Genomic DNA, 57,671 nt, shown 5'->3' with positions numbered 1-57,671 from the left:
AACTGTATCATTGACTGATCTGTAACTATACCAGAGTATCCACCTAAAGCATCAATCTCTCTTACGATCTGACCTTTAGCGATCCCTCCCATTGCCGGGTTGCAGCTCATCTGAGCTATAGTTTGCATATTCATGGTTATCAGCAATACCTTGGACCCCATATTTGCAGCAGCTGCTGCCGCCTCGCAACCGGCATGTCCGGCGCCTACCACAATAACATCGTAAGATGGAAACATAATCTTGTTTAAATAGAAATGCAAAAGTACATAGAAGGAAGGATATATGATGTTCCACGTGGAACATCTTGAAGAATGTTTCATGAGGCACCTTTCCGTGACAGATGCCCTTCGCTCCTACCGTATAAAGATACCGACAATAATACTACAGTTACTGCTGAATCTAGCAAACAATCACCAAGCCGTTCATAATAAAAAGCAACCTTTGTATGCCCACCTCCTTTACTTTATATGTCAACCAATCCACTGCTCCAATCTTCCCCTATCATTTTATGAGCGCATCATCCATTTCTAAAAGTTGAGGAAGACGCTAAAACAGTCATTCATTTAATCCGGTGCGGTATACAAGAGGGGCGGCCATAAAAAGTAACTAAGTCTGATATAATGCATTCTCACCGTATAAAAATCATTCTTTTACAATTAATTACACAGTAAGGTATTTATATAATCCTTGTAAGGGCGCCACCATACTGTATTCCCTGAGATAACCCATATATAACCCATATATAAGCCATATATGACCCATATATAATCCATATTTAAAGAGATATGGGTTATATATGGGTTATATATGGTGAAGTGATAGTTTATAGATAAGTTATTACAAGGAATATATCGATATAAAGCCAGATTCAAAAGTATAGCAGCAAGGGGGGTGATTCGCTGCAATCGACTCGGCTAGGAGTCGTCCTGTTTGTAGCCAGGGGTTATCACCCCTGAACCGAGACAGGATGGAAACGGAAACAAACGGTATGGAACAAACACATCCACCATGTCCACAACCACGAAAAACAAAACCCCGGAGGCCAACACCGCCGAGGTTCATTCGCGCAACTGACTCCTATCGAGTCTCCTTGTTTAAAGCCCGGGCATATCACGGGGCGGAAACAAAACAAGATGAAAAACATCCACATCATGTACATCTACACAAATCACCTAAGGCCGTTCGCTACAACTGACTCCTAACAGAATCGTCCGGTTTGTAGCCATGTGTGACAATTGCTAGAAACCAAAAAATCAAATGGAACCAACAGAAACGATTTAAAACAGGTAGGAAACAAAATATTCTACCATCCATCCCTGTTCATAAAACAAACCGGGACCAACAATTCCTCGGAATGTTCGCTGCAATCGAACTCCATTTGGAGTCATCTGGTTTGTGGCGCGGAGTGATAATCCCGGACAAAAAACGGGACGTAAAACAAACGGCAATAGAAACACAACAGTCCCCCAACATCCATATCCATCAAAAATAAACCCGGGGCCGACAATCTCCAAAGGCCATTCGCTACAATCGACTTTCGCCAGGAGCCGTCTTGTTTGTAACGCCAGTGATAACCCCAGGATCAAAACGAGACAAAACGAGGATGTCAAACAAACAGTACAGAAAACAAACTGCTTCTCCCAGCGTCCACATTTATCAACAGCACCCAAGACACCCCATCAAGGTCCATTCGCTACAATCGACTCTTACGGCGTCGTCTTGTTTGTAGCGCGGGTGATAACCCCGGGCCGAAAACAGACAACCCGCGATGGAAACAAAACGAAATGGAAAACATTCCATCACCCATAAAAACAAAACCCTGGGACTAATAATCCCAGGGCTCCGAATATGTTCCACGTGGAACATTATGAATCTATTCCAAAATACAACTTCAAATATTCATTCTCCTTCTCCCTCATCAACGCCGATTGCTCTTTACTCTTATCCTTAAACCCACACAAATGCAAAGCCCCATGAAAAATGACCCTATGCAACTCATGTTCCTCACTTACCTTAAACTTCAGTGCATTGTCCTTAACCCTATCAATACTAATGTAAATCTCCCCTTCAGTGATATCCGGCTCGTCTCCTAACTCAAAAGTTACTATATCTGTAAGGGTATCATGCTTTAAAAACTCCTGGTTGATCTCCAACAAATACTCATCTGAACAGAAAACATACTGCAGATTCTTTAATCCCTGTCCCTCCCGAACAAAAAGATCCTTGATAAAAGTCTTCAATCTTGTTTTATTCTTAAGATTTAACTTCACCTCATGAGGGGTAAAATTGATAGCCATAGCCTTGCCTGATGTTTTGGTAAGTAATTGAGAATGTAAAAATAAAGTGAAATTTCCGTTTCTCCCTACTCTGTCTTTGTTCGATTGGGCCTCAGCCTGTACCTTTGTTTCATCAAATATCGAGACCTTAGTACGATATACAATTTATCACCTGCTAAGTTTGAGAAAAGCACCAGACATTAAAGATTAAATTACATCGAATGAAAAAAGGAGTGATTAAATTGTCTTCGCTTGCTATAGGTAAAAGTGCCGTTATCACGTCTTTTGAAAAAGATGATTTGCACATCAAGTTAATGGAGATGGGTTGTGTACCCGGTGAAACAGTAAAAGTAGAGAAGATTGCTCCCCTCGGAGATCCGATCTCTATCATGGTAGCCGGCTATAATCTATCTCTCCGCAAAACAGAAGCTGACTTTATATGGGTAGAAGAAGTAGTCTGAAACAATAAGTACGAATGATCTTCTATCCATCCGCAAGTTGACAGATAATGGATCATTCGTATTTTTGATAGTATGAAACTACCCGGCAAGATTCCAACCCACCAGCTCTCCTCTCAACACGCAGCTCTCCACAGAGACAATACCCGAACTTCTCTATTCGGCTATCACCAACTGGCAAGCAACAAAAGACTTTCAGGCTTCGAAATATATTCCACCGAAGGAATGATACCAGACTATGGCCCGGCAAAATCCGGCTTTTATAGATTTGGGATACTCACCCAGGGTTCCCTCCATGTACAATTAGGTTTGGAGCATTTCGATATCAGCGGTTGCGCGGTTAACTTTTCCATCCCCGGACAGATACATGCCAAGTCAAATGTCAGCCCGGATGTGTTTGGATACTACCTACTTTTTGAAGACAGCTTCATTAAGGACCTGATCCCACAAAATAACCTGGGACAGGAATTCCCATTCCTCAACTATGCCGGCCAGCAAATTTTCAGCTGTAACCAACCGGAGATAGACGAATTGATTGCTCTCGCATTAAAAATAGATCTGGAACTGCAAGAAATAAGTGCCGGTAGGGAAACCGCTATTAAAATGTATCTCTACCTGATGCTGTTGACGGCAAAGCGGAGCTATGAAAGACAACACCTAACCGCACCTCCTGCAAATCCCGGTAGTACATCTCACCTGGTTACTCAGTTCTATAAATTGGTGGGGGAACACTTTTTATCTCTCCGCCAAGTGGCAGACTATGCAAAATTACTCCATGTTACCGCAAACCATCTGAACAGAATAGTAAAAAGTGTCAGCACACGCACCGCTTCCGATGCCATTAGCGAAATGTTGGCCCAGGAGGCAAAAGTTTTACTAAGATCCACTCCCCTGTCCGCCGCAGAAATTGCTTACCAGTTAAATTTTAGTGAACCAGCTGCTTTCAGTCGTTTCTTTAAGAAATCAACCGGACTGACACCGTTGGAGTACCGCCAGCAGGAAAATAAAAACGCATTTGCAGCATTTGGTCAATGATTTGCATTCTTTGAACAATTTTTTGGCCGGCCGGCTTAAGAAATTTGTACTGTTAAACAAACAGACAATGACAAAGCACATTAGCCATCAAAAAATAGTTGTTGCCGGTGGAACTTCAGGTATCGGACTAGCCACTGCAAGAATGTTACTTGAGTTAAGTGGAAATGTAACAGTAACAGGACGCGATCAGAAAAAAATAGACGCACTTCACTCATCTGACCCTGCATTGAAGGTTGTAGCACTGGATAGCACTGACAAAGATGAGCTGGCAAACTTTTTCTCTTCAGTTGGTCACTTCGACCACCTGATAATTACCCTTAGCGGGGCAAAAGGAGGTGGATTGTTCCAGGAACTATCTTTGGATGACCTACGGGAAGGTTTTGAGAAAAAATTCTGGCCATATCTACAAACAATCCAGGCCGCCCTACCCTTTCTTAAGAAAAACGGAAGCATTACCATCCTAACTGCCTCTTCCACGACTGCCCGGCTACCTGGTACAGCCGGATTGGCTGCGATCAATGGCGCACTTGAAGTAATGGTGCCTATTCTGGCGAAAGATCTCAAACCAATTCGCGTAAATGCCATTTCTCCTGGCGTCATTGATACTCCCTGGTGGAACTTTTTGAATGAGGCAGATAAGCAGGCAACTTTTGAACAACTTTCTACACAAGTAGCTGTAGGCAGAGTTGGTACAGCGGAAGAAATTGCCAGCGCTATTGTAGGAGTCGTGACAAATACCTACATCAACGGAAGTATTATTTTCTGTAACGGTGGACTATCCTGATCCAAGAATTATTTTCCGCCTAACGAAAAAAAATCATTTCAGGAAGCTCTGTAGATTTTATCGTCATGCTGCTTCCCCCAGATACAATTTTCCATCGCATTTATAAGGCCTTCATTTCTGAAGGCCTTATATTTTGAATACACTATCATTTTCTGTGGGGACCTACGGAAAAACGCTGCTTATCACAGCCACGAAGCCTTCATTTTAAAGCGCTCAGGATTAAATAGCCCCGAACAATGTATCGGATTCTGATTTTCGTCGCAGCTATAAGCCCTTCAAAAATGAAGGCTCTATATTTTTGACAAACTCAACTTTCTCGTAGGTACCTACAGCAAATTTCCGTTTATCGCAACCATAAAGCCTTCATTTTAACGTGCTCAGAATGAAGTAGTCCGACCTGCAGATCAGATACAGAATTTCATCGTAGCTATAAGCCATTCAGAAATGAAGGCTCTATATTTTCCATAAACTAAATTTTCTCGTAGGTACCCACGGGAAAAAATTTTTCATTCAAACTATAAGGCGTTCGTTTCTAAGTGCTTCCTGCTCAAATCGCCTTACCAGAGTTCCAGCGAGCTGATTTTCGTCGCAACTATAAGGCACTCAAAAGCATAAAAAAGGCCCGATTGACATCTCAACCGGGCCTTTTAAGCTTAAATTTTCTTCCTAAAACTATATAACCTACTAATTATCAATTATTTAATCACAATCCGTATTGTGCACTGATCTCTAACATTCTTTCGATAGGTTTCTTTGCAGCGATCCTCAATTGTTCATTCATTGTGATCTCTGGTTCCTCATATTCCATGCACAGATATAACTTTTCGAGGGTGTTTAACTTCATATGCGGACAATCATTGCATGCGCAAGCATTATTTGGAGGTGCCGGAATGAAGGTTTTGCCCGGATTTTCTTTTTGCATCTGGTGAAGGATACCGGTTTCGGTTACAACAATATACTCCTGTGCATCATCTTTCTGAGAAAACTTCAACAATCCGGTAGTCGATCCGATGTAGTCAGCGATCTCGAGTACGGCTGCTTCACATTCCGGATGGGCTATCACCTTGGCTTTCGGATGACGGATCTTCAATTTTGTGATCTTTTCCAGGGAGAAGATCTCGTGGACCATGCAGGCACCGTTCCACAGTAACATATCCCTACCCGTTTTTTTGGCCAAATAAGCCCCTAAATTCCTGTCGGGGGCAAAAATGATCGGCTGGTCCTTGGGGACGCTTTCGATGATCTTTTCGGCATTAGATGACGTGCAAATGATATCGCTGAGCGCTTTGATCCCTGCGGAGCAGTTTATATAGGAAATAACCAGGTGGTCAGGATGTTTTTCTTTGAATTTTCTGAACAGGTCTGGAGGAGCACTATCCGCCAGAGAACATCCTGCTTTCAGGTCCGGCAGCAAAACTTTTTTCTGCGGACTTAGAATCTTGGCTGTCTCTGCCATAAAGTGTACGCCGGCAAAAACAATTATGTCAGCATCCGTTTTTGCGGCCTGCTGACTTAGGCCCAAACTGTCACCGATGTAATCGGCCACATCCTGGATGTCGGGTTCCTGGTAATAGTGTGCCAGGACGATCGCGTTCTTTTCCTTCTTTAACCGTTCGATTTCTGCAAAGAGATCCAGGCGTACATCGACCGGCAAATCCAGGTACCCTTTTTTTTGCAGTTCGCTTTTTGCAATTTCCAGCTCCCTCATCATAATTATATATATAGTTTATTTATTTAAAAAAGAAAAACCCACTACTATTAGGGCTGTGAATATGTGAGAACTAATTTTTACCATGATGTACAAATGTAGTTGTTATTCTTTTTGTGTTGGCTATCCACAGGAAATTAACAATGAAGATCAGCCATAGTACTGGAAAAACCTATTTTCATCCACACCCGTGGATATCGTTTACCGTGAATATTTTTTCTGTGGTGAACCTATTGAAAACATGTTAATAGCCCCGGCTAATAATCCCCAAAAATCACTTTTCAGGACCCGGACCTTTCCCGCCGGAAATAACAAAATTAGTTTTCAGGTACCTGAAGTGAGGTTTTTACCAAGATATTGGACAACTTCTACCGCTTTTTTAACAGTCGATGTGGATAAACTACAACTAAAAAGTTATATCAGGTTAAGATTGCTTTTTTAGCTTTACATCATTCTTTGTACACATTTTAATGTGAATGAAGAAATTGCCTTCTGTGAAATGTGAATAAAGCGCCCCATGTTTTAAAGAAGGCAAAAATTCCGAAATAATGGCCCATAGCCGTATTGAAAAATCCCCGGGTATAACATACAACCTGGTACAAAAATCATGACAAATGTGGATAACCTGTGAATGAAGACTTAAATCTATTTCCCGTTAAATTGGCCGAAATCCTTTCCTGTATTGGGTTTGAGGCAATAAAATCTGTTTTGTAGTTACAGTTATTTTATTCTATTTTTGCTTTCCTTAAAAAATTTAGACTATATAATATATGTCAGTTATTCAGAAGATCAGGGATAAATATGCCGTGGTGATCGTAGTAGTGATCTGCCTGGCTATCGTCAGCTTCCTGCTACAAGATGCCTTCTTTGGCAAAAACTCTCTTATTCGCCGTTCCACTGTTGTAGGTAAAGTAAATGGTGAAGAACTTGAATTCTCCGATTATCAGCAGATGATCAAAACTACTGAAGACCGGATGCGTCAGGGGCAAAATGTGCTGAATGATCAGATTACCGAACAGGCACGCGAATCTGCCTGGAACCAGTTCCTGAGCAAACAGATTATGGAGTCTCAGTATAATAAACTGGGTCTGGCTGTAACTGACGAAGAGATCAAGGACCAGTTCACTGGTAAAAATCCCAGCCCAATCGTTACCCAACAGTTTACTGACGAGAAGACAGGACAATTTGATCGTGCCCGTATGCAGCAGGTACTTGCCAGCATCAACCAGGATAAAACCGGTCAGATGCGCGCTGGTCTGTTACAATTGGAAGATTACATTGCTCAGTCAAGGATTTCTCAGAAATATCTTTCCCTGATCAAACAGGCGGTATATTATCCAAAATGGTTGGCTGAAAAGCAGATCCAGGATAACGGACAGCTGGCATCTATTTCTTATGTGTCAGTTCCTTACGCCACTATCGCTGACTCTACTATTAAATTAAGTGACAGCGAACTGAATAGCTATATTAATAGTCACAAAGAACTGTTCAAAACTGAAGAATCCCGCAAAGTAGATTATATCTCTTTTAATGTAGTGCCTTCCGCTGCGGATACAGCTGCTGCATTGAAAGTGCTGTTCGAAGCTAAGCAAGAACTGGACACTATCAGTAATACTGATATCGCAGCTTTCATCAACCGCAACTCCGACCTGCCTTTCTACGATAGCTATGTTGCAAAAAGCGCACTGATGGTTCCTCAGAAAGATACCCTGCTAAGTTTACCCAATGGTGCAGTGTTCGGACCATATTATGATAATAACCTGATCGTTTTCGCAAAAATGATCGATCGTAAGTTATTACCAGACAGCGTTAAAGTACGTCATATATTAATAGCTACTCAGAACCAGCAAGGTGGTGGCTTACCTGATTCAATCGCTAAAGCCCGCATCGACAGTATCGAAAGGGCTGTAAGAGGTGGTGCTGATTTCAAAGCCCTGGTTGAACAGTATACTGACGACGTAAGAAGCAAACCAACCGGTGGCGAATACGATGTAACTCCTTCTACTGATTTCCTGAAAGAATTTAAAGATTTCGCTCTCGAGAAAAGTAAAGGCACGATCGGTGTTGTAAAAACACTGGCAGGTTATCACCTGATCGAAATTATGGATCAGAAGAATGTAGGCCAGGCAGTGAAAATTGCTTACCTCGCAAAACCTGTATCTCCGAGCCGTGAAACAGATAGTAAAGCATATGCTGAAGCAAATGAATTTGCTGCCAAGAACCGCGACTGGAAAACATTCGAAAAAAATATCCAGCAGAACGGTCTGAACAAACGTATCGCTGATAACCTCCGTCCAATGGATCACACCATTCCTGGTATTGGTCAGGCACGTGAACTGGTTCGCTGGGCATACGATGCAAAAAAAGGTGACGTGAGCAACGTGTTTACCTTTGATAATAATTATGTAGTAGCCGTACTAACTGCAGTGCGTGAAGAAGGTGTAGCTGCGCTTGAAGATGTAAGACCATCTGTAGAAGCTGAAGTAAGAAAGAATAAGAAAGCTGCACAGATCATTGAGAAAATTCAGTCACCAGCTTCTCTGGAAGCTGTACAGAAAGCAACCAACCAGCCGGTACAAACTGCAGACAATATCTCTTTCGGAACTCCGTTTGTTGCAAGTCTGGGTTTTGAACCACGGGTAGTAGGTGCTGCATTTAATAAGAGCTGGGGTACTGCAAAAGTATCTGCTCCGATAGAAGGTAACGCTGGTGTATATGTGGTGAAAGTGAATGCTTTCCAGCCTTCCGGTCAGCCTCAGGATGCAAAGAGTGTAAGCCGTGTTTATGAACAGAGCCTGCTCTCTGCGCTAGATCAGCAACTGTTCTCAGTACTGAAAAAGCTGAGCAAGGTCGAGGATAACCGCGGTAAATTCTTTTAAGGAATAACAATCTTCAAATAACTGATAAAAGCGCCAGGGTTTCATCCCTGGCGCTTTTGTTTTACCCCACTTTATTTCCTGGCACTTCATTTATGCTTCCATAACCACCACCCCACCGGCCATCCCATAGATACTTTTAGTACCTTTGCATAGTAAAAAGTCGGGCTTATGGAAGAGATTGTAAACAAGGTAGCACAGAGTGGGTTGATCACCCTGGACCTGGAAGATTACTATCCGAAAGAAGAAATCGTTGAATTTGATCTGAAGCAGTACCTCTTTATGGAGCTGATCCTCAAGGAGAAAGATTTTAGAGCTGCATTGCAGTCACTCGATTGGGAACAATACCGTAATAAAAATGTAGCGATCGTCTGCACCGCAGATGCTGTTATACCCTTCTGGGCATATATGCTTGTAATGACTTACCTGTCGCCGGTTGCCCATTTTGCGGCTTTTGGCAACAAAAAACATGTGCACCAGGTACAGTTTATGAAGAACCTGGCGGCTATTGACGTGAATGAATACGTTGATAAACGCGTGGTTATCAAAGGATGTGGCGACCAGGGAGCGGGAGAGGCTGCCTATGTAGAAATTACCCGCCTGCTGACACCTGTGGTGAAAAGCCTCATGTATGGAGAACCCTGTTCTACCGTACCTATCTATAAAAAGAAATGATCAGAACCATTTCTTCTTTTTAAAGAGGATGACCATAGCAATCAGCATGATCAACATGAACAGCATGGTGTAATAGTACCCATTAACCGTGTGCAGCTCCGGCATGTTGTCGAAGTTCATCCCGTAGATGCCGGCTATAAATGTCAGTGGCGCCATAAGGGTCGTTACCACGGCCAACACTTTCATGATCTCATTCATCTTGAGATTGATCTGGGTATGATATAGGTCCTGAACGGTTAATATCACGTCGCGGTAGTTTTCCGCCAGGTCATTTGCCTGTATGATATGATCGTACACATCCTTGAAGTACTTGGTAGTGCGCTCTTCCAACAGCTCACTATCACTTTTGAGAAATCCGTTCACCAGCTCGCGTACGGGGGCAACGGCCCTTTTGAACAGCAATAGCTCTCTTCTTAACAGATTGATCCGGGCCTGTGTGCGGGTATTCGCCTGGTGCTGCACAGCATCTTCCATTAATTCTATCCGCTCTCCTAACTTTTCAATGATGCTGTAATAGCTGTCCACGATTGTATCCAACATGGAATAGCATAAATAATCAGCCCCGGCGGTCCGGATCCGTGAGTTATTGATCCTTAGTTTATCTCTTATGTGATTGAATACATCTCTTTCTGCATCCTCCTGGAAAGAGATCACAAAATTTTTTCCCAGCACTATACTCACTTGCTCCTGCTCAATGGTGCAGGTATTTAAATTGAAGTACATCATGGGAAGAAGGCAGAACAGGTGCTCTCCTATCTCATCCATTTTCGCACGCTGGCCTACACTCATGATGTCATCTTCCAACAGAATATGAATGTTCAGGCGAATGCAGATATCGTGTACCGTCTCCTTATTGATCCCATCCACATTGATCCATACGGTATTTTTGGTATCAATGTGTTTGAAGATGGCTTCCACATCGTCTCCGTTTACGGTTTCCTCCTCAAAATGATGATTACCATAGTTGAAGATGGTTATTTTTTCACATACTGCCTGCTTTCGCGTAAGTGGCCCAGTTACTGGATTATAATTCATCAACCGTTGTTTCCTGGCCTTAAAAGGATTCAATGTTTCCAATACATCATGAATAGGCAATATGCGATTCGGCTTAACCATTGTGACAGATTTATGCTGACTATTTTAAAATTAACTTAAAATTGGCGTAACGAGGAATTAACAACTGATTACTATCTTGGATTGATTAACCACCTACAACTGTTCACATAATAATTGTCTTCCGGGACAATTGCTCCGCCTGTCCGCCAACTCATGCGGTTACACAATGCATTATTATGCTGCCATCAGTTTACATTGGTAAAATTAGAAATGCTTTTTAATAACCGGTGATTTTAAGTCTATGCGCGCACTAATTTTTGTAATAGCTGTCATTCTTCTGATTATTTGCTGCTACAGTATTTATGAATCAACCTGTAGTAAAATAGCAGCTGAAAAAGACGTGCTTACCTGGTACGAACCCTCACTGGCAAAGCTCAGGATGAAAGTAGAAAAATTATGTACCGCGCTGGCTACCCATCAATCTTCAGCTGTTGTACAGCAGGCCTTCTGTGAATCAAGGCTTGCGTATAAAAACATTGAAGTATTCGCAGAATATTTCAGTCCCTATATGGTACAATTGATCAATGGTGGAGGTAATGATACTACAAAAGGTAATAACAGGCAGGCATTTCAGGCGCTGGAACGGTTACTATATCCGTCCCTGCAAGTCGCGGATACACAGGCCGCTTATATAGAAGCACGCAGGCTGGTAACTGCAGTGAATAGTCTGTCCCTGGTAGCATCCAAACCACTGCCAACAGATGCACAGTTATTCGATGCGATGAGACTGGAACTTGTCAGGGTGATGGCATTGTCACTCAGCGGATTTGATGTTCCTGAGTCGGGGCAACAGCTGAAAGAGGCGGCAGCTGCGCTGGATGGCGTTACGAGTGTCTGGAATTTATACGAAGACCGTGTCAGGATTTATAATCCCGCTTTGGTAAAGTATACAGCTGACTTATTGACTGCAGCACATATGCAACTGGAGCAGGGGACGCCGGAAAGTTTTGACAGACAGGCGTTCATCTCAGAATATATCAATCACCTTTCTGTAAACCTCAAATTATCGAGGGAGGCACTGAGCATTCCCTATGATAGTCAACAATATATCCTGGACCCCGCAGCATCCAATGTCTTTGCCAGAAACGCGGTACATCCGTTATATGTTTCTGCTGAGGCACAATCAGATTCTGTGGGTAGTCACGATCCCTTGTATAACATCAATGGTCAGCAATTCAGAGCCAGCTATATATATACGCTGTTACAGCAGAACGGAGCATTAAATGCCGTAGCGGAGGGAACTAAATAAAAGAAGGACTGCCGGCGAAGAGTATCACCGGCAGCAGATTGGCTATTTAAGACTAGGATATGGAAGACTACGTTCAATAATGTTGGTTGGTCACCTTAGGTAATACAAACTCTACTCCGTAAATGTGACGGGGCAAAAATTACTGTACAAAAAAGGGAATTAATAGAGATTGGATATATAACAACTATTTCAGCTTTCTCTCAACTATCACATTGCTATTGCAGCAGACCTCGGATTAAAAACATGCATTCTCAGACGCTTATAGCAAATTGTGTTTTTTCATGAGAATATGGTAAAACTGATTGCGCTGCAAATAACGATACAACCATAATAATTCCAAAAAAAATAGCTTAAATACCATATAAATGTGAGATAAATGAGTATTGCCAGTATAACTATGAGTAAAAAAATGCACAAAAGATAAATTGAATATCAAGGAAAGATATTCTATATCATGGCCATGAGAGGGAGTTTAGGTGTTAGGAATTGTTTTTGTTGCAGATAGTTAGTAATCCTATGCAATTAATTATCAAAAACCATAAAATGTAAAGATTATGGAAAACAAGCTCAGTAATAAAAAAGTGGCCATATTGGTAGCTGATGGTTTTGAAGAGGTTGAATTCACAAAACCGCTGGAAGCCTTGCAGAACGCGGGGGCCAATGTAGATGTAATATCATTGCATGATGGAGAAGTAAAGGCATGGGCCGAAAAAGACTGGGGCAAGACATATCCTGTGGATAAAGTAGTTGGACAGGCCAACGCCAAAGATTACGACGCACTGGTATTGCCAGGTGGAGTAATGAACCCTGATCACTTGAGGGAAAGCCAGGAGGCGGTGAACTTTGTCTCCGGCTTCTTTGATGATAGTAAACCCATTGCAGCAATCTGTCACGGTCCATGGACATTGATAGAAACCGGTGAATTAAAAGGAAGGACTGTTACCTCCTATCCTTCTTTGAAAACAGACCTGACCAACGCGGGCGCCAATTGGGTTGATAAGGAAGTAGTTGTTGATAATGGATTGGTCACAAGCCGTAATCCAAATGATCTGCCGGCCTTCTGCAGAAAGATGGTAGAGGAAATAGGTGAAGGTATACATGCCTGAGGGCAAACAATTTATTATAAAAAAGGCGTCCAAAAACGGAACGCCTTTTTTATCTTGCTAATCAGGTTATTTTTTCTTTTTCTTATACTTTATTTCCACGACTGCCACCCCGGTGGTCAGCATGCCGATACGTTTGGCTGCTTTTTTGGAAAGATCGATCACCCTTCCCTGTGAAAAAGGACCACGGTCGTTGATCCGCACTGTTACAGACTTTCCATTTGAAATATTTAGAACTTTCACTTTGGTACCAAAGGGCAGTGTACGGTGTGCTGCTGTTAATCCACCCTGGTGATAGGTTTCACCACTGGCTGTTTTACGGCCTTCAAACTTATCTGCATAGTAAGAAGCTTTCCCGTTTTCGGTGATCTTCCTGCTGCAAGCTGAAAAGCAGAGCAAACTACAGAGTAGAACGACAAATAGGTGTGTATAGTTTTTTGTTATCATAGGTCTGGTTTTTATAGGGCAGGGTTTCGCCCGCCCAAGGTAAAAAAATCAGAAAGGATATCCAATCGCTATATTTAATATAAGATTCTCTCTGCGCCAGTCCGGATCGCCAAAGTTAATATCTTTTATCACCCACCTTTCGTCAGAAGGCAGCCATGGCTTGCGTAAAGGAAATGCCAGATCAAGCCTTACCACGATAATAGAAGCATCTATACGCAAACCCAGGCCCGCGTCCACAGCTATCTGGCTTCCAAAGGTACTGGTTTTGAACTTACTGCCTGGTTTGGAAGGTACGTCCTGCTTTAGCCAGATATTACCTGCGTCCAGGAAAACGGCTCCATTAAAGATGCCGGTAAGACGTGCGCGTATTTCAGAGTTATATTCCAGTTTGATATCACCGGCTTCATTTGCCAGAAAGCGGCTGGTCGTGTCTTTATACCTTCCCGGCCCCAGTGTTCTGGCGCGGAATCCGCGAAGGCTACTGCTACCACCTATAAAGTATTGTTTTACAAACGGTAGCGTGGTTGAATTTCCGTAAGGGATGCCAAAACCGGCATATATACGGTTTACCCATGTCAGCTTGCGGGTTAGTTTCCAATAGTGTCTTATGTCGCCTGTCAGTCGCACATACTGCGCGAATGGAGTGCCGAACAGGGTCCTTGCTGTATCTTTTTTAGGGATCACCAGGCCAGCAACATTACCGGAATAGTCAAGATCCCCATTCAGATAGAAGCTATGTTCCTTGTTGTCAGACTGGTTATTGTAGGTGATACTATAGTTTCCACCGAGGATGAACTGCTTTTCGATAGCGGCCCGCTGGCTTGGGTCATTCTTCAGAATACTGTCGTAGCCGGGCGTAGTACTCGTAGGCAGCACATATGTAATGGCAATAGGCGACCATTTATGCTCCAGGTACTGTGTCTGGCGCCAGATGTACTGGAACTGGAAAGAATAGGCGTTCAGATTGTATAACTGACTGCGGCTGAACAGTTCATAACTCACGCTGATACGTGTACGTGGTACATAAGGTGTTTTTACGTTGAAATTGAATAGCGGTTGCCAGAACTTCGGAATAGTCACTGCGGCTTCCGCCTTGAAGTTATAGGAGTTACCTCCTTTCAGGGTGGTATTATTGGTCGTTTGCGTTCCTCCTACCTGCCATTCTACACCACCCGATAAAGTGATTTCAAACAGGTTCGCTGCATGTAGCCAGTTACGATTGCGCGAAGTGATCCTTACTTCAGAACCGACAAAGTTGTTGGATTTGGAGGTTCCTCTCAATTCGGCAGATAAACTTCTCCGGGGATAAGGCGTCAGGAAAAAACTGGCATTTAATCTCGAACTATCTCCTCGCGCCGGCCGGAATTGTCCCTTCACAAATTTAAAAGTACCCAGATCTGTTAACCGGTGCAGTGTGGTATTATGACCACTAAGTGTGTATAAACTATCCGGTTTCAGGAATACGGAACGGGCAAGTACGCTTGGCTTGAACTTGTGCGTGGAGTCGATAATCCTGATATGCTGGAATGTATCGGCTTTGCCTCTGCGGGAAAGCGAATCATTATCCAGTGAGTAATTTGGATACAGGGTGATATTCTTCATCCTGTATTGCTGACGTGCCGCCAATGGTGTTTCTTCTTTCATCTTGAGATAAAGATCAACCATGCCATTGTTGGTGCTATCTACTTCTACCAGTAGGTGATCCGGCGTGAAGTAATAATAACCTTGTTCCTTTAAGATTTTATGTACACGGTTGCGTTCTGCCACTACACTGTCTAGCCGGAATGGACGCCTGAGTTTAAGAGAACTACCCTTTTGCGCGGCAGCAATAGCTTTACCAATCCCGCTACTATCAGTTTCATAGGTAACGCTTTTAATACGATATCGAAGGTTTGGGGTAGCCGTATAAGTAATAGACGCTTTTTTCTTTCCCTGGTATTTGATATCCGAAACGACATCCGCCTGAAAAAAACCGTTGTCCACCAAATATTGTTCCAGTACATCTGCTGTATAATCCGGTTTGGCACTGCTCAGCAAGACCGGCGCTTCACCCCATTTACGCCTTAACAGATAATTCAGGCCCTTGCCTTTGGGTTCCTTACCGAGATTGTAGAGCCAGAGCCGGATAGGCATACCTGCAAACTTCCGGTTAGGTTTTGGTCTCGTCCGGCTTTCCAGGCCGGCAGAGAGGGTACCATAGTCTCTGGGTTTCTTCCCCTCCCATTTTATTTTTGTGCCAGTATACAGCCGGTCGTTTTCAGGGACAGTTTTGGTGCTACTGCAGCCATTTATGCACAGGGCGAAGAGCACTGCAGTGACAATGAACGATATATGGCGATTTATTTTGCTCATCTTATTTTTTGCTGACAGTTTTCTTTTTGCGGAGCCTTGCCTTTTTCTCCCGCGATTTAGCACTGTGGAGTATTTCACGGAATTCGTCGTAGTCCATAATGAGCGCAAAAGCGACACCCGTTTCCACCACCTGGCCTTCAATGACCGTACTGTTGTCATTGCGCTGATATACTCTTACCCGGTAACGGCCGTCTTTTGTCAGTTTGTATTCCACAGAAATATCGCCGACCAGGGATGATGGGTTTGCCTGGTTCTCTCCCTGCAACATCACATTGGAGCCGACAGAAACGGAAAGCCTTTCATTGAACAGTTTCTTGGAGGCGCCTACTTTCAGATTGGTGGTTTCCTGTGCGGAACCGGTGGAATAGTCTTCTTTGGATTCTACGTCGAAATTCAGATCTATGCCTTTAATAAGATTACCCGCCAGGTTATTCAACTGCTGTGAAAGGATCTTGCTCACACTCTGGCGTGCCATATTACGTACACCGAAATCGCCACTGCCACCACCTTCACCTGCCAAAGGATCTTCAGGAATGAAACTATTGAGTACCAGCAATCCCATTACCTGTTTATTCAATTCAGAAGGGATTTGGTTAATCTGTTTCAGGCGGTTATATACACTTCCGCTGAAGGCATTCTGTTCTGCTTCCGGCATGTCCAGCTCAAAGGATATATCCGGTTTCATCATCTGTCCTTTGATATGGAGGTATACGTAAAAAGGTAATTTCTGCTTATACCTGTTCCTGTCGGTTTCTGATAAGTTGGTCAGCTGGTCTTGCACCAGATCCGCCGCTGTGGCATTGACGGTATACCGGGCGGTAATATCCAGATCTGCATCCATGGCCTCCCCGCTGAAAGTAATGGAACTGCCCTTTTCTATGCTGAAAGAGCGTTTGATTACCTGATTCAGTGACATTTCATACTTTCCCTCACTTATTTCATAACGCCCGGTGAGTGTCATTTTACTGCTGGCATCCAGGGTGGCGTTGATGTTGGCTGTTCCCTGCGCCTCTACGAAATCGCCATTTACAGGATCGATGATGATCTTGATAATGGATTCCGGTGTGATTTCCGCATTACCGGAAAAGTTGATGCCTTTCAGACGTGGATTCTCGAATTTGGTACTGTCTACCGCTTTAAAGAGACTGGAATCTACAGGATTAGACTTATCCACAAATACGATCACTCCTTCCCTGTTTGCTATCCCGGGTTCCTCGGAAGGTAGCGTAACAGTAATTTTGGATTTATCCCTGAGCTTCACACTGGCGTCTACCCTGGGAAGATCAAGATTACCACGTACCCTGATACGGGTATCTATAAACGCCGGGCCATAATATAATTGCTTGGGGTCCTGTTGTTCTCCCAATATCATAAAGTTATCTGAGTTGATATCGAGATTGAAATTATACTTGCTGAAATCCGGGGTATTGATACGGCCGTTTACAACCAGTTCATTGTCAAGACTGTCGGCAACTACGAACTGGTTAAATGCGACCCCTTTCTCGTCCATAGTGATGGTTTCATCTGGCAAGCGGAGATTGGCGCCAACATAGGTAATTGTGCCGCCGGCGTCATTGAAATGCAGTGTTCCTAATACCTTGGGTTTGTCAGTAGTGCCGGTAATAGTGAACTGTCCATCCGCGCTACCATGCATACGTGTCACATTCCCGAAAGTGAAGGCTTCGAGAGAGGCCATGTTGATATTGTTGATATTCACCTTTGCATTGATAGTGGTATCATAAGTGCCATCCACCTTCACATCATTCTGATTGCCGGTAAGATTGGCCGTAAGTTTATATTGGTTGGCCTGTGGTGTTTCCACATTTGCTTCCAGGGTACCTACAGCAGTTCCTCTGAAGGTGAGAGAGTCTATTTTTAAAGAGCTCTTTATTAATGGAGAATTATCCAGGTTGCTGACCAGAGCTTCTGCATTCAGTAATCCGTTGGCTAGCAATGTATCTGATGAGAGTAAACCTGTGATAGTAGACAGCTTGAAATCTTTGATAGTCGTTTTTAGCGGAGGAAGCGTTCCCTGGCTGCTATCTCTTAAAGTCTGTACCTGTATGGATTGGTTTTGATAAGAGAGGGTTAATTGTGCCGTGTCCGGACCTCCATTTATAATATGGATGCGGTTATTGTCATCAACCTTCCATTGTTGTTTGTTCAGTAAGAGGTCTGTTTTCAGAGAAAGGTCCATAGCGTTGGCTGGCAGAAAAGTGACATAGCCACCAGCTTTATATTTCGGCTTACGCCGGATATCGTCCAGCAGGAGATCCCATTCCAGTTTATCACCTACCGCATTGATTTTTAATTGTGTATGATTTAATGGAACAACCTTGTGATATAATTGCGCAAGATCCACGGTGGCATGTAATGAAGTGTCATGTATCTGAGCCGCCAGTTTTACGCTGTCAACACGCATAGAATCATAAGACAATTTCGGCAGATTAGCATTCAGCACCAGCAGGCTACTGTCAGAATTCAGGCGTCCGTCAATAAGCAACGGGTATTCCATCCGGAGGCTGGGTGCCATATTCCTGAGACTACGGGGCCAGGTTAAGGAAGCATTCCAAAACAGGATTTGTCCGGCAGGCAGGTTCACCAGTTGCGCACTATCGTATGGTTGTAATGGCTTGTTAATCAGCTGACCGAAGGCGCCGCCTATTTTCGTATAGTCGATATTGCCGTTGGCATTAATAAAGCCAAAGGGACCCGTTAGTGCCAGATATTGCTGGTCTTCATATTTGGCCGTAAGCGCAATGGTGTCCAGTGGGAATACCTGTCCCTTTGTAGCAATCTGCCAGTCATGCAAAAAGGCTGTTCCTACCAGGCGTCGCGGATCAAGACTACTGAAATCTGCCGTCAGGTTTCCTTTGAGGATCATCGGCTCGCTGTACCAGTGGGTGGTATACAAGTCTGCCTTGTCCATCTGGAGAGATGCCTGTAAAGACTGTACGCTGGTATCATTTAATAAAGCATTGAGATCAAAAGCGAGTGTGATACTGGTGTCGTTACTCTGGCCCTGCGCCTGTAACTGTCGCTTATCAATATTGGCGGTCAACGCGATATCGTGATAGGTGTAACGGTTGTAAGTAGCAGCATCCAGGGTAATAGCGGCATGTGCTACCATACCCGGGAAAGTATATCCCTGCCCGGAGGCTGACATCTTACCACTGATCCAACCCATGGTTGTATCGTACATGAGAATACCCGGATGTACTTTGAAAGAAGCCAGCGTTACATCATAACGGGCGCGGATACTATCCATGATATTCACAAGATGTGCAGACAGTTGGGCATTGGCGGAACTGCTGGTAAGCTGCAACTGTGTTTTCATGTCCTGCATGCCGCCGAGCACTTTCCCTGTAATCAATAGCTGTTCCGGCAGGCGGGGAGTATCCGGCAGGGTACCTGCTGGTAACCAGGATCTTAGTTGTTTATTACCGGATTGAATATATACTGAAGGCAGATTTGCATAGAACCGGTTCATGTCCATGGTATGTTCTATTTCCCCACTGGTATGAATACGGTTACCAACGTTATCTGCTATACGCAATGTTTCTATGATCAGTTTTCCCAGGCTACCCTTTACTACGGCTGTCACATCTATCTCCTTGTTCCACAATGGTTTCATTGAGGGATTCCTGCGTGAATCCGGAACGAAAGGCATCCACTCGCCCAGGGAGATGTGAGAGGAATCAATATCGGCGCGAAGCTGTAACAGATCCATGTTCTCAGAAAGCGTAGACCAAGAGGGCACAGTGACAGCAATCTGCCTTCTGAGCAGGCTCTTATTTGTTTGCACCAGCATATTCTGCAATGCCAGCGACTGGGGAGTGAACAATACGTTGAAGCGAGCCTCTTTCACGGCAAAACCTGATTTCTCCCTGGCTTCCAGTTTCTTAAGAACCGCGCTGATAGTATCGGGCTTATAAAGAATATTGGAGAGGGCGGTATTGAGGTTGTATAGCAGGAGATGATTATAATCGGGATCATTCCCCGCTCCTCTTAATGGTGGGGCCGCGTTATTATCGAATTTGAAATCCAGATGGTCGATTTCTGCCTTGGTGGCCAGCACCTTCCAGGTGTTAGGAACACTGTCCCTTGGTATTGGTGTGGAAGTATCTTTTGGTGATGATAAGGTGAATGAACCGGTCGTTTTACCAATACGCAGATCTCCTATTTGTACAAGCGTGGAATCCAGGTCAATACTTGAGTTCACCAATTGAAAATCACTGATGCGCCAGACAGTTGACAGGCCACTGGCCTCATCTGCATAGAGGAAGGCGCTGTTTTTTATATGCAGCTTTTTTAATAACAGGTGGAAGGGTGTACTGGCCATATCTGCGGGTGTGGGTGGAGGCGCTGTATTCGTCAGTGCCTTTGGGCGGTATCCTTGTGTGTATAAGCCTTTGAGCCCGTCCAGTTCAATGCCTCTGAATGTGTATAAGCCTTCATCCAGCAACAGATCATCCGGATCAACATGTAACTCCTTAAAATGAATAATGGCGGTCATTCCATCTTTTGCGTCAGCAAAGCGCAGACGCACCTGACGGAGGGTAATGTCTTTAAGATGGTATTGAAGAGAAGTGCCTGTCTCGGCAGACAAGGTATCGGGTTTGGTATCCTTTGGGGCGAAGGCATCCATAATGAACTGATAGTTATAAGTGCTATCTGCCTGGTTACGGTAAACATTGACGAGTACTGAATCCCATTCCAGGGCATTGACCTGTAACTCGTTGTTGATAAAAGCCAACAAATTGTACCGCACTTTTAACGAGCCGGAAAACAACAAAGCCTTCGCTGACTTATCTGCCACATATACATTCTTTAGTTCCAGGTATCGCCATCCACGCGCGCGGAGATATCCTATACGTACCTGTGTATGCAGCTTCTTCTGCAGATACATTTCTCCCTGCCGGCGAATGTAGTCCTGCACAGGCTCCAGTTGTAAAAGTAATACCACCATTACAGGGAGTATCAGTAGAACGGCAAGCCCCCACAATAACCATCGCCACCAGGGGCGACCATGATGTTTTTCTTCCTTTGTAGATGGATCTGTCACAATGAAAAAAGGTTACTTATACAGTAATTTACTGAAATAAAATGCTTTAGGGTATGTATGCTTACTCGGGTAAACAAACAAATACTATACCTGCTGAGTTGGAAGGTATAAAAAAAGTCCCGTCACAGACAGGACTCTCAAATAAAATTGTCAGATATTCATCTTACCAGGAGGGTGTGTTCCGCTGGTTGAATTTCTGGATATAATATACCAATCTGTTCTTATTCTGTTTGTCTTCGTTGAACTCCCGTAACAATGCTGTGTCCTGGCTGAGTATATACTTGCGCATATTGAACATCGTAAGGTCATACACATCTCCTGTTACCAGGTTCAGTACTCTCTTATCGGCCGTTTGCGGAGGTGTATTTTCGAAGACCATGCCTCCGGTGGTCCTGTTGGTCGCGGCAGAGGTAATGGAATGGAAACGATACAGACAATAGTACCCGATCTCTTCCAGCTTATTCAGTCCATTGTCTTTGATGTAGATAGAAGTCCCGTCTGAGTATCCCCAGTATTTTTTCACCTTCTTTTCCTTGCCGGTAGAGTCTACCAGGTTCAGCTCATTGGGCGCTGACAGTAGGTAAACCTGTGCCGCCGGCGTTCTGTTCCTGACGGAGATGGTTCCGGTAACAGATGGATTGTTTGCCCTAAACTCCTGGAAAGTTTTATAGATACCTTGCTTGTATTGATGGGTATCGTAAACGGAAGTGCCCACCTGGGCGGATGTATATTGCACAAGGCCTGTGCATAACATGATAGAAAGTACCAGCTGCCTCATAAGATTACAAATGTACTGTTTTTCATGTAGGAAGATCAGTGGGGCAGCACGTTCTGTTTTTCCATATCGTCGAGGATCACCTTGCGGATCCTTCTGTAAACAGTCAGTTTTCCAAATTCAATCACCGTCAGTAATCTGGCGGACCATATTGTTTCAGTTCCTTCGTTCAGGGTAATATCAAAATCATTCACCAGGAACTGTTGCATTTCTGAAGTAACGGGTACATAGCTAGTTCCGTTGGAACCCATTACCGGGGCATTGTTAACATGGACCTGGCTTCTTTCGAAAGCCGTCAATGGCGAAAACCGGAGTACTGCATCATGTGGCCAGGACGCTGCTTTCTTCAACGTGATATCTGTATCGACTTTATGTTGGTCTCCCAGGTATTCGTACTTACATTCTATGTTCTGTGATTTGAGCGCCTTGATCAATTCTGCTGAGAGGTTGTCCATGTACATACGGGCCTGCATACCGCCCTCTCCTACAATAAGGATCTTCTGATAGTGTTTAACACTATCCAGTTTTTTGTCAACGGAACGTAGTGTGATTTTTTTCTGGGCATGGACAGGCAGGAGGAACAGGCCTGCTACCAGTGACAGTAAAAGTGCTCTCATAGGGATTGTAGGGATAAATTATACTGTAAATATATAGCAAAAACGGTAGTGCGGCTGTGGGCAAGCAAAAGGCCGGGTAAAAACCCGGCCCGGCTGAAGGTTACAACAAAATCTAAACCTGCTTATGAGACTCTTTGATATTTTTATACGTTGTTCTCTGCGACGTGGGTGCTTAAACAGCCAGCGCCTGCAGGGAATCGTCTTTACTTTCCAATTGTGATGCGCCCATCAGGAATTCATCCACTTTTCTGGCGCACTCACGGCCTTCGCTGATAGCCCATACCACCAGAGATTGTCCGCGGCGCATGTCGCCGGCAGCAAATACTTTTGGTATGGTAGTCTGGAAGGCTCTCTCACCAGCTTTCACATTACCACGCTCGTCTCTTTCTACACCCAATTCGTCCAGCAGGCCGGTATGTTGAGGATGTAAGAAGCCCATCGCGAGGAAGGCCAGTTCGCAAGGGATTTCCTGCTCGCTGCCAGGAACTTCTTTGAAGCCGCCTGGTCTGCCATCAGGCCCCAGGGCCCATTCGAGATTCACTATTTTCAACCCTTTCAGGTTACCTTTTTCGTCACCGACAAATTCTTTCGTACCAATTGCCCACTGGCGTTGAGCGCCTTCTTCATGTGAAGAAGAGGTTTTCAGTACCATCGGATAGGTAGGCCATGGCATATATGGTGTACGCTCGCCCGGAGGTTTCGGCAGTAACTCCAGCTGGGTTACGCCTATGGCGCCATGACGGTTGGAGGTACCTACACAGTCAGAACCGGTATCACCACCGCCTATCACTACAACATTCTTGCCGGTTGCGAGAATATCATGACCGGATACAGGACGATCGGCTAAACGCTTATTCTGTTGTTTCAGGAAATCCATCGCATAGTGTACACCGTGCAGCTGACGGCCAGGGATGCTCAGGTCACGTGGAATGGTAGATCCACCTGCCAGTACGATCGCGTTGTACTCACGCAGCAGGTCATTCACGCTCACATTCACACCTACGTTTGCGTTGCATTGGAACACAACGCCCTCTTCTTCCATCAATTTTATACGACGGTCTATTACCCATTTCTCCAGCTTGAAGTCGGGGATACCGTAACGGAGCAGACCACCTGGAGCATCATCTCTTTCAAATACAGTCACATTATGGCCGGCATAGTTCAGCTGAGCCGCCGCAGCCAGGCCTGCAGGACCGGAACCGATCACCGCTACCTTTTTGCCTGTACGTACTCTTGGCGTTTTAGCCTGTACCAATCCTTTGTCGAAAGCAATTTCAATGATGTGACGCTCAATCTCTTCGATTGCTACCGGAGGCTGATTGATACCCAGTACACAAGCGCTTTCACACGGAGCAGGACAGATACGGCCTGTAAATTCCGGGAAGTTGTTGGTGCTGGTTAATATTTCATAAGCTTCTTTCCAGTCTTTCTGATATACTGCATCATTGAACTCAGGGATCACGTTGCCCAGCGGGCAACCACTGTGACAGAATGGTACGCCACAGTTCATACAGCGTGCAGACTGTTCATTCAGTTTTGATTCTGAATACTTATCTACGAATTCGTTATAGTGTTGGACTCTCTCCGTTACTGGAGTTTTGCCCGGCAGTTCCCTTGTAAATTCCAGGAATCCTGTTGGTTTGCCCATTGTCTCTTGTCTTAGATGTTAGAATGTTACTACTTCTCTACCTGCTGTGCTCCCGTTTTGCTTGCGCTCAGTACAGCTTTGTACTCTTTCGGGAACACTTTCACGAAGTGGCGCAGCTGGTTTTCCCAGTCTTTCAGTATGAATTTGGCCACGGTACTGTTCGTATATGCATGATGCTTGGTGATCAGGTCCTGCAGTTCGGCAGCATCCTGTTGGTCCAGCGGATCCAGGTCGATCATGTCCTTGTTGCAACGTCCTGCAAACACACCTTTTACATCATATATATAAGCAATACCACCACTCATACCAGCACCGAAGTTGCGGCCGGTTTCTCCCAGTATCACTGCTTTACCTCCCGTCATATATTCACAACCGTGATCGCCAACACCTTCTGCTACGATGGTAGCGCCGGAGTTACGTACACAGAAGCGCTCACCGGCTTTGCCACGGATATAAGCCTCGCCGGAGGTAGCACCATAGAGGGCAACGTTTCCTGCAATGATATTTTCTTCCGCTTTAAAACCTGCTTCAGGAGACGGATAAAGGATCAGCTTTGCACCAGATAAACCTTTACCGAAGTAGTCATTTGCTTCCCCTTCCAGTTCCAGTGTTACACCTTTTGTATTGAAAGCACCGAAGCTTTGTCCGGCAGAACCTACAAATTTGTAGTGGATAGTATCCTCCGGAAGCCCTGGTCCTGCATAACGTTTGGATATTTCGTTACTGAGGATGGTACCTACGGCCCTGTCAGTGTTTTTGATGTTGTACTGGTGGAATACACGGGATTTTTTCTCCAATGCCGGCTGTGCTGATTTCAGCAACTGCCAGTCAATCACCTCGCCGATACCGTGATCCTGCTCTTCCTGTTTGAACAGGCCAGTTTCTTCAGCAGCGGGTTCTTTATATAATATCGGAGACAGATCGAGTTGTTTATACTTCCAGTGAGCGATATTTTCACGTACCTGGAGGTTATCCACCTGGCCTACCATTTCAGTCACCTTACGGAAACCGAGGTCCGCCATGATCTCACGGAATTCTTCTACCAGAAATTTGAAGAGGTTCACTACATTCTCAGCATCACCGTTGAAGCGCTTACGCAGTTCAGGATCCTGGGTGGCAACACCTACAGGGCAGGTATTCAGGTGACACTTACGCATCATGATACATCCTTCAGCAACCAGTGCAGCAGTGGCAACACCCCATTCTTCGGCACCCAGCAGGGTAGCGATGGCGATGTCACGACCTGTTTTCAGCTGACCATCAGTCTGTACGACTACGCGGCTGCGCAGTTTGTTCTTCACCAGTGTCTGATGTGTTTCAGCCAGACCCAGTTCCCAAGGCAGACCCGCATGTTTGATAGAGCTGATCGGAGAAGCACCTGTACCACCGTCGTAACCGGAGATGAGCACTACGTCCGCTTTTGCCTTGGCAACACCGGCAGCGATGGTACCAACACCCGCCTTGGATACCAGTTTTACACTGATACGTGCGGCACGGTTAGCATTTTTCAGGTCAAAGATCAACTGAGCAAGGTCCTCGATGGAATAAATATCGTGGTGCGGAGGAGGAGAGATCAGACCAACACCTGGTGTGGAGTGACGAACCTTTGCGATCCAATCATCTACTTTATGACCAGGTAACTGTCCGCCTTCTCCAGGTTTAGCACCCTGTGCCATCTTGATCTGGAGCTCGTCCGCGTTTGTCAGATAATTACTTGTTACACCAAAACGTGCACTGGCTACCTGCTTGATGGAAGAGCGCATGCTATCACCATTTGGCAGCTGCTGGTAGCGGATTTCGTCTTCACCACCCTCACCGGTATTACTCTTGGCACCGATACGGTTCATCGCGATAGCCAGTGTGGAGTGTGCTTCGTGGGAGATAGAACCAAAGCTCATCGCACCGGTAGCAAAACGCTTCAGGATGCTTTCAGCTGATTCTACTTCTTCCAGCGGAACAGAAGGACGGGTACGTTTGAACGAGAACAGGCTACGCAGGGTGGCTGCTTTTTCGCTCTGGTCGTTCACTGATTTTGAGTACTTCTTAAATATGCTGTAGTCGCCCATACGGGTAGCATATTGTAAGAGGTGGATGGTGGTCGGATTAAAGAGGTGGAACTCACCTTTTCTCTTCCACTGGTAGATACCGCCGGTTGTGAGGCGCTGTACAGGTGTTTCCTTGCGGCCGTAACCCATCCAGTGCTTAGCCAGTGTTTCGCGGGCTATTTCATCCAGGCCCATACCCTGTATACGGGACACGGCACCGGTGAAATACTTGTCAACTACCTGGCGGTTGATACCTAATATTTCAAATATCTGTGCACCCTGATAAGATTGCAGGGTGGAGATACCCATTTTAGAGAATACTTTCAGCAAACCATCACATACAGCCTTGATGTAGTTCTTCTTCAGTTTATCCACATCCAGCTCTGTCTCCAGTTTATCCGTCAGCTTCATATCGCGGATAGTGCTTAGTGCCAGGTACGGGTTGATGGCGGTTACGCCAAAGCCCAGCAGACAGGCAAAGTGGTGCACTTCCCATACATCGCCGGCTTCTACGATCAGCCCTACCTGACCACGGTATCCTTTGCGGATAAGGTGGTGGTGTACTGCGGATGCAGCGAGTATTGATGGCATAGCGGCATGTTCCGAGTCGATCGCCCTGTCTGACAGGATGATCACTTCGAAACCATCTTCCACCGCATCTACCGCATAACGGCACAGACGCTGCAGGCCTTTTTCCAGGGAGCCTGGTTTTCCGTCAGCCCTGAAGTAAGTATGGAGGGTCTTGGCCTGGAATAAACCGGTATCTATACTACGGATCTTTTCCAGTTCGAAGTTGGTCAGGATCGGATGACGGAGCGCCAGACCATGACAGTGCAGCGGATCTTCGTCCAGCAGGTTGCCATTGTTACCCACATAGGTAGCGAGTGACATCACCAGCTTTTCACGGATCGGATCAATTGGAGGATTGGTTACCTGTGCGAACAGCTGTTTGAAGTAGCTGGTCAGGTGCTGTGGCTGATCACTCAGAACGGCCAGAGGAGCATCCGTACCCATTGAACCTACCGGTTCTTTACCATCGAGGGCCATTGGCGCGATGATGGTGTAAAGATCTTCTGTAGAATAACCGAAGGCGCGCTGGTATTTAAAGATCTGGTCGTGTTCCAGATGGGTGAAAGTAACCCTCGGATCAGACAGTTCTTCCAGGCGAATCTTATATTTATTCAGCCACTCGCCGTAAGGTTGCTGGGAACAGATATTCTGTTTCAGCTCCTCATCGCCGATGATACGGCCCTGTTCCATGTCCACGATGAACATTTTACCAGGCTGCAGGCGGCCTTTTTCTTTTACATTTTTAGGATCGATTGGCAGTACACCAGCTTCAGAGGCCATGATCACGCGGTCATCTTTAGTGATCACGAAGCGGGCAGGACGCAGACCGTTACGGTCCAGGGTACCACCGATGATCTTACCATCTGTGAAGGAGATACAAGCCGGACCGTCCCATGGCTCCATGAGGGAAGCATGGTACTCGTAGAAGGCTTTCTTCACAGGGTCCATATCGTCATTACCATCCCAGGCTTCAGGGATCAGCATCATCATTACGTGTGGCAATGAGCGGCCGGTAAGCAGCAACAGTTCCACTACGTTATCAAGGCTGGCAGAGTCAGACTGACCTTCTTCCACGAGTGGAAGGATCATGTCCATTTCTTCCTGTGAGAAGTATTTGGAAACGAAGTCCTTCTCTCCTGCTCTCAACCAGTTCAGGTTTCCTTTCAGGGTGTTGATCTCACCATTGTGCGCAATATAGCGGTAAGGGTGAGCCAGGCGCCAGCTTGGGAACGTGTTGGTAGCGAAACGGGAGTGGATCAGTGCAAAAGCAGATACCATCTTCTCATCGCTGAGGTCAGCGTAATAATGACGTACCTGGTAAGTTGTTAACTGACCTTTATAAACGATCGTCTTAGTAGAAAGGGAAGGAATGTAGAAAAGCGCTTTCTCTTTCGGTACTGTGTTGCGAACGGTTTTGGAAACGTAGTTACGCAGTACAAAGAGTTTACGCTCAAAAATATCATTGTCCGTAATATGATAAGGACAGGCGATAAATACCTGTTCAATTTCCGGTTCAACAGAAAGGGCACCTTCACCGATACCATCCGGACGTACAGGCACCTTACGGTAACCCAGTATTTCCAGTCCCAGTTTCTCGGCCGCTCGGTTGAGGATCTCACGGCACTCTTCGCGCCAGCGAGGCTCTTTCGGAAAGAAAATCATGCCTACCCCGTATTTTCCAAATTCAGGGAGGCTAATGCCTATCTTCAGGCATTCGTCGTACAGGAACTCGTGTGGCAGCTGGATAAGGATACCAGCCCCGTCACCGGTGTTTTGCTCATAACCACATGCACCGCGATGCTCCATGTTTTCCAACATGGTCAACGCATCCCGGATGATCTGATGCGATTTACGACCCTTGATGTGGGCTGTAAAGCCTGTTCCGCATGCATCATGTTCAAAATCCGGGTGATACAGTCCTTGCAATTGCTTCACTTCTTGCATTCGTTTAGATTTTTTGACCTTGGCACACCTTCCCCGCTTACTCTGGGCGGTTGAGGTACCGTAATTTATCGGGAACGGTATAAAGATACTAAAGGAAACCGGCATTTTTTACGAAAGCTTTTGTATAACCCTAAAAAATTAGAAAAGATTAAAAAAGTATAGGCATTTGTTAGAATTAAATAAGTAGACAGGTAATATGTGACCATATTTGGGCCTGCCGGGGCCTTGTTGGGTAATGAAAATGTTTAATGTGTTGAGGGTAAGAGCCGTTCGGAAGGAAAGGAAGGGGTGATTTTTACTCCTTTATGGGCGGATTGAGACAGTTAAAAGGGCGTGTTGGCCGGTAGAGGTATAATAGAGATTCGCTTGAGATAGCCTCATCCTCCCTTAATCCTCCCTTTGAAAGGGAAGATTAAGGGAGGATGAGGCTATCTCAAGCGAATCTCTACCGAATCTTGTCTTAATCCAAATCGGGTTGAACCATGTGCACCCATTCGCGACAATTGACCCCGATGGAGGTCACATTGTTTGTAATGCGGAGTTCAACCCCGGGATGACGTAATGGGACCTAACAGGAACGGCAATAAAAACCGGTCCCCTATCATATATATAATCTGATCGGATAAATCAATTAAACGATGGTGACGTTGATCCCCATTTCCTCCAGCGCCTTCACAATATGTGCGGAAATGCCATTATCTGTGATGATCTCATCCACATCTTCCAGGTCACAGATCTTCCCGAAACCACGGCGGCCGAATTTGGAGGAATCCGCCAGTACAATTGTCTTCTGTGCTGCAGCCACCATCCGCTGGTTCAGCTGTGCCTCCAGGAGGTTGGTTGTGGTCAGTCCGAATTCGATATCAATGCCTTCCAGCCCAAGGAATAATTTGGAGCAGGAGAAATCAGCGAGGATCCTTTCTGCATAAGTGCCTGTTACTGAGGCAGAGCTATTACGTACAATACCTCCCAGCTGTAATACTTCGATCTCCGGATGGCGCAACAGCTCCTGCGCTACGTTGAGAGCGGGAGTGATCACGGTGAGATGCCCTTTGGGATGAACATTTCTGGCCAATGCCAGCGCAGTAGTGCCTGAAGAGATGATAATGGCGTCGTTGGGGGCAATCATGCCCGCTGCGGCGATGGCAATATTGTTCTTTTCCTCCCGGCGAAGTTTTTCCTTTTCGTTGACAGGCTTGTCATTAATGTAAGGATTGTTGACAGTCGCACCCCCGTGTGAGCGGAATAAGAGGGACTTGTCTTCAAGCAGTTTGAGGTCTTTGCGAATGGTAACACCGGAAACATCCAGTTCTTTGCAGAGATCCACTACATTCACATATCCTTTCTCAGCTAACCGATCAAGAATGTATTTGTGTCTTTCTGCAATATTGATCATTGACATATGGGCAAAAAATTAACAGTTGTCGAAAAAAGCATTACATGTTTTAAACAGATTTGGAACAAATACAGTTATGCCTTCTTCCAATTCGTTACAAAAGTACTTTCATGTTGTTGAATTTAACACATTGCATCAGAAAAAATATTTAGTAAAAAGTGAAGAATATCATGTATAAATGAACGTTTATGCATTAACTTCCTGAAAAGGAACGGGCAAAACAGTTATTTTCGGTTTACAGGACGGCCAACACCTGTACTGTTTTTTTTCAGACGAGAATGAAATAAACTGAAACTAATTAAAAGAAAATAAAGCATATTCCTCACAATGAACAGGTTAACCTTTAAACAACAGCTAGGCAATACGGCAACAGTCGTTTGGGATATTATTGTGATCGGTGGCGGTGCTACCGGCTTAGGCATCGCCATGGATGCAGCTCAGCGGGGTTTTCATACCCTCCTGCTGGAGCAGTCTGATTTTGCCAAAGGCACATCCAGCCGTAGTACAAAACTGGTACACGGAGGGGTACGCTACCTGGCCCAGGGAGACGTAGGCCTGGTGAGAGAAGCCCTGTACGAAAGAGGATTGCTGCTGGCCAATGCTCCCCACCTCGCCCATGACCAGGAATTCATCATCCCGTATTATAAATGGTGGCAGGGCCCTTTTTATGGCATCGGGCTGAAGCTATATGACCTGCTGTCGGGTAGGCTTAGCCTCGGCCCCTCCCGTGTTATCGGAAGGCAGAAGGTGATCAAAGCCTTGCCGGCTATACGCAGAGATGGTTTGAAAGGGGGTATTGTTTACCACGACGGACAGTTTGACGATTCCCGCCTGGCAATAAACCTGGCAGAGACAGCATCAGAACAAGGGGCGGTACTGCTGAACTATTTTAAGGTAACCAGTCTCCGGAAAGATGGAAACGGAAAGATAAACGGGGTAAGCGCCAAAGATCTGGAAACAAGAGAGGCATATGATTTTCAGGCGAAAGCAGTGATCAACGCTACCGGCGTATTCGCTGACGACGTACTGCAGATGGACGAACCAGGCGCCCGGCCCACTATCCGTCCCAGCCAGGGAGTGCACCTCGTGCTGGATGCCAGTTTCCTGAACAGTACCAGCGCATTGATGATCCCTAAAACGGCTGATGGACGTGTATTGTTTGCCCTACCCTGGCATGGAAAAGTACTGGTGGGCACTACAGATACACCACTGAACGATCATAGCCTGGAACCACAGGCACTCGAAACGGAGATCAACTTCATCCTGCAGACTGCTGGCAGCTACCTGCAAAAGGCACCTACCCGCGCGGATGTGCTGAGCGTGTATGCAGGCCTGCGACCATTAGCTGCACCACAAAAAGATACCGATAGTACCAAGGAAATATCCCGCAGCCATAAGATCATTACCGCTGCTTCGGGATTGATCACCATTACAGGTGGCAAATGGACCACGTTCCGCAAGATGGCGGAAGATACGGTGGATACGGCCATTGCTACCGGAGGATTGAAAGCTGTTCCCTGTGCAACGCAGACGCTACACATTCATGGCTATACGACGGCCCCCGCCGCTCCTGCCCCGCTGGATGTGTATGGCAGTGACGCAGCACCGATCAACGCATTGATAACCGCCAATCCTTATCTGGCTGAACAACTGCATCCGCGCCTGCCTTATATAAAGGCGCAGGTTGTCTGGGCCGCGCATCAGGAAATGGCCCGCACTGTGGATGATGTCTTGTCCAGAAGGTTACGTGCGCTGCTGTTGGATGCCCGGGCGGCTGTGGAGATGGCTCCTGCCGTTGCCGCCATCCTGGCGGCAGAACTGGGGAAAGATAAGACCTGGGAAGAAGAACAGGTGAAAGCCTTTACCGCAATAGCAGCACATTATCTGCTGCACTGATCACTACATCAACAACATAAACCATAGTTCCACATCCGTTAAATTTCACGTGTTAAGCTATATGAAGGAAAAGGAAATAACCCGGTACATCCTGGCATTGGACCAGGGAACCACCAGCTCAAGGGCGATCATCTTTGATAAAGCCGGCGCCATCGTATCTGTGGCCCAAAAAGAATTCCGGCAGATCTTCCCGTCCCCTGGATGGGTAGAACATGATGCCAGTGAAATCTGGTCCAGCCAGCTAGGCGTTGCTGCAGAAGCAGTTGCCAAAGCCGGACTGAGAGGAACAGATATCGCAGCAGTCGGGATCACCAATCAACGGGAAACGACCATTGTGTGGGACCGCCATACAGGTAAGCCTGTTCACAATGCTATCGTCTGGCAGGACCGGCGCACCGCAGCATATTGTGACGAACTGAAAGCAGCCGGACATGGCCAGATGATCAGGGAAAAGACCGGGCTCGTAATTGATGCCTATTTCTCCGCCACGAAGGTGAAATGGATACTGGATAACGTGGAAGGCGCCCGGGAAAAGGCAGCGAAAGGATTACTGGCTTTTGGGACGGTGGATGCCTGGCTGGTATGGAACCTTACTGAAGGTAAAACACACGCAACAGATATTACCAATGCATCGCGGACGATGCTATTTAATATACACACACAAAGCTGGGACGAAGAACTATTGTCCCTTTTTGATATTCCGGCTTCGATGCTGCCAGAAGTAAAGCAGTCCAGTGAGCTGATCGCGGAAACAGCACCATCTATTTTCTCGGTGACCATTCCTATTGCCGGTATTGCGGGAGATCAGCATGCTGCGCTGTTCGGCCAGATGTGCACATCTCCGGGTATGGTGAAGAATACCTATGGCACAGGATGTTTTATGCTGATGAATATCGGTGAACAACCCATCCTTTCCCAAAACAACCTTGTTACCACGATAGCCTGGAAAATAAATGGAAAGGTGGAATACGCCCTGGAAGGAAGCATCTTCATTGCGGGGGCTGTGGTACAATGGCTGCGCGATGGATTGGGCATTATCCGGTCTTCTTCTGAAGTGGAGGGGCTGGCCGCAAAAGTGGCCCACAATGATGGGGTATACCTGGTGCCAGCGTTCGCCGGTCTGGGGGCTCCGCACTGGGACCAGCACGCGAGGGGTACACTGGTGGGTATGACCCGGGGTACAACGGCTGCGCATATTGCGAGGGCGGCATTGGAAAGTATCGCTTATCAGACCATGGAAGTGCTGCGCGCCATGGAGGCGGATGCCGGTATCAGCATAAAAGAATTGCGTGTAGATGGCGGCGCTACCAACAATGATCTGCTGATGCAGTTCCAGGCCGATATACTGGGTACGAAGGTAATACGCCCCAGGATCACGGAAACAACGGCCATGGGAGCCGCTTATCTGGCAGGGCTGGCAACGGGCTTCTGGAAAGACCAGGAGGAAATTGCCCGCCAGTGGCAGGTAGATCACGCCTTCTCCCCTGCCGGCAAAGAAGAGGATGTGCGCAAATGGATCAAAGGCTGGGGCCATGCCGTAAAAGCAGTAAAGGCCTGGGCAAAGTTCTCCGCGCAGGAAGACGCTGTGGTAAGCCAATAATATCTCCTGCGGATGATATGGAACATCATTCTGCACCACGACTAATGACTAACTAATAAAAATAATTCTTCAATGCACCCTTTATTAGCAGAGTTCCTGGGAACCATGTTACTGATACTGCTGGGCAATGGCGTAGTAGCAAATGTTATTCTCAACAAGACAAAAGGCAATGGTGGCGGCTGGATCGTGATCACGACCGGCTGGGCCCTTGCCGTATTTGTAGGCGTAGTGGTAGCCGGTCCTTACAGCGGCGCGCACCTGAATCCCGCCGTAACATTGGCACTGGCTATAGCCGGAAAGTTTGCCTGGTCAGCTGTTCCCCTCTTTATTGTAGCGCAGCTATTGGGCGCTATGACCGGGGCATTTCTCGTATGGTTTTACTATAAAGATCACCTGGATATTACTTCAGACCCGGGGCTGATACAGGCTTGTTACTGTACGGCGCCGGCTATCAGGAACAACGGACGCAATTTAGGGAGTGAGGTAATAGGCACTTTCGTACTATTGTTCACCATCTTTTACTTTACCGGGGCGGAACTAGGGAAAGAGAAAACGCCGGTGGGAATGGGTTCTTTGGGAGCCTTACCCGTCGCCCTGCTGGTACTGGCCATCGGACTGTCGCTGGGAGGTACAACCGGGTATGCTATTAATCCTGTAAGGGATTTAGGACCGCGTATCATGCATGCTATCCTCCCGGTTAAAGGGAAAGAAGGCAGTGGATGGGACTATGCCTGGATACCGGTGCTTGGTCCATTTATCGGAGCGGCTATTGCAGCAGTATTGTATTTATGTCTACAACCCGTTGCCAATTAGCAGGAAATGAGGGACATTCTGCCTGAGAGAACAAGGAGAGAACAAGGAGAGAACAAGCAGAGAAGACGCAGAGAAGAAACAAGGTGTTTATCCTCTTATATTCCCGCTGGTACTATTTGCACGAACTTAATTTTGAAAGGATAGATAATTTGACAACCTTAAATAACCGAAAGCCTTAGTAGTCAGGACTTATTTGTTGTTGAAATTATTATCATGAGAAAAATATGCCATTCACTGTCTGCACTGGTGCTCACCGGCGCCATGTTGCAGACAGTTGTTGTTTCTGCCCAGAAGCCGGTAGAGCGTCCGAAATTAGTTATAGGTATTGTTGTTGACCAGATGCGTTGGGACTACCTGTACCGGTATTATGACCGCTATGAAGCCGGTGGATTCAGGAGAATGCTGTCTGAAGGCTTTTCCTGTGAGAATACTTTCATTACGCATTTGCCTTCCTTTACAGCGGTGGGTCACAGTACTATTTACACGGGTTCTGTACCTGCCATTCACGGTATCACCGGCAATGACTGGACTGACCAGGTAAGCGGCCGCCACTGGTATTGCACAGAAGATACGGTCGAACAGTCGGTGGGTACCACCTCTGATGTGGGTAGAATGTCTCCCCGTAACCTGCTGGCCTCTACGATCACAGACGAGCTGAAAATAGCGACTAACTTCCGGTCAAAGGTTGTGGGCATATCCCTGAAAGACAGGGCTTCTATTCTGCCTGCCGGGCATGCCGCTGATGGCGCTTTCTGGCTGGATGACAGCAATGCCAGCTTTGTGACCAGTACTTATTATATGCGGGACCTGCCGGAATGGACAAAGGCATTTAATGCCCGCCAGCTGCCGGCGCAGATGATGTCAAAACCATGGGAGACGCTATATCCTATCAATACTTACATTCAGAGTACAGCAGATACCGCGAAATGGGAAGGCACCTTCAGCGGTGAAACAGCTCCTGCATTCCCGCATAATATGCCTGCTATTTACCAGAAGGATAAAGGAAGCCTGCGCACTACTCCTTCCGGCAATACACTCACCCTCGAATTTGCCAAAGCAGCTATTGAAGGATACAACCTGGGCAGCAATACAGTGACGGATTTTCTTACCATCAACTGTGCTTCAACAGATTATGTGGGGCATAAATATGGGCCTAATTCTATTGAAGTAGAAGATACCTACCTGCGTCTGGATAAAGACCTGGCGACGTTTTTCCGTTACCTGGACCAGCGCGTTGGTAAAGGTAAATACCTGGTATTCCTCTCTGCTGATCATGGTGCAGCCAATTCCGTAGGATTTATGAAAGAATACAAGATCCCCGCCGGGCTGCCAGACAGCAAAATGATGACAGGATTGAATGCCGTACTGAAAGATCGTTTTGGTGCAGATAAACTGGCATTGACTTCAGAGAACTACCATATCGGGTTTGATCTGAAAACGATCTCCGCACAGAAACTGGACTATGATGCTATAAAGAAGATAACTGTTCAGTACCTGCAAAAGCTGCCAGGCGTGCAGTTCGCGGCGGATGTGGATAACCTGGGAAATAGTCCTATACCGGAACCCATCAAAACGATGATCGCCAATGGCTATAATTCCAAACGTTGCGGGTCAGTTGTGATCATTCCTGAGCCGGGGTGGTATTCTGGTTCTGACAAAGGCACGACCCATGGTAACTGGAATCCGTATGATACTCACCTGCCCCTGGTATTTATGGGCTGGCATGTGAAACACGGAGCCAGCAACGATGTGGTGAGTATGGCGGATATTGCACCGACCATTGCGGCAATGCTGCATATCCAGATGCCGAATGGTGCCGTAGGCAAGCCGGTACAGGCCGTATACAAATAATGGCTCATTGATAAAAAAAGCGGGGAGCAAGTTTGACTTGCTCCCCGCTTTTTTTATGTGTAATAAGTTATTGATATCTGCCTGCCGGTTCGGGATCAAACACAAATAAGGTCTTCTTCCCGGACTTCTTCATGTATAAAGGATCGCTTGCCCAGCTTTCGGTCTGCAGCCGGTTCAATGCAGTCACCACATATGTGTAGAGCGTCCCTTTCACATAGGAATAATCGATGAACTGCGGGTCGGGCATCTGCTGTATGATGGCCAGGATCTTGGTAGGATCGTTCAGATTGATGGATTCGCTGGCATTGAAACGGTACAGCACGTATTGTTGCGTGCGGCCGGACGTGTCGTCGTCTGCCCAGTAAAGATGCAGGCCATCCATTCTTTCAAAGGCATCGATAAAATAAGGTGGTAACGGCGCAGGCAGGTTTATCCATGGCATAGCGGGACGCAGCGCCGGATAACGGTAAAAATGGTTGCGCAGTGTATCCTCAAACCCTAAAGGATTGCCACTGAATGATTTATTACTATAAAAGGCGCTTCCATGGATGGTGTTGAGGGTGCGGAGTTCTGTGATCTGTATAGGCAGTTCTAGCGGATTGCTCCAGGCGGCGCTACTGCGCAGGCGGTATACCCCATGACCGATGTATACATTACGGCCATAACCATGCTGGGCCCACCAGTTAAGCAGCAATTCGTAGTTGGCTGCCCGGTGTCCCCGCTCCCAGTACAACTGAGGCGCTACATAGTCAATCCAGCCATTCTTCAGCCATTTACGTACGTCAGCGTACAGGTCGTCGTAATTGGAGAGTCCTGTGGTATAAGAACCATCCTGGTCTTTGTTTTTATTCCGCCAGATACCGAAGGGGCTGATCCCAAACTTTACCCAGGGTTTTTCTTCCTTGATCATTTTGCTCACCATCTGGATAGTGGTATCCACATTCCAGCGGCGCCAATCGTCTTTCAGCATATTACGGCCGTATTGGCGATAGGAATTGTGATCAGGAAAATCCCTGCCGGCAACGGGGTAAGGGTAGAAATAATCATCGAAGTGTACGGCATCTATGTCGTAGCGACGTACCACGTCCCGGATGATCTGCGTAACATATTCACGTACTTCCGGGATACCGGGGTCGAAATATTTCTTGCCGTCAAAATTGACGAACCACTGAGGCCGCATACGGGTGATGTGATTGGGAGCAACGCTATTTTTGCCTGTACTGATCGCCGCGCGGTAAGGGTTGAACCACGCATGGAATTCCATACCCCGTTTATGGGTCTCTTCGAGCATAAAGCGGAGCGGATCATAATATGGAGAAGGCGCCTGCCCCTGTACGCCACTCAGGTATTCAGACCAAGGCTCAAACGGAGAGTCATAGAATGCGTCAGCTACCGGACGGATCTGCACAATAACGGCATTCATGCCGTTACGTTGTTGTTTATCGAGGAGATTGATAAATTCCTGTTTCTGTATCTCAACCGGCAATCCTTTCCTGGAAGGCCAGTCAATATTTTCTACGGTGGCAATCCATACTGCACGAAATTCCCGTTTAGGGGGCAGTTGTGCTTTTACCTGGTTGAGGATGCCTGTGAGCATCAGCGCAACTCCCAATAAATACTTGACCATCTGGTATGTAGGTTAAGACCTGAAAAACTGCGAAAATAACAAAACCATTCATTTAAGCAATCCGTAGTAACAGACTGCCGGCCATGAAGTTGATAAAGCAGCACAAACGGTGCCGGAATGGGGATAAAAGAGGCAAAAAACATATGTGATTTTAAAATCCTCTATATCCGTATTGTAAAATTCGATAGGGATAACCGCTGATTCCACTGGGTATGTGGACGAAAGTTGCTACCTTTGTTCCATCAAAAAGTTTAGAGAACCATGATTAAAACAGGCAATCCCATTATCAGCATATATACGGAAATGACGCCAAACCCGGAAACAATGAAGTTTGTGGCTAACAAGCTGTTGTACCCAGGTAAGCACATCGATTTCCCGGATGAGGCCAGCGCAAAGCCATCTCCTCTGGCTGTCGAGCTGTTCAGCTTTCCGTTTATAAGGGGCGTTTTTATTATGGCTAATTTTATTACGCTGACAAAGACGCCTGACACTGATTGGAACGATATTATACCTACTATAAAAGCCTTCCTGAAGGAATATCTGGAAGACAACCGTCCCGTTATCAACGAAGAGGAAATAGTGGTAACAAAGGCTGCTGCTACCAATGAAGTAAGTGCAGATGACACTGATGTGGTAAAACGTATCAAGGAATTACTTGAGAACTACGTTAAACCAGCAGTAGAGATGGATGGTGGCGCCATTCAGTTCAAAGATTACGAAGACGGTACTGTGACGTTGATGCTGCAGGGTTCCTGTTCAGGTTGCCCTTCTTCCATGATCACGCTGAAAGCCGGTATTGAAGGCATGATGAAGCGTATGATCCCTGAAGTAAAGGAAGTAGTGGCAGAAGCAGAGTAAGCCATAGTTGAGAGAATGATAGTGTTAAAAAAGAGCGCAGTCTTTTGACTGTGCTTTTTTATTGTCCCTGATATATCTTTAGCCCTTATTCGGAAACATTTTATACTTATGAAAAAACACTCATTACTGTGGATCGCCCTGTTAATAACAGGGGGAATACAGGCACAATCGGGGCAGGAAAAGCCAGGTGTTGAAATTACCTATGGCTTCCGGTACAACGGGAAAGACGTTCCTGAGGGAAATCTGAAACTGGTCATCCAGGGAAACAAGGCCAGCTATCAGGCGCTGAATAGCATTGTGCAGAAGGAACGGCAGTTCCTGGACAACAAGGGAAAAGCCACCTACCAGATGATCACCAATAAAGAAGGAGAACTGCTGACATTCAAAAAAGCCTTCAGTGCTTATGATCAGCCGGAACTGCTGCCGGGAACCGATACTGTGCTGGGATACCCCTGTAAAAAAGCGAAAGTAAAGGTGCGCTCTAATAGTATTGAGATCTGGTATACCGATGCCCTTCCCTACAAAGGCACACCCGTACAGAACTTTGCCCCGGGTCTGGGCCTGATATTGAGAACACTGCGTAATGGCACCTCCGAATATATCGCAACAAAGGTTGACGTACGGAATATCAAAGACGAAGAACTGAAATGGCCGGCTGCTATGGGAACGATGGTGGACGATGCGACCTATCTGCGACAGGTGATTGAGAACAGGTTCAACACCCTGCACATCTTCAACCAGGAACAGATCAGCTGGGGAAATAAATTTAATGATCCTGCTGATGATCAGGAGAATGTAACTTACCACTACGCCGGCGGAACTGTTATCCTTAAAAAGGTAAAACTGCCTGAAAACATGGATGTTACGCTGTTTGCAGAAGTGGCGGAATACTCTAACGGCGATTCTTACGACCGTACCGGCTCCCTGTTTATGATCCCGCTGGATAAGAAGATATCCTTCCTGGATGGTTTGAAAAACGGCGTAACGGCACTACCTGTTTATCATGAGAAATACCGCGGTGTTGCAGCAACAGATAAATATCTGCCAGCTATGGAGTTGATGCGCTTTTTCACTCCTTTCGGCATCAATTACTATAACGAGAAGGTGAAAATAAAAGGCTACCAGTGGGCTGATTCTGCCGTATACCGTCAGGATATTACTGAATTGTTGCCCCGTTTACAGGGAGAAGTCTGGTTAGGTATGTACATCGGAAACTATGACAAAGGCGGCCATAAAGTGAGCCTGCGCCTGAAATACTATCCGGCTGACAGTGATCAGAAAGATACAACAGCAGGACATTGGGTGATGCCTGTTTTCAATACTACCAACCTGATGGAAATGGCGAACCAGGAATACGGTACTATGTTTGGAAAGGATTCGCTGCAGGTGACTGTAAATATCCCCGAAGGATTGAAAAACCTACGCCTGCGCTATACAACTACCGGCCACGGTGGCTGGGGCGGTGGAGACGAATTCAATAAAAAGCTGAACGAGATCTTCATAGATGGAATGCGGGTATATCATTTCATTCCATGGCGTACAGATTGTGGTAACTTCCGCTTATCAAACCCGGCAACTGCTAATTTTGTAAACGGTCTGGCCTCTTCAGACCTGAGCCGGTCCAACTGGTGTCCGGGGGGGGTAACAGAACCAATTACTATTCCCCTACCCGATCTGACACCTGGAGAGCATACCTTTAAAGTGAAGATCCCACTGGGAGAACGTGAGGGAAACAGCTTTAGCGCCTGGAACGTTTCTGGCTGTCTGATAGGAGATAAATAAGGCAGTATAACTTTGGAACATGAATTTTGACGTATTATATCAGGGCTTACAGGAAGGGATACGCGCAATGAGCTGGCTGGAGATAGTTGCGGCGCTATTTGGCGCGATTAGCGTGATTTGCAGTAAACAGAATAGTATATGGTTGTACCCTACGGGATTAGTGAGCACAGGTATCTATGCTTATCTTTTGTCCAGGGAACAGTTTCGCTTATATGCTGAAGCGACTTTAAATATCTATTATTTCGTTATGAGCGTATATGGCTGGTACCACTGGGCGAAAAAAAGGGACAACGACCCTGAAACGCCGGTGGAATGGGCCAGTCGCCGGGAATGGATAGTGACGGTGTTAATAACTGTTATCGGCTGGGCTGTCTTTGCCTATCTGCTCAGTCATTATTCCAACTCCGACGTTCCTTTGATAGATGCGTTTGTGTCTGCTACAGCCTGCAGCGGTATGTGGCTACTGGCAAAGCGAAAGATAGAGAACTGGCTGGTACTCAATGTATCCAATCTGGTGGCTATACCCTTATTGTTCCACAAACATTTATTGCCTACGGCAGTATTGACAATATTCCTGTTCATTGTTGCTGTGTTGGGTTATTTCAGCTGGAGAAGGATCTGGCGGGAACAACACGCCGCAGGAATCGCTAAGTAATTCTATTATATGTTGAGAGTAGTTGTTATAGGGCCGGAATCTACCGGAAAGAGTACATTGAGTGAACAGCTGGCGGCACATTATCAAACGATATGGGTGCCCGAGTATGCGCGCCAATACCTGGAGGAGTTGCCCCGGTCCTATGAACAACACGACCTGCTCACGATAGCGGAAGGTCAGCTGGCATTGGAAGATGATCTGGCGAAACAGGCCAACAAAGTATTGATCTGCGATACCGACCTGCATGTCATCAAGGTATGGAGTGAACATAAGTACGGCACCTGTGATCCCAGGATACTGGAGCACGTGGCAAACCGTCACTATGATCTGTACCTGTTAACCTATATTGATATTCCCTGGGAGGAAGATCCGCAACGGGAATACCCCGATCCCGTGATGCGGGAGTATTTTTACAATGTCTATAAAAACCTCATAGCCGGATCAGGTGTACCCTGGATAGAGATCAGAGGTGGTTTTGAAGAAAGGAAGTCGCTGGCAATAGCTGCTGTGGATAACCTGCTGAAAACGAAGAACAGCTGATATTATTTACTGCTCACCAGTTCAGATATATCCGGATCCGGAGCAATGAACCGCATCTGCTGTAATATTTTCCGCTGACGGTAAGAGGTAATACGCGCCGGAGGAGTTACTGTATATTTTATTGGATTTGGAAGGCAGGCAGCGATCATGGCGGCCTGTTCACGATTCAGGCTGGCGGCACTTTTGTGGTAATATTGTTGCGACGCTGCTTCTATCCCGAAAATACCATCCCCTGTCTGCGCTACATTCAGATACATTTCCAGGATCCGCTCTTTACCCCAGATCTTTTCGATCATAAAAGTAAAATAGACCTCCAGTCCTTTCCGCACCCAGCTACGTCCCTGCCAGAGAAACACATTTTTTGCTACCTGCTGACTGATCGTGCTGGCTCCCCGGATCTTTTTACTTTTCTGGTTGTGTTTCATCGCCTTCTCGATGGACTTAAAATCAAATCCATTGTGATCAGGGAACAGCTGATCCTCACTGGCCAATACTGCCAGCTTGGCATGTTGAGAGATCTCATCATAGTCGGCCCATGTCTTATGGAAATGTTTATCGGTTCCGATAAGGCTAAACCAGGAAGATATCATGGTAAGGGTGATCGGAGGATTGACCCACTTTAATATTATAATGTAAACGAATTGAGCAATGAATAGAATGAGTGCAATCTTTTTCAGCCTTCTCCAGGTTCTCGGAACAATCCCTTTTAAATTCATCCAGATCTGTTTTGCAAATTGGTTGGAAAGATAGTAAGATTATTTAATGTGGAAAACGTGTTGGCCTGGAAATTGGGACGGCTTCACCGTGTAGTTTCGTAAATTTGTAATATGCTCTTAACCTTACATCCGGACAATCCGAACCCCCGTCATTTAAAAACAATTGTAGAGTGTTTGAAAGACGGCGGTGTGATCATCTATCCTACCGATACTGTATATGGTATGGGCTGCGATATCTGTCAGCATAAGGCTGTGGAAAGGATCTGCCAGATCAAACACATTAACCCGGCCAAAGCACAGTTCTCTTTTATCTGTTATGACCTGAGTCATTTGTCAGATTATGCAAAGAGTGTGGATACGCCCACATTCCGCATGCTGAAAAAGGCCTTACCGGGACCATACACCTTCATCTTACCGGCCAGCCGGGCAGTGCCTCGTATGTTAAAGGCCAAAAAAGATACTGTCGGTATCCGTGTGCCTGATAATAATATATGCAGAGCCATTGTAAAAGAGTTGGGCAATCCTGTAATGAGCACTTCTCTTCCCGTGGATGAATACGTAGAGGAATACACGGATCCGGAGATCATTCATGAGAAGTTTGGGAAGATTGTGGATATCGTAGTGGATGGTGGATTGGGAGGATTGACCTTTTCTACGGTTGTAGATTGTACAGGCGATGAGCCGGAACTGATCAGGGAGGGTGCTGGCAGCTGGGAGGCCTTAGCATAAATGCATTGATTATGAAGAAAGTATTGTCCATCGCGGGCTTGATCCTAACTACTTGCCTGTCGCATATATCTGCGCAGCGCAAGATAATAGTGGCTCCGCTTTATCCTTTGACAAAGTCAAGTAAGTTCTTGTTAGCATCTCCGAAGGAGGTAACTGCGCCCGTGTATTTGTCCTCATATCCGGTTACAGAAAACAGGGGGATAGCTACCACAAAATCCCCGCTTGCACCGAATGATTACTATCAGCAACATTTCGGTTTTTTCTGTAAAAAAGAGTGGAATTGGGAGAAGCAAACGCAGTTACCGGTAAAGTTGAGATTAGGGAGTTACCAGGAGGCGCAGCGTCTCGAAGGCAAGTGATACTTGCTATGCTCATTGCTTATAAGCCATTTGCTGTATTGTGTTTTGTTTATTATAAATGACTTTGTCAATTAATTTGGTTGCTTTTGTCAAATAAATATTTAGGCTGGAAATCTCTTCTTTTTTAGGTGTAAATACTCCGACTTTTATTGTTTATAAAGATGCTTTTTGATTGGCTGCGTTGGGTATCAAAACAGGATGAAATGTGCTGTATGAAATGGTGATACTTGACTTAGGCAATGATGTCTTTTGGTGTTTAAGCGTTGAGGATACGACGGGTTTTCAGGTGGGACTACTGGCTGAGCTCTTTGAAGCTTCTTATCTATTTAGCTTTGGAGGCCGTATTGGGCATTGGGTTGTCTATTAAACTCCTGTCAAGCGTACCAGCAGCTTCAAACAACTTAGACCAGTAGTCTCCACCTGAACCCCGTCCGGAATCAGGTCGTCCTCTTATAAAGAGACGTGCCTATCACTTTAGGATAAAGTAAGTTTGTAACCCTATTTCAAAAGTGCTTTCATTAACAGTGCCGATTAGACGGTGGCTGATAGATAGTAGAGCATTTCATATCTCCATATCCCACTAGAAGAGAAAGAACTTCCATTATAATTGGAGCATCCGAAGCAGCGCGGGTTCAGGTGGGAATCGCTGGCCTAAGTTGTTTGAAGCTGCTGATACGCCCCACCAGGGGTTTAATATATATTCTACTGCCCAATACGACCATCCGAAGCTGCATAGACAAGAAGCTTCAAAGAACTCAGCCAGTGATCCCAGCCTGAAACCGTCGCAGTATCCTCAACCTCAATAAATCACCGCCTTAAACCCCAAAGGGAACGTTCAAAAGGCCCGATATAAACGCAAATAAAAACGGCTGCCCCAATCGAGACAGCCGCCACTATAAAAAAGAAAGATAATTATGATTGTTTGATACCTAACTTCTTCGCAATATCCACAGGAATTGCTTTTTTGTTCAGCATGATGCTGGTGGTCTTATAAGCAAAGAATGGCTCAGATGCGTAGAAATATCCGCTACCAGGATTAGCTGTTCCCCAGGAATTCTTCACACGGAAGAATACTTTCCCGTTCTGATCTTTTGCCATACCCACGATGTGCATACCGTGATCATCCTGTGTTTCGAAATTATCAAAAGCCTGCTGACGTACTTCCGGAGTGATGGTCAGTTCTTTCACTGGTTCAGTGAATGCTTTTGCCAATTGATCCTGTGAGAGGCCCGCTACGTCAGGAACGATAGCCAGACCCTGTGCAAAGTTGAAACCTTTTTCGCTTACGTCAGAAGCCCAGGCAACCGTATAGCCATTCTGGATAGCGTTTTCTGTGATGGCAGTCAGGTCGTTCAGGGGAACGTTATACATTTTATCCCAATTCCAGTTGTCCGGAACTTCCAGTACAAATTGCTGATAATAAGGATGATGAGTGAAAGAAGTGATCATTACATAATCATCTGCATCCAGTCCCAGTTCCTTCGCAAAAGTTTTGGGAGTATAGCTCTTACCGTTGTACTCGAATTTTTCAGGAGCATCTCCGATGTAGGCGTTCAATACACCATCAAAAGCTTTGCTCCAGTTTGGGTTGATGGTAGCTTCGGTAGCGCCGATCTTCTTCACCATACCATCCAGGAGGGATGTCATTTCGGCATGATTGTAAGTTTTTACACGATTGCCATCGTATACACTTTGAGGTACGAGACCATATTCACGAAGACAGAGCAGGTCGTCGGGGAAGCCGCCGCCCTCACCGAAATTGGCTTTACCGTGCATACGTACATAGTTGGATGCCTTCAGGGGATACATTTTTCTTACTACATACATCTCGCTGAGATTGACATTCTTACCTTTTCCATTGCGAAGCGCTTCGGCCTGGAAGAAAGAAAGTCCTGAGAAGGACCAGCATGTACCGGTATTGCCTTGGTTTTCTACATCACCTGCATCGAGGTTCTTAATAACAGTGAACTTATAGTTACTGCCTTCTTTATTGGTTGTTTGTGCGATCGCCGCTGTGGTGCAGAAAGCGGCAAGGCATAGCGCCCATTTCTTCATTGTAATGATGTTTTTCAGAAAAATTTAAAAAATAAATGGCCGAATCTAAGTTAAAACAGTCACTCTTAATGGGTAAAGATTGATGAATGGGAGTTGCAATAGATTGCAACTTATTGTTACGCACCATCTTCCGGCGGTGTGGCAACCAGGGGCTAGAGCGTGAGGTCCTTGTTTAACGGAAGGGCCAGATATTCCTCCCGGGATATCTCCCATTTCCATAGTTGTTCAGGGGCTTCTCCTACAAAGTGCATCCCTGATTTTTGCAGTACTTTCACGGCTGCATTGTATTCTTCTTCGGTATGGGCGATCACTTTGTTCACATAGGAGTGGTTAAATGCAAAGCGGACCAGTGCCTGGGTTAGCTCTGTACCATATCCCTGCTCACGATAGCGGGAGGAGATCTCATACCCTATTTCTACGGTGCCGTTCCGGTCGGGACGCCCTTTGAAGCCACCGGCGCCCATAAGGCATTTGTCTTCCTGGTGTATCACCAGGTAAAAGAACCAGCCCAACATGCTGGGGTCATTTCGGAGTTTGTCGTATGCTACGAGTACCACTTCTGGAAATTCTGTCCAGGGTTCGGGGATATGGATGTTGAGCAGTTCACCCAATACCTCTTCTCCCTGTAACAGTGCTTCAAAATACTGCAGGGTACATGGTAACAATTGAAGGCGAGGTGTCAGGATCATGGGCGAAATCTAGTAAAGGATTTTGGAAAACACAATAGGGGGAACGCAGGAATATTACTAATTATCAGCAGGAAATATAGCAGCTGCAATGGTGTTACGGGCGGGATTCAATATGGCACCCCGGGAGGATGTTGCACCTGGAATGGAAATGATCAAAAAACCAGGGACCAATACGCAAGGTATGCGTATTAGTCCCTGGTTTTTAACGATTTAAGATTTTTTTAGCGTTAATGCGCCTCCAGCCAGTTACGGCCAGTACCTATTTCAACGTCAACAGGAACTGACAACGGTAATGCATTACGCATACCTTCCTCTATCAGGGGTTTGATGAGGTCTATCTCGTCTTTGTGTACATCGAAGACCAACTCATCATGTACCTGTAGGATCATGCGGGAACGGAGATTCTCCTGTTTCAGTTTCTTATGGATGGAGATCATGGCCAGCTTGATCATGTCAGCGGCAGTACCCTGTATCGGCATGTTGATGGCATTTCGTTCTGCATATCCTCTTACTACCGCATTGGAAGAGTTGATATCCTTCAGCCAACGTTTACGCCCCAGCATTGTTTCCACATAACCATTGAGTTGTGCGGATTTTATCTGCTTGTCCATATATTGTTTAATAGACGGATACTGTGTAAAGTAGTTATCTATCAGGGTTTTAGCCTCGCTTCTGGCAATGCCGAGGTTTTCAGACAGACCGAAGGCACTTACACCATAGATGATACCGAAGTTCACGCTCTTGGCATTGCGACGCATATCTGGCGTTACCTCTGCCAGCTCCACACCATATACTTTTGCTGCGGTGGCGGCGTGAATGTCCAGTCCACCCCGGAAAGCCTCGATCATATGTACATCCTCGCTGATAGCGGCAATAATGCGCAGTTCGATCTGTGAGTAGTCGGCCGACAGCAATACATGTTCCTCATTCCGGGCTACAAACGCCTTACGTACTTCTCGTCCTCTGTCGGTACGTATAGGAATGTTCTGCAGGTTCGGATTGTTGGAGCTGAGACGCCCGGTTACTGCCACCGCCTGGTTGTAGGAGGTGTGTACGCGGTTGGTACGCTTGTTCAGCATCAGGGGAAGTGCATCCACATAAGTGGATTTCAGCTTGCTCAGTTCACGGAACACCAGGATGTCTTCCACGATCTGGTGTTTATTGGAAAGTTTCGCCAGCACATCTTCACCGGTAGCATATTGACCCGTTCTGGTCTTTTTGGCTTTTGGGTCGAGCATCAGTTTTTCAAACAGCACTTCTCCCAGTTGCTTGGGTGATGCCAGGTTGAAGCGGACGCCTGCCTGTGTGTATACACTTTCTTCTGCACGTTTGATCTCTTTTTCGAGTTCGCGCGAGTAGTCAGCAAGTGCCTGTATATCAAGGGATATACCCTCGTATTCCATATCGGTCAATACTTTCACCAGCGGATTCTCTACTTCATAAAACACCTTTTCTACAGCCTTCAGTGGCAGTAATGGCGCGAATTTCTCTTTCAGCTGAAGGGTGATATCGGCATCTTCTGCAGCATAGTCCTTAATCTTTTCGATCTCCACATCCCGCATGTTACCCTGGCCTTTCCCTTTCTTACCGATTAGGGTCTCAATGGACACTGGTTCGTATTGCAGGTATTGGGCACTCAGGAGGTCCATACCACGGCGACCTTCCGGCTCTATGAGATAGTGGGCCAGCATAGTATCGAAAACTGGGCCTTTGATTTCTACACCATACCATTTCAGCACGATCATATCGTATTTGATGTTCTGACCGATGAAGAGGATATGTGTGGTATCAAACAGGGGACGGAAACTGTCCACTATTTCCTGGGCCAGGACTTTATCTGCCGGTACCGGGATATACCAGCCCTCTCCTGCTTTAATGGAGAAGCTCATGCCTACCAGCTCAACAGCGTTGGCGTCAGTGCCGGTGGTTTCTGTATCAAAGGAGATTTCCTGCTGTTGTAATAGGGTCGCCAGCAGTTCCTGTCTTTTCTCCTGAGTATCAGCCAGTTGATAATTATGTGGTGTATTGTTGATATTCTTTTCGGCGATCAGCACACTTACGGGTGCTTCCTCCGGCTCGTCTGTGGGCGGTGGTGCCGCGCCCTGGATCTCATTGCCAAACAGGTCCAGCTGGGCTTTGGGAGGAGAGGCCGGTTCTAGCGCAGCAGCTGTAGCAAAACCGTCTCCGAGTATACGTTTGCCGAGAGTTTTAAATTCCAGTTCCGTGAAGATTTCCGCCAGTTGCTCTTTATTGGGAGCGGTGATGCAGAATTCTTCCTCATGGAAGTTAACCGGTACATTGGTGATAATAGTGGCCAGCTGTTTGGAGAGGATAGCGCTTTCTGCACCAGCCTTGATCTTTTCTGCCATCTTACCGCCGATCTTATCCGCATTTTCGATCACGCCTTCTACAGAGCCATACTGAGAAAGCAGTTTCATGGCGGTCTTTTCTCCTACGCCGGGAATGCCGGGGATGTTATCCACCGCATCCCCCATCAGTCCGAGGATATCTATTACCTGGTGTACATCGGTAATCTGCCATTTTTCACAGACCTCTTTAGGCCCCATGATCTCCTCTTTATTACCCATGTAAGGAGGTTTGTAAATGAATACGTTCTCTCTTACCAGCTGTCCGTAGTCTTTATCGGGTGTGACCATGTAGACGCTGAATCCGGCGTCTGCCGCCTGCCAGGCGAGGGTACCGATCACGTCGTCTGCTTCATAGCCGTCCAGTTCTACAACAGGGATATTGAAGCCGGTGATGATACGTTTTATATCGTCGAGGGAATCCAGGATGTCTTCAGGAGCATCCATACGGTTCGCCTTATAGTCGACAAAAGTGGAATGCCTTTCGGTAGGTGCGTGCGTGTCGAAAGCCACTGCTATATGAGTAGGCTTTTCTTTATTGATAAGGTCCAGCAAGGTAGAGGTAAACCCAAACTGTGCGTTGGTATTCCTGCCTGTGCTGGTGAGGCGTGGATTTCTGATCAATGCATAGTAGGCACGATAGATCAGTGCCATTGCATCCAGTAAGAACAATTTCTTTTGCATCCGCCAAAAGTAATTATGAATGATGAATTACGTATCAACAAATGCAGATTATCTCCCCTGGATAAGATCGCTTTTTTGAAATGAACGTATGATATTTTGGAAGTTCCTTTTGCCGGCAGATATTTGCGTTGAAAGAGGAACGACATGAAGAAAATATATCATTTATCTACCTGCAGTACCTGCAAACGCATCCTGGAAGAAATCAACGCTAAAGAGAACGGATTTGTACTGCAGGACATTAAGGCGGAAAAGATCACACCGGCACAAATCGATGAAATGCACAAACTGGCGGGAAGCTATGAGGCGCTGTTCAGTCGCCGGTCGCAGAAGTACCGTCCAATGGGTTTGCACGAAAAGGAGCTCACAGAAAAAGATTACCGCGACCTGATCCTTGAGGAGTATACCTTTCTGAAAAGACCGGTAGCGATCATAGGAAAGCAGATCTTCGTCGGTAGCGATAAAAAGACAGTGGAAGGATTGCAGGCAGCTGCGGGTAAGTAATTACCCCAGGCTCTCTACAAACTTCTTCACTACGCCCTTATACTGCTCCATATCCTGTTCGTGTTCAAATGATTTGAACTCAAATTTCTCTGCAGCCTCCAGTGCTTCCTTCAGATTGAAAGCATGCTGAGGTATATTATAGAAATACCCTTTTTTCATAAGGAACCTGCCCAGGTATTCCTGCTCTGACTGTCCGGGAGTAGGGATCAGGATCGCTTTTTTATTCAGTTTCACCAGGTCCATCAGGGTGGTATAACCGGAGCGGCTCAGTACCATTTTGGATGCCAGCATGGCTTCGTTGAGGTCTTTGGCGTTCATGTGGTTCACCTGCTGTACCCGTGGCGTGATCTGTTGCATTTCCGGTGTGCCGGGTTTGCCGCTCACAATCAGTGCCCGGAGAGGCAGGGCTCTGATCTGCTCCAGCACTATTTTTTCCAGGTTAGAACGCTGCGGTTCCGGACCGGATATAAGTACCAGCAAATCATACTGTTGAGGGATGTTTGGACGGTCTTCAAAGCGGCTGAGGCATCCCAGATAAGTCGTATTTGGAGGCAATACGGAAGGGTGTGCCAGTATCCCGGAGAGGTTATTGGCATCCGCATAATCGGGGATCCAGCAGGCACTGTACCGGCGTATATAGCGATAATTCAGCCATTGCAGCCACTTTTCGGCAATACCACCAAACGGCGTTTTGATCAGCAACTGGTGAGAGATGAAAACGGTTGGGATCGTACTATGGTAAAGGCCGAAGCGGTTGTCGGAGATAACGGCGTCAATCAGGTGCTCTTTCACTATTTTCTGCAGCCATTCCTGCTCATATTTGATGGCATTCAGAATCTTGGGAATCTGCTGAATGATCTTCCAGCCAAACAGCCAGCCCTTCTGTGTATACTGAATGCGGTAGCCAGGCAGCGGCAACAGGGTAAGTTCCGGAAATTCCTGCTGTAAAAGTGAAGCATGTTTGCCCTCGGCTGCAATAACTACCTTGCAGCCAGCGTTTAATAATTCATGGATAAGCGGGATGTCGCGGGTAGCATGTCCTAATCCCCAATCTAACGGGACTATGAGAATGGTTTTGCGCGTAGAAATTGTGGACAAATATTTGAAATTTTTACGAAATTAGCTTAATTTAGAAATGCGCACTGTTAAGAAAAGGTAAACTCTCGTACAGACGGGCATCAACAAAAAGCGAACAGAACTTAAGAGTATGATAACAAGAAAATGGCTGACTATTCTATTAGTGTGCAGTAGCCTAAGCATTATGAGTCAGGGTTGTAAGATATTGAAGAAGAACGATTGTGGGTGCCCTACCATGAATAAAAAACGGATGCACTAGTCAACATACCGTTTTTTTAGCCGTTGAGTTCCCGAAAGAAAGAAGGATAAACATCACTTAAAACATCCAGTTGTTAAATACACGCCAAGCCGCTTACTCCTATATGAAAACTCCTTAAAATTTAAGGGAACAGTCAAACTATTCAAATGAAACAGGTTGAGAGGGATTTATTGATCTTACTGCATGAAGATCGGTATAGCGAACAACAGATCCAGTATGCAGTAAAGCAGATTAGCGATATGCTTACAATGGTAGAGACCATGGAGTACCTATGTAATGTTATGGAAGTTGCTGATTGCAACAAAAACCGTGTTACCAGCAAGAGATCTGTACTGCAAAGGGCATTTTCCAGAAAGGAGCATAAAGCATTCGAATTTATCGTTCATAAGAACTAAAGGCACAGCTTCGCAGCTTATTCATGACCAGCCATTGATCATGCGGCTCTCTGATGCATAAAAGAAATATTAATCCGTAATTCATCTCTTCCCAAAACAACATATTTCGTAATTGATTCGTAGGTTTGCCGGCAAACAAAACAGTTGTGATGGCAGACTTTACGCTCCTGCATGATTACCTCCTCCCCATTTCGAAAGCAAGTCTGAATGATGATCAGGAATACGATGAGTTCCAGATCGGGGGTATCGTAGATCTGTATGAAGAAGGATATGCACCTAATCTCGATATCGCAGATATTATCCTGCTCGGAGTGAATGAAGACCGTGGTTACGGCCCCGGCAAGAAAGGCCCTGATGCGGCCGACATCGTAAGAAGGGAATTCTACAGTTTATTTTACTGGCACAAAGATGTAAAGATCGCCGATATGGGTAACCTGCGTAAAGGTGTTTCCCTGGCAGATACTTATGCCGCCCTGAGAACCGTGCTCGCAGAACTGATCAACTCCAATAAGACCATTATCATCCTGGGAGGATCGCACGATCTTACTTATGCACAATACAGAGCCTACGCCACACAGAAATATGTGATTGAAGTGACTGTTGCAGATGCTTTGATAGACCTGAAGGAAGAATCGCCTATCCCGGCAGATAGTTTCCTGATGGACATGCTGACAGAGCAGCCCAACTACATACGTCATTACAACCACCTGGCATTCCAGAGTTATTTCGTACACCCTCGTATGCTGGAAACGCTGGATAAACTGCGTTTCGATTGCTACCGCCTGGGTAAGGTGAGAGAGAACCTGGAAGAGATCGAACCTGTGTTGAGGAATACAGATATGCTGAGCCTTGATATCAATATCATCAAACATAACGACGCACCTGCCAATACCCTCTCTCCTAACGGGTTGGGTGGCGATGAAGCCTGTGCCCTCTCCCGCTATGCCGGTATGAGCGGACGGCTCAGTACGTATGGCATCTATGGCTACCGTCCTGAAAAAGATAAAGAATTCCTGACCGCCAGACAGATTGCGCAAATGTTGTGGTATTTTGTGGATGGCTGTTCTGTAAAGAACAAGGAAGCGTTGCTGAATGAGAGGGATGCCTTCTACGAGTTCAATATTGTTTGTGGGGATATCGATACCGTATTCCTTAAGAGCAAAAAAACAGGTCGCTGGTGGATGCAGTTGCCTGGTAAAGGAAAAGACTTCGTGCCCTGTACGTACAATGATTACGTAACAGCCAGCAATAACGAGATTCCCGAAAGGTGGCTGAGACATCAGGAGAGATTGTAAGCTTATATACCAGTATATGTCACTAACAAGGAAGACGCGCGCCCGTATTGGCTTTATCCAGAATGTTCAGGATATAGTGCTGATTATTGCTGGTGTTTTATTGGCAGCTGTAGGGCTGAAGGGCTTTTTGTTGCCAAACGGTTTCCTGGATGGTGGCGTTACCGGTATATCCCTGCTCGTTAACCGGCTCACAGGTTGGTCTATTTCCGTGTTGCTGATCGTAATCAATATTCCTTTTATCCTGCTGGCATACAAGCAATTGTCTTTCAATTTTACAGTAAAGGCGCTATGCGCTATCCTCGGACTGGCAGCCGCACTGGTATTCATTGAGGTGCCCACTATTACCAGCGATAAATTGTTGATCGCTGTCTTTGGCGGATTGTTCCTCGGAGGAGGTATCGGGCTGTCTGTAAGAGGAGGCGCTGTACTGGATGGAACGGAAGTACTGGCACTCTATATCAACCGGAAAACAGTACTGTCCATGGGCGAAGTGATCATGTATTTCAACATTGTGATCTTCAGTGTTGCAGCAGTGCTGATCAATATAGAAACCGCGCTGTATGCAATGCTCACCTATCTTTCTGCTTCCAAAACAGTTGATTTTGTCATACAGGGTTTTGAAGAATATATCGCATTGACGATAATCTCCAATGAAAGTGAACTGATAAGAAAAGCGCTTACGCTGTCATTGAAGAAGGGAGTAACCGTATTCAAGGGACAAAGTGGATTTGGCAAACGGGGTGCAGTAGACAGGGATATTGATATCATTTACACGGTGGTTACCCGTCTGGAAGTGCACAAGATCATCGATGAGATAGAAAAGATAGATGATAAGGCATTCATTGTACAACACAACATCAACGACACCAAAGGCGGTATGATCAAACGCCGGGTTACACATCACTAATCCTCACCACATCAAAGATATACGTCGGCAACACACTAAAAGTATGTTGCCTTATTGTATATCATTCCTTCATTTTTATCAGGAATGTTTGCTTGCCAATAATTCGATTACCCGTGTTTTCAGGAAAGCGGCTTTATTGTCTGTCACGATCATATCATCATCAAGACCAGCCAGGGTTTGTGTACGCTTTTTTTCAACACGGAGATCAATATCCTTAAAATATGTTTGTTTCTTTTCTTCCCACTGATTCTGGGAGAGCTGTAACGTAGTACGGCGGTTGTTGTCCAGGTTATCGTATAGCTGGCGATATACGGTATTCAGTAAACTGTCCATTTGGGTGTAATACTGAAGGGCACAGTTATATTGGCTCTTACCTTCTGCCAGGCATTGCTGGTAACGCTTTTCGAGAGAGTCAACAGCAGATTTACTGGTTTGTGCGAAAACATTCATGCATATGCACAATGGCAAGCATAGGATAAAACGTTTCATAGGATTGAACAATTAGGAGCGCAAATATAGTAAAATAATGATATGTGACATCAGAGATAAAAAGAAAGGGTTCTGATTGCAGAACCCTTTCTTTTTATCTCTTTTTTTAAACGGTATCAGATCACAACCAGCTCGTAGAAGTCTTCAGGAGTCAGGTATTCCTGTGCCAGTTCCTGGAGCTCTTCGGAAGTAATTGTTTTAATAACCTTGATGTTGTTATAGAAGTAATTCTCATCCAGTCCGTTCAGGATCAGGTTCTTCCAACGCTGAATCACTTCAAATGCGCCGTCGAGGTCTCCCAGGATGGAACCGATCATGAAGTTACGCACCAGGTGCAATTCGTCTTCAGGAACAGCCTCTTTTTGCAGCGTATGCAGTTCTTTATAGATCTCTTCAATCGTCGCTTCACATACATCTCTGCCTGCTTCCGTCTGAATATTGAGAGCACTGGTCTGGCGGAAATTATAAAGCTGGGAATGAATACCGTAGGTATATCCTTTTTCTTCGCGGATGTTACTCATCAGGCGGGAGCCAAAGTATCCACCCAGGATGGTATTGAGCACCAGCATTTTAGGGAAGTCCGGGTGGTAGCGGTTCGGGAACGGACGTGCTACACGTATAGCGCCCTGTACGCCATTTTCATCGTTGAAGATGCGGAACTTCTTCTCTTCCGCAGTTATTACCGGTATTTCCGGCCGGATGATCGAAGATTCTCCATTCCATTTCTCCTTACCAAATGCCTGATTGAGCAATTCAATGAGGTTGGCGGGAAGGTGGCCTGCTACAAAGATCTTACAGTTGTTGTAAGTATAATGTTGTTTGTAGAAGGCCTGGAGTGTGGGTGTCTGCAATGCATCATAGGCGTCCATGCTACTCACTCTTCCGTATGGGTGAAACTCTCCGAACAGGTATTTGTCAATATGCCGGTTGGCAACGAAGTCGCATTTCTGGAGGTTTACCGCCAGGCGTTGTTTCATATTCTGCCGGAAGATGGCCAGTTCTTCTTCAGGGAAGGCCGGGTCCTGGATCACCTCTTGCAATACCGGTACCAATGCCTCAAAGTGTTTGGTGAGGCAGTGCAGGGTATATGTGGCATATTCATGATGACTGTTACGATTCAGGTAAGCGCCGTAATAGTCGATATTTTCATTGATTTGAAGAGCAGTGTGTTTGCCGCTGCCGTTCTTCATGAGAAAGTTGGTGGCCGAAGCTACCAGGTTCTCTGTTTCATACCAGCTACCACCAGGAAAGACCAGTTCCAGCTGTAATGTATCCTGTTCATCAGACTTTATGATATATACAGGGATGCCATTGTCCAGTGTAACCTTTTCGTAAGGTTTCAGTGTGATATCGAACTCGGTAGCATCTTTTATCTCAGGGGCAATTTTCCGGTTTATCATCAATCTTAAAGCATATTTATTTACAAAGGAAGTGCTATCAATAATTCAAACGAACAGCGTTATCCAGCGTAATAGTAAATCGTATTGGAATTTTTCTCGTCAAACAGATGTTGCGCTTCGTGATGCATATCAGCTGAAGTTACCGCTTCATAATGGCTGAATTCTTCATTCATCATTGCCGCATCACCGATCAGCTCATAGAATGCCAGGTTGTTTGCACGGTTAAGCAGCCCCATATCCTCAAAGGCCAGCATGCTTTCTACCCTGTTTTTCACCTTCTGCAATTCTCTCTCAGGAATAGCGGTCTGCTGTATTTTATCTATTTCTTCCTGGATGGCTTTTTCAGCGTCTTTCATTTTCACACCCTTCACGAGTTTTCCTTCGATGGTCAGGAGGCCGGCGTCCAGTGTCCCGAAATGATAACAATCAATATTGCTGAACAGTTTTTTCTCTTTTACCAGCACCTGGTTCAAACGGGAAGAAGCGCCACCTCCCAGGATGTCAGAGATCAGGTCTGTGGCGTAATATTCTTTCGTTGTGCGTCCGGGCATATGGTAGCATTTATACAATGCATCCAGCGGCACATTGGATTTTACTTCCAGTTTATGAGCGGCAGTTTGTGGTGGTTCTATCGGTAGATTACGCTGTATACGCTGTCCTCCAGGAATGTCGCCGAACCATTTTTCAGCTAGTAACTTCACCTGGGCGGTAGTAACATGCCCACCTACCACCAGGATGGCGTTGGCCGGCCGGTAGTATTTGAAGAAGAAATCCTTCACATCTTCCAGGCGTGCATTTTCAATATGGGAAAGTTCCTTGCCAATGGTCATCCATTTGTAGGGATGTACGGCATAAGCCAGGTCTCTCATTTTGTGCCATACATCACCATATGGCTTATTGATGTAGTGTTCCTTAAACTCCTCACAAACTACCTTACGCTGTACGTCCAGGCTCTTTTCACTGAAAGCGAGAGACAGCATACGGTCACTTTCCAGCCAGAAGGCGGTTTCTATATTTTCTGCAGGTAATTGAATATAATAGTTGGTGAGGTCACTCGTGGTGAAAGCATTGTTTTCGCCGCCGGCCATCTGTAACGGCTCGTCGTATTCCGGAATATTGACAGAACCTCCAAACATCAGGTGTTCGAACAGGTGGGCAAAACCGGTCTTACTGGGATCTTCGTCGCGCGCGCCTACATCGTACATCACGTTTACCACTGCCATAGGAGTGGTATGGTCTTCATGCACGATAACGCGCAATCCGTTGGCTAAGGTGAATTTATTGTAATGAATCATATTTCCCTGTTTATGAGAGTTGCAAGTTAAATAAAAGAATGTGAGAATAGATTGTGTCTTATTTTTCCAGAAATAGCTCGCGCCCGCTATAATTGATAGTAATACTACGGAATTGTCTCCAGACCATAAACCCGATAGAACCAGCCATTTCATTGAGAGAGCCGGCATCATTCACGTCTTTGCAGTAGCTGGCTGCTACAAGATCGAGGTGTATCGGACCCAGATCAAGGCTTGGCAGACTGGTATTCGTATAAGTTAATTCTTTGTAAAGATCCTTGACAATATCTGTACTCAGCACGGGTAATCGGGTATTCAGCTTATGTTTTTCCACGAATGGAAAGTTGAACAGAATGCCGTATTCCCCTCCGGAAATGAAGTGAAAACGGCTGCTAATTGATTGACCGTCAGGAAGATTTATGGTGCCTTCTATCACAGGAGTGTTAAAATTCAGGCTCAACGGCAGACGCTGGCCGGGCGTATTGGCCGGTGTTTTATTTGACCGGAACAGCTGTAATACCTGTTTCTCATAATCAATCTTCACGATGAAAGATTTCAGCAGGTCCACACCAATAATGCCGTCTATTTTAATATTCAGGTCCTGAAACTCATTTAGCTGTTCGATGAACACCTTCACGAAGGGCAACCTGGTTTTGTCGAGGTATAATACATTGAGTGTAGCCGTCTTTACCCGCAC

43 protein-coding genes (2 of these 43 only partly in view) are annotated in these 57,671 nt (G+C 45.9%); 21 read left to right on the top strand and 22 right to left on the bottom strand.

Annotated elements, in window-relative coordinates; all coding sequences use genetic code 11:
- Window positions 1-236 carry the beginning of a tRNA uridine-5-carboxymethylaminomethyl(34) synthesis enzyme MnmG gene (gene mnmG / locus CLV42_RS01430; RefSeq protein ID WP_106600119.1) on the bottom strand. The gene continues 1,633 nt to the left of window position 1, outside the view, so the window shows 236 of its 1,869 coding nt (coding positions 1-236); its start codon is at window positions 234-236; its stop codon lies off the left edge, out of view.
- Between the two features lie 1,629 nt (window positions 237-1,865).
- A complete protein-coding gene (gene ybeY, locus CLV42_RS01420) occupies window positions 1,866-2,297 on the bottom strand; it encodes an rRNA maturation RNase YbeY (protein WP_106600117.1) in 432 nt (143 codons plus the stop codon).
- A gap of 200 nt (window positions 2,298-2,497) precedes the next feature.
- Here ybeY and CLV42_RS01415 point away from each other — a divergent pair, with 200 nt between their 5' ends.
- The 3 genes from CLV42_RS01415 (at window position 2,498) to CLV42_RS01405 (ending at window position 4,553) form a co-directional block, all read left to right on the top strand.
- Complete coding sequence (locus tag CLV42_RS01415; protein WP_106600116.1) at window positions 2,498-2,737, top strand: FeoA family protein; 240 nt, start codon at window positions 2,498-2,500, stop codon at window positions 2,735-2,737.
- A gap of 72 nt (window positions 2,738-2,809) precedes the next feature.
- On the top strand, window positions 2,810-3,769 hold the full coding sequence (locus CLV42_RS01410) for a helix-turn-helix domain-containing protein (protein ID WP_106600115.1): 960 nt from the start codon (window positions 2,810-2,812) through the stop codon (window positions 3,767-3,769).
- A gap of 67 nt (window positions 3,770-3,836) precedes the next feature.
- The gene (locus CLV42_RS01405) at window positions 3,837-4,553 is read left to right on the top strand and encodes an SDR family oxidoreductase (protein WP_106600694.1); all 717 of its coding nucleotides are present in this window, start codon (window positions 3,837-3,839) and stop codon (window positions 4,551-4,553) included.
- Window positions 4,554-5,256: 703 nt separating this feature from the next.
- On the opposite strand, the gene nadA is transcribed toward CLV42_RS01405, so the two are convergent.
- Window positions 5,257-6,264, bottom strand: coding sequence for a quinolinate synthase NadA (gene nadA / locus CLV42_RS01400; RefSeq protein ID WP_245901400.1), 1,008 nt, complete (start codon window positions 6,262-6,264; stop codon window positions 5,257-5,259).
- 767 nt (window positions 6,265-7,031) lie between these two features.
- Between nadA and CLV42_RS01395 the strand changes: the two genes are divergently transcribed.
- Window positions 7,032-9,140, top strand: a complete 2,109-nt coding sequence (locus tag CLV42_RS01395) for a peptidylprolyl isomerase (RefSeq protein WP_106600113.1) — start codon at window positions 7,032-7,034, stop codon at window positions 9,138-9,140.
- Between the two features lie 168 nt (window positions 9,141-9,308).
- A complete protein-coding gene (locus CLV42_RS01390; protein WP_106600112.1) occupies window positions 9,309-9,812 on the top strand; it encodes a DUF2480 family protein in 504 nt (167 codons plus the stop codon).
- On the opposite strand, the gene corA is transcribed toward CLV42_RS01390, so the two are convergent.
- Window positions 9,813-10,928, bottom strand: coding sequence for a magnesium/cobalt transporter CorA (corA, locus tag CLV42_RS01385; protein WP_106600111.1), 1,116 nt, complete (start codon window positions 10,926-10,928; stop codon window positions 9,813-9,815).
- Window positions 10,929-11,169: 241 nt separating this feature from the next.
- Between corA and CLV42_RS01380 the strand changes: the two genes are divergently transcribed.
- Both CLV42_RS01380 and CLV42_RS01375 read left to right on the top strand, forming a co-directional pair.
- Window positions 11,170-12,177: a hypothetical protein gene (locus CLV42_RS01380; protein WP_106600110.1), complete on the top strand. Its 1,008-nt coding sequence runs from the start codon at window positions 11,170-11,172 to the stop codon at window positions 12,175-12,177.
- A gap of 554 nt (window positions 12,178-12,731) precedes the next feature.
- Window positions 12,732-13,283: a type 1 glutamine amidotransferase domain-containing protein gene (locus CLV42_RS01375; RefSeq protein WP_106600109.1), complete on the top strand. Its 552-nt coding sequence runs from the start codon at window positions 12,732-12,734 to the stop codon at window positions 13,281-13,283.
- Window positions 13,284-13,349: 66 nt separating this feature from the next.
- On the opposite strand, the gene CLV42_RS01370 is transcribed toward CLV42_RS01375, so the two are convergent.
- The 8 genes from CLV42_RS01370 to CLV42_RS01335 form a co-directional block, all read right to left on the bottom strand.
- The gene (locus CLV42_RS01370) at window positions 13,350-13,727 is read right to left on the bottom strand and encodes a septal ring lytic transglycosylase RlpA family protein (protein WP_106600108.1); all 378 of its coding nucleotides are present in this window, start codon (window positions 13,725-13,727) and stop codon (window positions 13,350-13,352) included.
- Window positions 13,728-13,775: 48 nt separating this feature from the next.
- Entirely contained in the window at window positions 13,776-16,079 is a 2,304-nt protein-coding gene (gene tamL, locus CLV42_RS01365; protein ID WP_170117354.1) for a translocation and assembly module lipoprotein TamL, read from the bottom strand.
- Between the two features lies 1 nt (window position 16,080).
- Complete coding sequence (locus CLV42_RS01360; RefSeq protein ID WP_146154292.1) at window positions 16,081-21,144, bottom strand: translocation/assembly module TamB domain-containing protein; 5,064 nt, start codon at window positions 21,142-21,144, stop codon at window positions 16,081-16,083.
- A 163-nt stretch (window positions 21,145-21,307) separates the two neighbouring features.
- Entirely contained in the window at window positions 21,308-21,922 is a 615-nt protein-coding gene (locus CLV42_RS01355) for a hypothetical protein (RefSeq protein ID WP_106600105.1), read from the bottom strand.
- A 35-nt stretch (window positions 21,923-21,957) separates the two neighbouring features.
- Window positions 21,958-22,536 (bottom strand): hypothetical protein, encoded by a 579-nt coding sequence (locus tag CLV42_RS01350; RefSeq protein ID WP_106600104.1) that lies wholly within the window; start codon window positions 22,534-22,536, stop codon window positions 21,958-21,960.
- 172 nt (window positions 22,537-22,708) lie between these two features.
- The gene (locus CLV42_RS01345) at window positions 22,709-24,184 is read right to left on the bottom strand and encodes a glutamate synthase subunit beta (RefSeq protein ID WP_106600103.1); all 1,476 of its coding nucleotides are present in this window, start codon (window positions 24,182-24,184) and stop codon (window positions 22,709-22,711) included.
- A gap of 29 nt (window positions 24,185-24,213) precedes the next feature.
- On the bottom strand, window positions 24,214-28,743 hold the full coding sequence (gltB, locus tag CLV42_RS01340) for a glutamate synthase large subunit (RefSeq protein ID WP_106600102.1): 4,530 nt from the start codon (window positions 28,741-28,743) through the stop codon (window positions 24,214-24,216).
- Between the two features lie 631 nt (window positions 28,744-29,374).
- Complete coding sequence (locus CLV42_RS01335) at window positions 29,375-30,145, bottom strand: DeoR/GlpR family DNA-binding transcription regulator (RefSeq protein WP_106600101.1); 771 nt, start codon at window positions 30,143-30,145, stop codon at window positions 29,375-29,377.
- A gap of 321 nt (window positions 30,146-30,466) precedes the next feature.
- Here CLV42_RS01335 and CLV42_RS01330 point away from each other — a divergent pair, with 321 nt between their 5' ends.
- From CLV42_RS01330 to pafA, 4 genes are all read left to right on the top strand, one after another.
- The gene (locus CLV42_RS01330) at window positions 30,467-32,035 is read left to right on the top strand and encodes a glycerol-3-phosphate dehydrogenase/oxidase (protein ID WP_106600100.1); all 1,569 of its coding nucleotides are present in this window, start codon (window positions 30,467-30,469) and stop codon (window positions 32,033-32,035) included.
- A 61-nt stretch (window positions 32,036-32,096) separates the two neighbouring features.
- Complete coding sequence (gene glpK, locus CLV42_RS01325) at window positions 32,097-33,635, top strand: glycerol kinase GlpK (RefSeq protein ID WP_106600099.1); 1,539 nt, start codon at window positions 32,097-32,099, stop codon at window positions 33,633-33,635.
- A 72-nt stretch (window positions 33,636-33,707) separates the two neighbouring features.
- The gene (locus CLV42_RS01320; protein WP_106600098.1) at window positions 33,708-34,448 is read left to right on the top strand and encodes an MIP/aquaporin family protein; all 741 of its coding nucleotides are present in this window, start codon (window positions 33,708-33,710) and stop codon (window positions 34,446-34,448) included.
- Window positions 34,449-34,661: 213 nt separating this feature from the next.
- On the top strand, window positions 34,662-36,299 hold the full coding sequence (pafA, locus tag CLV42_RS01315; protein ID WP_106600097.1) for an alkaline phosphatase PafA: 1,638 nt from the start codon (window positions 34,662-34,664) through the stop codon (window positions 36,297-36,299).
- 67 nt (window positions 36,300-36,366) lie between these two features.
- Here pafA and CLV42_RS01310 read toward each other — a convergent pair whose 3' ends face one another.
- A complete protein-coding gene (locus CLV42_RS01310) occupies window positions 36,367-37,926 on the bottom strand; it encodes a glycoside hydrolase family 10 protein (RefSeq protein ID WP_106600096.1) in 1,560 nt (519 codons plus the stop codon).
- A gap of 261 nt (window positions 37,927-38,187) precedes the next feature.
- Here CLV42_RS01310 and CLV42_RS01305 point away from each other — a divergent pair, with 261 nt between their 5' ends.
- The 4 genes from CLV42_RS01305 to CLV42_RS01290 all read left to right on the top strand — a co-directional run bounded on the left by CLV42_RS01305 (window position 38,188) and on the right by CLV42_RS01290 (window position 41,761).
- Window positions 38,188-38,784, top strand: coding sequence for a NifU family protein (locus CLV42_RS01305; RefSeq protein WP_089829478.1), 597 nt, complete (start codon window positions 38,188-38,190; stop codon window positions 38,782-38,784).
- A 108-nt stretch (window positions 38,785-38,892) separates the two neighbouring features.
- Complete coding sequence (locus CLV42_RS01300; protein ID WP_245901398.1) at window positions 38,893-40,566, top strand: PNGase F N-terminal domain-containing protein; 1,674 nt, start codon at window positions 38,893-38,895, stop codon at window positions 40,564-40,566.
- A gap of 19 nt (window positions 40,567-40,585) precedes the next feature.
- Window positions 40,586-41,221 carry a nicotinamide riboside transporter PnuC gene (gene pnuC / locus CLV42_RS01295; RefSeq protein ID WP_106600095.1) on the top strand — a complete coding sequence of 212 codons (636 nt, stop codon included), beginning with the start codon at window positions 40,586-40,588 and terminating at the stop codon, window positions 41,219-41,221.
- A 9-nt stretch (window positions 41,222-41,230) separates the two neighbouring features.
- Complete coding sequence (locus CLV42_RS01290) at window positions 41,231-41,761, top strand: AAA family ATPase (RefSeq protein ID WP_106600094.1); 531 nt, start codon at window positions 41,231-41,233, stop codon at window positions 41,759-41,761.
- A gap of 2 nt (window positions 41,762-41,763) precedes the next feature.
- On the opposite strand, the gene mtgA is transcribed toward CLV42_RS01290, so the two are convergent.
- Window positions 41,764-42,477, bottom strand: coding sequence for a monofunctional biosynthetic peptidoglycan transglycosylase (gene mtgA, locus CLV42_RS01285; RefSeq protein ID WP_106600093.1), 714 nt, complete (start codon window positions 42,475-42,477; stop codon window positions 41,764-41,766).
- 111 nt (window positions 42,478-42,588) lie between these two features.
- Here mtgA and CLV42_RS01280 point away from each other — a divergent pair, with 111 nt between their 5' ends.
- Together CLV42_RS01280 and CLV42_RS34120 are read left to right on the top strand one after the other, a co-directional pair.
- Window positions 42,589-43,206 carry an L-threonylcarbamoyladenylate synthase gene (locus CLV42_RS01280; protein WP_106600092.1) on the top strand — a complete coding sequence of 206 codons (618 nt, stop codon included), beginning with the start codon at window positions 42,589-42,591 and terminating at the stop codon, window positions 43,204-43,206.
- An 11-nt stretch (window positions 43,207-43,217) separates the two neighbouring features.
- Window positions 43,218-43,565, top strand: a complete 348-nt coding sequence (locus tag CLV42_RS34120; RefSeq protein ID WP_106600091.1) for a hypothetical protein — start codon at window positions 43,218-43,220, stop codon at window positions 43,563-43,565.
- Window positions 43,566-44,477: 912 nt separating this feature from the next.
- Here the strand turns inward: CLV42_RS34120 and CLV42_RS01270 are convergent.
- The 3 genes from CLV42_RS01270 to polA all read right to left on the bottom strand — a co-directional run bounded on the left by CLV42_RS01270 (window position 44,478) and on the right by polA (window position 49,359).
- Window positions 44,478-45,620, bottom strand: a complete 1,143-nt coding sequence (locus CLV42_RS01270) for a C1 family peptidase (RefSeq protein WP_106600090.1) — start codon at window positions 45,618-45,620, stop codon at window positions 44,478-44,480.
- A 152-nt stretch (window positions 45,621-45,772) separates the two neighbouring features.
- Window positions 45,773-46,309 (bottom strand): GNAT family N-acetyltransferase, encoded by a 537-nt coding sequence (locus CLV42_RS01265; RefSeq protein ID WP_106600089.1) that lies wholly within the window; start codon window positions 46,307-46,309, stop codon window positions 45,773-45,775.
- Window positions 46,310-46,536: 227 nt separating this feature from the next.
- Window positions 46,537-49,359 (bottom strand): DNA polymerase I, encoded by a 2,823-nt coding sequence (gene polA, locus CLV42_RS01260; RefSeq protein WP_106600088.1) that lies wholly within the window; start codon window positions 49,357-49,359, stop codon window positions 46,537-46,539.
- Between the two features lie 144 nt (window positions 49,360-49,503).
- On the opposite strand from polA, the gene CLV42_RS01255 reads away from it, so the two are divergent.
- Entirely contained in the window at window positions 49,504-49,860 is a 357-nt protein-coding gene (locus CLV42_RS01255; protein ID WP_106600087.1) for an arsenate reductase family protein, read from the top strand.
- Here CLV42_RS01255 and CLV42_RS01250 read toward each other — a convergent pair whose 3' ends face one another.
- On the bottom strand, window positions 49,861-50,958 hold the full coding sequence (locus CLV42_RS01250) for a glycosyltransferase (RefSeq protein WP_106600086.1): 1,098 nt from the start codon (window positions 50,956-50,958) through the stop codon (window positions 49,861-49,863).
- Window positions 50,959-51,342: 384 nt separating this feature from the next.
- On the opposite strand from CLV42_RS01250, the gene CLV42_RS01245 reads away from it, so the two are divergent.
- The 3 genes from CLV42_RS01245 (at window position 51,343) to CLV42_RS01235 (ending at window position 53,793) form a co-directional block, all read left to right on the top strand.
- Window positions 51,343-51,591 (top strand): hypothetical protein, encoded by a 249-nt coding sequence (locus CLV42_RS01245; protein ID WP_089829456.1) that lies wholly within the window; start codon window positions 51,343-51,345, stop codon window positions 51,589-51,591.
- 149 nt (window positions 51,592-51,740) lie between these two features.
- Entirely contained in the window at window positions 51,741-52,886 is a 1,146-nt protein-coding gene (locus tag CLV42_RS01240) for a formimidoylglutamase (RefSeq protein ID WP_106600085.1), read from the top strand.
- A 16-nt stretch (window positions 52,887-52,902) separates the two neighbouring features.
- Window positions 52,903-53,793: a YitT family protein gene (locus CLV42_RS01235; protein WP_106600084.1), complete on the top strand. Its 891-nt coding sequence runs from the start codon at window positions 52,903-52,905 to the stop codon at window positions 53,791-53,793.
- A gap of 78 nt (window positions 53,794-53,871) precedes the next feature.
- Here the strand turns inward: CLV42_RS01235 and CLV42_RS01230 are convergent, their stop codons facing one another.
- From CLV42_RS01230 to CLV42_RS01215, 4 genes are all read right to left on the bottom strand, one after another.
- Window positions 53,872-54,282, bottom strand: coding sequence for a lysozyme inhibitor LprI family protein (locus CLV42_RS01230; protein WP_106600083.1), 411 nt, complete (start codon window positions 54,280-54,282; stop codon window positions 53,872-53,874).
- Window positions 54,283-54,398: 116 nt separating this feature from the next.
- Entirely contained in the window at window positions 54,399-55,682 is a 1,284-nt protein-coding gene (locus CLV42_RS01225) for a M16 family metallopeptidase (RefSeq protein ID WP_106600082.1), read from the bottom strand.
- Window positions 55,683-55,741: 59 nt separating this feature from the next.
- Window positions 55,742-56,977, bottom strand: coding sequence for a M16 family metallopeptidase (locus tag CLV42_RS01220; protein ID WP_106600081.1), 1,236 nt, complete (start codon window positions 56,975-56,977; stop codon window positions 55,742-55,744).
- A gap of 58 nt (window positions 56,978-57,035) precedes the next feature.
- Window positions 57,036-57,671 carry the 3' portion of an aspartyl protease family protein gene (locus tag CLV42_RS01215; protein WP_106600080.1) on the bottom strand. Its footprint extends 297 nt past the window's final position, so the window shows 636 of its 933 coding nt (coding positions 298-933); its start codon lies off the right edge, out of view — the gene reads right to left on this strand; it ends in the stop codon at window positions 57,036-57,038.

This window comes from Chitinophaga ginsengisoli (genome assembly GCF_003014595.1).
In the GTDB taxonomy this organism is placed as follows: domain Bacteria; phylum Bacteroidota; class Bacteroidia; order Chitinophagales; family Chitinophagaceae; genus Chitinophaga; species Chitinophaga ginsengisoli.
Note: the sequence above shows the minus strand (reverse complement) of the source record. Positions and strands in the feature narration are given on the sequence as shown.

Bases quoted from the DNA above. Each gene is read 5' to 3' on its own strand.
- CLV42_RS01280 (WP_106600092.1), top strand. From the start codon at position 42,589: ATGCTCTTAACCTTACATCCGGACAATCCGAACCCCCGTCATTTAAAA.
- CLV42_RS01370 (WP_106600108.1), bottom strand. From the start codon at position 13,727: ATGATAACAAAAAACTATACACACCTATTTGTCGTTCTACTCTGTAGT.
- gltB (WP_106600102.1), bottom strand. From the start codon at position 28,743: ATGCAAGAAGTGAAGCAATTGCAAGGACTGTATCACCCGGATTTTGAA.
- CLV42_RS01390 (WP_106600112.1), top strand. From the start codon at position 9,309: ATGGAAGAGATTGTAAACAAGGTAGCACAGAGTGGGTTGATCACCCTG.
- CLV42_RS01220 (WP_106600081.1), bottom strand. From the start codon at position 56,977: ATGATTCATTACAATAAATTCACCTTAGCCAACGGATTGCGCGTTATC.
- CLV42_RS01230 (WP_106600083.1), bottom strand. From the start codon at position 54,282: ATGAAACGTTTTATCCTATGCTTGCCATTGTGCATATGCATGAATGTT.
- polA (WP_106600088.1), bottom strand. From the start codon at position 49,359: ATGCAAAAGAAATTGTTCTTACTGGATGCAATGGCACTGATCTATCGT.
- CLV42_RS01305 (WP_089829478.1), top strand. From the start codon at position 38,188: ATGATTAAAACAGGCAATCCCATTATCAGCATATATACGGAAATGACG.
- CLV42_RS01380 (WP_106600110.1), top strand. From the start codon at position 11,170: ATGCGCGCACTAATTTTTGTAATAGCTGTCATTCTTCTGATTATTTGC.
- CLV42_RS01245 (WP_089829456.1), top strand. From the start codon at position 51,343: ATGAAACAGGTTGAGAGGGATTTATTGATCTTACTGCATGAAGATCGG.
- CLV42_RS01345 (WP_106600103.1), bottom strand. From the start codon at position 24,184: ATGGGCAAACCAACAGGATTCCTGGAATTTACAAGGGAACTGCCGGGC.
- CLV42_RS34120 (WP_106600091.1), top strand. From the start codon at position 43,218: ATGAAGAAAGTATTGTCCATCGCGGGCTTGATCCTAACTACTTGCCTG.
- CLV42_RS01330 (WP_106600100.1), top strand. From the start codon at position 30,467: ATGAACAGGTTAACCTTTAAACAACAGCTAGGCAATACGGCAACAGTC.
- CLV42_RS01270 (WP_106600090.1), bottom strand. From the start codon at position 45,620: ATGAAGAAATGGGCGCTATGCCTTGCCGCTTTCTGCACCACAGCGGCG.
- CLV42_RS01300 (WP_245901398.1), top strand. From the start codon at position 38,893: ATGAAAAAACACTCATTACTGTGGATCGCCCTGTTAATAACAGGGGGA.
- CLV42_RS01355 (WP_106600105.1), bottom strand. From the start codon at position 21,922: ATGAGGCAGCTGGTACTTTCTATCATGTTATGCACAGGCCTTGTGCAA.
- pnuC (WP_106600095.1), top strand. From the start codon at position 40,586: ATGAATTTTGACGTATTATATCAGGGCTTACAGGAAGGGATACGCGCA.
- ybeY (WP_106600117.1), bottom strand. From the start codon at position 2,297: ATGGCTATCAATTTTACCCCTCATGAGGTGAAGTTAAATCTTAAGAAT.
- glpK (WP_106600099.1), top strand. From the start codon at position 32,097: ATGAAGGAAAAGGAAATAACCCGGTACATCCTGGCATTGGACCAGGGA.
- CLV42_RS01310 (WP_106600096.1), bottom strand. From the start codon at position 37,926: ATGGTCAAGTATTTATTGGGAGTTGCGCTGATGCTCACAGGCATCCTC.
- CLV42_RS01350 (WP_106600104.1), bottom strand. From the start codon at position 22,536: ATGAGAGCACTTTTACTGTCACTGGTAGCAGGCCTGTTCCTCCTGCCT.
- CLV42_RS01395 (WP_106600113.1), top strand. From the start codon at position 7,032: ATGTCAGTTATTCAGAAGATCAGGGATAAATATGCCGTGGTGATCGTA.
- nadA (WP_245901400.1), bottom strand. From the start codon at position 6,264: ATGATGAGGGAGCTGGAAATTGCAAAAAGCGAACTGCAAAAAAAAGGG.
- pafA (WP_106600097.1), top strand. From the start codon at position 34,662: ATGAGAAAAATATGCCATTCACTGTCTGCACTGGTGCTCACCGGCGCC.
- mtgA (WP_106600093.1), bottom strand. From the start codon at position 42,477: ATGAATTTAAAAGGGATTGTTCCGAGAACCTGGAGAAGGCTGAAAAAG.
- CLV42_RS01415 (WP_106600116.1), top strand. From the start codon at position 2,498: ATGAAAAAAGGAGTGATTAAATTGTCTTCGCTTGCTATAGGTAAAAGT.
- CLV42_RS01240 (WP_106600085.1), top strand. From the start codon at position 51,741: ATGGCAGACTTTACGCTCCTGCATGATTACCTCCTCCCCATTTCGAAA.
- CLV42_RS01320 (WP_106600098.1), top strand. From the start codon at position 33,708: ATGCACCCTTTATTAGCAGAGTTCCTGGGAACCATGTTACTGATACTG.
- corA (WP_106600111.1), bottom strand. From the start codon at position 10,928: ATGGTTAAGCCGAATCGCATATTGCCTATTCATGATGTATTGGAAACA.
- CLV42_RS01265 (WP_106600089.1), bottom strand. From the start codon at position 46,309: ATGATCCTGACACCTCGCCTTCAATTGTTACCATGTACCCTGCAGTAT.
- CLV42_RS01255 (WP_106600087.1), top strand. From the start codon at position 49,504: ATGAAGAAAATATATCATTTATCTACCTGCAGTACCTGCAAACGCATC.
- CLV42_RS01405 (WP_106600694.1), top strand. From the start codon at position 3,837: ATGACAAAGCACATTAGCCATCAAAAAATAGTTGTTGCCGGTGGAACT.
- CLV42_RS01335 (WP_106600101.1), bottom strand. From the start codon at position 30,145: ATGTCAATGATCAATATTGCAGAAAGACACAAATACATTCTTGATCGG.
- tamL (WP_170117354.1), bottom strand. From the start codon at position 16,079: ATGAGCAAAATAAATCGCCATATATCGTTCATTGTCACTGCAGTGCTC.
- CLV42_RS01225 (WP_106600082.1), bottom strand. From the start codon at position 55,682: ATGATAAACCGGAAAATTGCCCCTGAGATAAAAGATGCTACCGAGTTC.
- CLV42_RS01410 (WP_106600115.1), top strand. From the start codon at position 2,810: ATGAAACTACCCGGCAAGATTCCAACCCACCAGCTCTCCTCTCAACAC.
- CLV42_RS01290 (WP_106600094.1), top strand. From the start codon at position 41,231: ATGTTGAGAGTAGTTGTTATAGGGCCGGAATCTACCGGAAAGAGTACA.
- CLV42_RS01235 (WP_106600084.1), top strand. From the start codon at position 52,903: ATGTCACTAACAAGGAAGACGCGCGCCCGTATTGGCTTTATCCAGAAT.
- CLV42_RS01375 (WP_106600109.1), top strand. From the start codon at position 12,732: ATGGAAAACAAGCTCAGTAATAAAAAAGTGGCCATATTGGTAGCTGAT.